The sequence below is a fragment of the Bacillus infantis genome (genome assembly GCF_050107595.1).
GTDB lineage: Bacteria > Bacillota > Bacilli > Bacillales > Cytobacillaceae > Bacillus_AB > Bacillus_AB infantis_C.
Genome location: NZ_JBNILH010000008.1, coordinates 1 through 57,671 on the forward strand (window position 1 = coordinate 1; position 57,671 = coordinate 57,671).

48 protein-coding genes, 16 tRNA genes, 2 rRNA genes and 1 riboswitch (1 of these 67 running past the window's edge) are annotated in these 57,671 nt (G+C 47.2%); of the genes, 50 read left to right on the top strand and 16 right to left on the bottom strand.

Annotated elements, in window-relative coordinates; translation table 11 throughout:
- From ACQCVH_RS16720 to ACQCVH_RS16845, 26 genes are all read left to right on the top strand, one after another.
- A 23S ribosomal RNA gene (locus ACQCVH_RS16720) occupies positions 1-83 on the top strand; the annotation flags it as partial.
- A gap of 118 nt (positions 84-201) precedes the next feature.
- Positions 202-318, top strand: a 5S ribosomal RNA gene (rrf, locus tag ACQCVH_RS16725).
- Positions 319-342: 24 nt separating this feature from the next.
- Positions 343-417, top strand: a tRNA-Asn gene (locus tag ACQCVH_RS16730).
- Between the two features lie 5 nt (positions 418-422).
- A tRNA-Ser gene (locus ACQCVH_RS16735) sits at positions 423-515 on the top strand.
- Positions 516-530: 15 nt separating this feature from the next.
- A tRNA-Glu gene (locus ACQCVH_RS16740) sits at positions 531-605 on the top strand.
- 4 nt (positions 606-609) lie between these two features.
- Positions 610-685, top strand: a tRNA-Val gene (locus ACQCVH_RS16745).
- Between the two features lie 17 nt (positions 686-702).
- A tRNA-Met gene (locus tag ACQCVH_RS16750) sits at positions 703-776 on the top strand.
- 3 nt (positions 777-779) lie between these two features.
- Positions 780-855: transfer RNA gene (locus ACQCVH_RS16755), tRNA-Asp, on the top strand.
- Positions 856-1,005: 150 nt separating this feature from the next.
- A tRNA-Phe gene (locus ACQCVH_RS16760) sits at positions 1,006-1,078 on the top strand.
- A 13-nt stretch (positions 1,079-1,091) separates the two neighbouring features.
- Positions 1,092-1,167, top strand: a tRNA-Thr gene (locus ACQCVH_RS16765).
- A gap of 9 nt (positions 1,168-1,176) precedes the next feature.
- Positions 1,177-1,261, top strand: a tRNA-Tyr gene (locus tag ACQCVH_RS16770).
- 6 nt (positions 1,262-1,267) lie between these two features.
- Positions 1,268-1,341 (top strand) — tRNA-Trp (locus tag ACQCVH_RS16775).
- An 11-nt stretch (positions 1,342-1,352) separates the two neighbouring features.
- Positions 1,353-1,428, top strand: a tRNA-His gene (locus ACQCVH_RS16780).
- Between the two features lie 41 nt (positions 1,429-1,469).
- Positions 1,470-1,544: transfer RNA gene (locus ACQCVH_RS16785), tRNA-Gln, on the top strand.
- 3 nt (positions 1,545-1,547) lie between these two features.
- A tRNA-Gly gene (locus ACQCVH_RS16790) sits at positions 1,548-1,622 on the top strand.
- An 8-nt stretch (positions 1,623-1,630) separates the two neighbouring features.
- A tRNA-Cys gene (locus tag ACQCVH_RS16795) sits at positions 1,631-1,704 on the top strand.
- 45 nt (positions 1,705-1,749) lie between these two features.
- Positions 1,750-1,831, top strand: a tRNA-Leu gene (locus tag ACQCVH_RS16800).
- Between the two features lie 73 nt (positions 1,832-1,904).
- Positions 1,905-1,978: transfer RNA gene (locus tag ACQCVH_RS16805), tRNA-Gly, on the top strand.
- A 255-nt stretch (positions 1,979-2,233) separates the two neighbouring features.
- On the top strand, positions 2,234-3,157 hold the full coding sequence (locus ACQCVH_RS16810) for a carbohydrate ABC transporter permease (RefSeq protein WP_426836963.1): 924 nt from the start codon (positions 2,234-2,236) through the stop codon (positions 3,155-3,157).
- Positions 3,157-3,984: a carbohydrate ABC transporter permease gene (locus ACQCVH_RS16815; protein WP_426836776.1), complete on the top strand. Its 828-nt coding sequence runs from the start codon at positions 3,157-3,159 to the stop codon at positions 3,982-3,984. Before ACQCVH_RS16810 ends, ACQCVH_RS16815 begins: the two co-directional genes overlap by 1 nt.
- A gap of 74 nt (positions 3,985-4,058) precedes the next feature.
- Positions 4,059-5,342, top strand: a complete 1,284-nt coding sequence (locus tag ACQCVH_RS16820; protein WP_426836777.1) for an ABC transporter substrate-binding protein — start codon at positions 4,059-4,061, stop codon at positions 5,340-5,342.
- A 138-nt stretch (positions 5,343-5,480) separates the two neighbouring features.
- On the top strand, positions 5,481-7,280 hold the full coding sequence (locus ACQCVH_RS16825) for a cache domain-containing sensor histidine kinase (RefSeq protein WP_426836778.1): 1,800 nt from the start codon (positions 5,481-5,483) through the stop codon (positions 7,278-7,280).
- The gene (locus ACQCVH_RS16830) at positions 7,258-8,013 is read left to right on the top strand and encodes a response regulator transcription factor (RefSeq protein ID WP_426836779.1); all 756 of its coding nucleotides are present in this window, start codon (positions 7,258-7,260) and stop codon (positions 8,011-8,013) included. The genes ACQCVH_RS16825 and ACQCVH_RS16830 overlap by 23 nt, the downstream gene beginning before the upstream one ends.
- An 11-nt stretch (positions 8,014-8,024) precedes the next feature.
- Positions 8,025-8,765 (top strand): ThuA domain-containing protein, encoded by a 741-nt coding sequence (locus ACQCVH_RS16835; protein WP_426836780.1) that lies wholly within the window; start codon positions 8,025-8,027, stop codon positions 8,763-8,765.
- Positions 8,762-9,790: a Gfo/Idh/MocA family protein gene (locus tag ACQCVH_RS16840; RefSeq protein WP_426836781.1), complete on the top strand. Its 1,029-nt coding sequence runs from the start codon at positions 8,762-8,764 to the stop codon at positions 9,788-9,790. Before ACQCVH_RS16835 ends, ACQCVH_RS16840 begins: the two co-directional genes overlap by 4 nt.
- A gap of 11 nt (positions 9,791-9,801) precedes the next feature.
- On the top strand, positions 9,802-10,842 hold the full coding sequence (locus ACQCVH_RS16845; protein ID WP_426836782.1) for a Gfo/Idh/MocA family protein: 1,041 nt from the start codon (positions 9,802-9,804) through the stop codon (positions 10,840-10,842).
- A gap of 60 nt (positions 10,843-10,902) precedes the next feature.
- On the opposite strand, the gene ACQCVH_RS16850 is transcribed toward ACQCVH_RS16845, so the two are convergent.
- A complete protein-coding gene (locus ACQCVH_RS16850) occupies positions 10,903-11,568 on the bottom strand; it encodes a B3/B4 domain-containing protein (RefSeq protein ID WP_426836783.1) in 666 nt (221 codons plus the stop codon).
- Positions 11,569-11,684: 116 nt separating this feature from the next.
- Between ACQCVH_RS16850 and queG the strand changes: the two genes are divergently transcribed.
- The 7 genes from queG to yhbH all read left to right on the top strand — a co-directional run bounded on the left by queG (position 11,685) and on the right by yhbH (position 20,366).
- Positions 11,685-12,815: a tRNA epoxyqueuosine(34) reductase QueG gene (gene queG / locus ACQCVH_RS16855; RefSeq protein ID WP_426836784.1), complete on the top strand. Its 1,131-nt coding sequence runs from the start codon at positions 11,685-11,687 to the stop codon at positions 12,813-12,815.
- 113 nt (positions 12,816-12,928) lie between these two features.
- On the top strand, positions 12,929-13,810 hold the full coding sequence (locus tag ACQCVH_RS16860; RefSeq protein WP_426836785.1) for an amidase domain-containing protein: 882 nt from the start codon (positions 12,929-12,931) through the stop codon (positions 13,808-13,810).
- A gap of 108 nt (positions 13,811-13,918) precedes the next feature.
- Positions 13,919-14,392, top strand: a complete 474-nt coding sequence (gene trmL / locus ACQCVH_RS16865) for a tRNA (uridine(34)/cytosine(34)/5-carboxymethylaminomethyluridine(34)-2'-O)-methyltransferase TrmL (RefSeq protein ID WP_426836786.1) — start codon at positions 13,919-13,921, stop codon at positions 14,390-14,392.
- Positions 14,393-14,527: 135 nt separating this feature from the next.
- Positions 14,528-15,277 (top strand): oxygen-insensitive NADPH nitroreductase, encoded by a 750-nt coding sequence (gene nfsA, locus ACQCVH_RS16870; RefSeq protein WP_426836787.1) that lies wholly within the window; start codon positions 14,528-14,530, stop codon positions 15,275-15,277.
- A 965-nt stretch (positions 15,278-16,242) separates the two neighbouring features.
- Complete coding sequence (locus tag ACQCVH_RS16875) at positions 16,243-18,138, top strand: PrkA family serine protein kinase (protein WP_224899393.1); 1,896 nt, start codon at positions 16,243-16,245, stop codon at positions 18,136-18,138.
- Between the two features lie 108 nt (positions 18,139-18,246).
- Positions 18,247-18,420, top strand: a complete 174-nt coding sequence (locus ACQCVH_RS16880) for a hypothetical protein (protein WP_426836788.1) — start codon at positions 18,247-18,249, stop codon at positions 18,418-18,420.
- Between the two features lie 776 nt (positions 18,421-19,196).
- Complete coding sequence (yhbH, locus tag ACQCVH_RS16885) at positions 19,197-20,366, top strand: sporulation protein YhbH (protein WP_426836789.1); 1,170 nt, start codon at positions 19,197-19,199, stop codon at positions 20,364-20,366.
- Positions 20,367-20,477: 111 nt separating this feature from the next.
- Here yhbH and ACQCVH_RS16890 read toward each other — a convergent pair whose 3' ends face one another.
- The 10 genes from ACQCVH_RS16890 to ACQCVH_RS16935 form a co-directional block, all read right to left on the bottom strand.
- Positions 20,478-20,615 (bottom strand): hypothetical protein, encoded by a 138-nt coding sequence (locus tag ACQCVH_RS16890; RefSeq protein ID WP_426836790.1) that lies wholly within the window; start codon positions 20,613-20,615, stop codon positions 20,478-20,480.
- 159 nt (positions 20,616-20,774) lie between these two features.
- On the bottom strand, positions 20,775-20,987 hold the full coding sequence (locus ACQCVH_RS16895; RefSeq protein WP_426836791.1) for a hypothetical protein: 213 nt from the start codon (positions 20,985-20,987) through the stop codon (positions 20,775-20,777).
- 79 nt (positions 20,988-21,066) lie between these two features.
- A riboswitch (cyclic di-GMP riboswitch) is annotated at positions 21,067-21,154 on the bottom strand.
- Positions 21,155-21,308: 154 nt separating this feature from the next.
- Positions 21,309-22,748 (bottom strand): TerD family protein, encoded by a 1,440-nt coding sequence (locus tag ACQCVH_RS16900; protein ID WP_426836792.1) that lies wholly within the window; start codon positions 22,746-22,748, stop codon positions 21,309-21,311.
- 223 nt (positions 22,749-22,971) lie between these two features.
- Positions 22,972-23,187 carry a hypothetical protein gene (locus tag ACQCVH_RS16905; protein ID WP_224899402.1) on the bottom strand — a complete coding sequence of 72 codons (216 nt, stop codon included), beginning with the start codon at positions 23,185-23,187 and terminating at the stop codon, positions 22,972-22,974.
- 639 nt (positions 23,188-23,826) lie between these two features.
- The gene (locus ACQCVH_RS16910; RefSeq protein WP_426836794.1) at positions 23,827-24,657 is read right to left on the bottom strand and encodes an aldo/keto reductase; all 831 of its coding nucleotides are present in this window, start codon (positions 24,655-24,657) and stop codon (positions 23,827-23,829) included.
- Positions 24,658-24,737: 80 nt separating this feature from the next.
- Positions 24,738-25,406, bottom strand: coding sequence for a P-II family nitrogen regulator (locus ACQCVH_RS16915; RefSeq protein WP_426836795.1), 669 nt, complete (start codon positions 25,404-25,406; stop codon positions 24,738-24,740).
- On the bottom strand, positions 25,407-26,132 hold the full coding sequence (locus ACQCVH_RS16920) for a DUF1538 domain-containing protein (RefSeq protein WP_426836796.1): 726 nt from the start codon (positions 26,130-26,132) through the stop codon (positions 25,407-25,409). It lies immediately after the preceding gene.
- Positions 26,129-26,821, bottom strand: coding sequence for a DUF1538 domain-containing protein (locus ACQCVH_RS16925; protein WP_426836797.1), 693 nt, complete (start codon positions 26,819-26,821; stop codon positions 26,129-26,131). Before ACQCVH_RS16925 ends, ACQCVH_RS16920 begins: the two co-directional genes overlap by 4 nt.
- A gap of 155 nt (positions 26,822-26,976) precedes the next feature.
- Positions 26,977-27,624 (bottom strand): spore coat protein, encoded by a 648-nt coding sequence (locus ACQCVH_RS16930; RefSeq protein WP_426836798.1) that lies wholly within the window; start codon positions 27,622-27,624, stop codon positions 26,977-26,979.
- Positions 27,625-27,755: 131 nt separating this feature from the next.
- Positions 27,756-28,361 (bottom strand): DNA-3-methyladenine glycosylase, encoded by a 606-nt coding sequence (locus tag ACQCVH_RS16935; RefSeq protein WP_426836799.1) that lies wholly within the window; start codon positions 28,359-28,361, stop codon positions 27,756-27,758.
- Between the two features lie 163 nt (positions 28,362-28,524).
- Between ACQCVH_RS16935 and proC the strand changes: the two genes are divergently transcribed.
- Both proC and ACQCVH_RS16945 read left to right on the top strand, forming a co-directional pair.
- The gene (gene proC, locus ACQCVH_RS16940) at positions 28,525-29,349 is read left to right on the top strand and encodes a pyrroline-5-carboxylate reductase (RefSeq protein ID WP_426836800.1); all 825 of its coding nucleotides are present in this window, start codon (positions 28,525-28,527) and stop codon (positions 29,347-29,349) included.
- The gene (locus ACQCVH_RS16945; RefSeq protein ID WP_426836801.1) at positions 29,346-29,483 is read left to right on the top strand and encodes a hypothetical protein; all 138 of its coding nucleotides are present in this window, start codon (positions 29,346-29,348) and stop codon (positions 29,481-29,483) included. The genes proC and ACQCVH_RS16945 overlap by 4 nt, the downstream gene beginning before the upstream one ends.
- A gap of 381 nt (positions 29,484-29,864) precedes the next feature.
- On the opposite strand, the gene ACQCVH_RS16950 is transcribed toward ACQCVH_RS16945, so the two are convergent.
- Positions 29,865-31,127: an ATP-binding protein gene (locus ACQCVH_RS16950; RefSeq protein ID WP_426836802.1), complete on the bottom strand. Its 1,263-nt coding sequence runs from the start codon at positions 31,125-31,127 to the stop codon at positions 29,865-29,867.
- Positions 31,128-31,580: 453 nt separating this feature from the next.
- On the opposite strand from ACQCVH_RS16950, the gene ACQCVH_RS16955 reads away from it, so the two are divergent.
- From ACQCVH_RS16955 to ACQCVH_RS16990, 8 genes are all read left to right on the top strand, one after another.
- Positions 31,581-33,200 carry a diguanylate cyclase gene (locus ACQCVH_RS16955; RefSeq protein WP_426836803.1) on the top strand — a complete coding sequence of 540 codons (1,620 nt, stop codon included), beginning with the start codon at positions 31,581-31,583 and terminating at the stop codon, positions 33,198-33,200.
- Positions 33,200-34,246: a HEAT repeat domain-containing protein gene (locus ACQCVH_RS16960; protein WP_426836804.1), complete on the top strand. Its 1,047-nt coding sequence runs from the start codon at positions 33,200-33,202 to the stop codon at positions 34,244-34,246. Before ACQCVH_RS16955 ends, ACQCVH_RS16960 begins: the two co-directional genes overlap by 1 nt.
- A complete protein-coding gene (locus ACQCVH_RS16965; RefSeq protein ID WP_426836805.1) occupies positions 34,246-35,658 on the top strand; it encodes a glycosyltransferase family 2 protein in 1,413 nt (470 codons plus the stop codon). Before ACQCVH_RS16960 ends, ACQCVH_RS16965 begins: the two co-directional genes overlap by 1 nt.
- Complete coding sequence (locus ACQCVH_RS16970; protein WP_426836806.1) at positions 35,655-38,909, top strand: hypothetical protein; 3,255 nt, start codon at positions 35,655-35,657, stop codon at positions 38,907-38,909. Before ACQCVH_RS16965 ends, ACQCVH_RS16970 begins: the two co-directional genes overlap by 4 nt.
- Positions 38,906-39,277, top strand: coding sequence for a response regulator transcription factor (locus ACQCVH_RS16975; protein ID WP_009795029.1), 372 nt, complete (start codon positions 38,906-38,908; stop codon positions 39,275-39,277). Before ACQCVH_RS16970 ends, ACQCVH_RS16975 begins: the two co-directional genes overlap by 4 nt.
- Complete coding sequence (locus tag ACQCVH_RS16980) at positions 39,264-42,131, top strand: ATP-binding protein (protein WP_426836807.1); 2,868 nt, start codon at positions 39,264-39,266, stop codon at positions 42,129-42,131. Before ACQCVH_RS16975 ends, ACQCVH_RS16980 begins: the two co-directional genes overlap by 14 nt.
- Before the next feature lie 261 nt (positions 42,132-42,392).
- Positions 42,393-43,781, top strand: a complete 1,389-nt coding sequence (locus tag ACQCVH_RS16985; RefSeq protein ID WP_426836808.1) for an L-cystine transporter — start codon at positions 42,393-42,395, stop codon at positions 43,779-43,781.
- 111 nt (positions 43,782-43,892) lie between these two features.
- On the top strand, positions 43,893-44,633 hold the full coding sequence (locus ACQCVH_RS16990) for a class I SAM-dependent methyltransferase (RefSeq protein ID WP_426836964.1): 741 nt from the start codon (positions 43,893-43,895) through the stop codon (positions 44,631-44,633).
- Between the two features lie 29 nt (positions 44,634-44,662).
- Here the strand turns inward: ACQCVH_RS16990 and ACQCVH_RS16995 are convergent, their stop codons facing one another.
- Positions 44,663-45,244, bottom strand: coding sequence for a YitT family protein (locus ACQCVH_RS16995; protein ID WP_426836809.1), 582 nt, complete (start codon positions 45,242-45,244; stop codon positions 44,663-44,665).
- Positions 45,245-45,589: 345 nt separating this feature from the next.
- Between ACQCVH_RS16995 and ACQCVH_RS17000 the strand changes: the two genes are divergently transcribed.
- Positions 45,590-46,345: a SurA N-terminal domain-containing protein gene (locus ACQCVH_RS17000; protein ID WP_009795034.1), complete on the top strand. Its 756-nt coding sequence runs from the start codon at positions 45,590-45,592 to the stop codon at positions 46,343-46,345.
- Positions 46,346-46,673: 328 nt separating this feature from the next.
- Here ACQCVH_RS17000 and ACQCVH_RS17005 read toward each other — a convergent pair whose 3' ends face one another.
- A complete protein-coding gene (locus ACQCVH_RS17005) occupies positions 46,674-47,975 on the bottom strand; it encodes an NCS2 family permease (protein ID WP_426836810.1) in 1,302 nt (433 codons plus the stop codon).
- A gap of 237 nt (positions 47,976-48,212) precedes the next feature.
- Between ACQCVH_RS17005 and ACQCVH_RS17010 the strand changes: the two genes are divergently transcribed.
- Complete coding sequence (locus tag ACQCVH_RS17010) at positions 48,213-49,856, top strand: M20/M25/M40 family metallo-hydrolase (RefSeq protein WP_426836812.1); 1,644 nt, start codon at positions 48,213-48,215, stop codon at positions 49,854-49,856.
- 30 nt (positions 49,857-49,886) lie between these two features.
- Here the strand turns inward: ACQCVH_RS17010 and ACQCVH_RS17015 are convergent, their stop codons facing one another.
- Entirely contained in the window at positions 49,887-51,767 is a 1,881-nt protein-coding gene (locus ACQCVH_RS17015; RefSeq protein ID WP_426836813.1) for a beta/alpha barrel domain-containing protein, read from the bottom strand.
- 505 nt (positions 51,768-52,272) lie between these two features.
- On the opposite strand from ACQCVH_RS17015, the gene ACQCVH_RS17020 reads away from it, so the two are divergent.
- From ACQCVH_RS17020 to gnd, 3 genes are all read left to right on the top strand, one after another.
- On the top strand, positions 52,273-53,244 hold the full coding sequence (locus ACQCVH_RS17020; RefSeq protein WP_426836814.1) for a LacI family DNA-binding transcriptional regulator: 972 nt from the start codon (positions 52,273-52,275) through the stop codon (positions 53,242-53,244).
- Positions 53,245-53,259: 15 nt separating this feature from the next.
- The gene (locus ACQCVH_RS17025) at positions 53,260-53,826 is read left to right on the top strand and encodes a nucleotidyltransferase family protein (RefSeq protein WP_426836815.1); all 567 of its coding nucleotides are present in this window, start codon (positions 53,260-53,262) and stop codon (positions 53,824-53,826) included.
- 90 nt (positions 53,827-53,916) lie between these two features.
- Positions 53,917-54,873 carry a phosphogluconate dehydrogenase (NAD(+)-dependent, decarboxylating) gene (gene gnd / locus ACQCVH_RS17030; protein ID WP_426836965.1) on the top strand — a complete coding sequence of 319 codons (957 nt, stop codon included), beginning with the start codon at positions 53,917-53,919 and terminating at the stop codon, positions 54,871-54,873.
- 161 nt (positions 54,874-55,034) lie between these two features.
- Here the strand turns inward: gnd and ACQCVH_RS17035 are convergent, their stop codons facing one another.
- Complete coding sequence (locus tag ACQCVH_RS17035) at positions 55,035-55,883, bottom strand: MurR/RpiR family transcriptional regulator (protein WP_426836816.1); 849 nt, start codon at positions 55,881-55,883, stop codon at positions 55,035-55,037.
- A gap of 213 nt (positions 55,884-56,096) precedes the next feature.
- On the opposite strand from ACQCVH_RS17035, the gene ACQCVH_RS17040 reads away from it, so the two are divergent.
- The gene (locus tag ACQCVH_RS17040; protein WP_426836817.1) at positions 56,097-57,440 is read left to right on the top strand and encodes a GntP family permease; all 1,344 of its coding nucleotides are present in this window, start codon (positions 56,097-56,099) and stop codon (positions 57,438-57,440) included.
- A 149-nt stretch (positions 57,441-57,589) separates the two neighbouring features.
- Positions 57,590-57,671, top strand: partial view of a gluconokinase gene (gntK, locus tag ACQCVH_RS17045; RefSeq protein ID WP_426836818.1) — the beginning only. It continues 1,463 nt past the right edge of the window; only the first 82 of its 1,545 coding nucleotides appear in the window; its start codon is at positions 57,590-57,592; its stop codon lies off the right edge, out of view.

Below are 57,671 nucleotides of genomic sequence, written 5' to 3' on the forward strand. Positions count from 1 at the left end.
AGATGATCAGGTTGATAGGTCTGAGGTGGAAGCGTGGTGACACGTGGAGCTGACAGATACTAATAGATCGAGGACTTAACCACATTTGATTGCTTTGTAATTCTTCTTCTGCATTATCTAGTTTTGAAGGAATAAAATTTTAAAATTCCTCTTGCAAAATAATAAAAAGACGGTATAATAATACTTGTCTTGAAAAAATAGTCTGGTGGCGATAGCGAGAAGGTCACACCCGTTCCCATACCGAACACGGAAGTTAAGCTTCTCAGCGCCGATGGTAGTTGGAGGTTCTCCTCCTGTGAGAGTAGGACGCTGCCGGGCGAAAGTATCCTAATATACTATCATTCCGCAGTAGCTCAGTGGTAGAGCATTCGGCTGTTAACCGAACGGTCGTAGGTTCGAATCCTACCTGCGGAGCCAATTATGGAGAGCTGTCCGAGTGGCCGAAGGAGCACGATTGGAAATCGTGTAGGCGGTTTATAGCTGTCTCAAGGGTTCAAATCCCTTGCTCTCCGCCATTTAAATTATAATATGGCCCCTTGGTCAAGCGGTTAAGACACCGCCCTTTCACGGCGGTAACACGGGTTCGAATCCCGTAGGGGTCACCATTTCGGAGGATTAGCTCAGCTGGGAGAGCATCTGCCTTACAAGCAGAGGGTCGGCGGTTCGATCCCGTCATCCTCCACCATTATAACTTTTTATTGTCGCGGGGTGGAGCAGTCCGGTAGCTCGTCGGGCTCATAACCCGAAGGTCGCAGGTTCAAATCCTGCCCCCGCAATCTGGTCCCGTGGTGTAGCGGTTAACATGCCTGCCTGTCACGCAGGAGATCGCGGGTTCGATTCCCGTCGGGACCGCCATTTTAGTTTTAGTTAGGCTCAGTAGCTCAGCCGGTAGAGCAGATTGCTACCTTCATTGAACAGCTTCTGCGGCAATCTGTGAGGAAGTTCGTAAGAACTGACGAACAAAGGACTTGAAACATACAAGGTTTAGGATGTAAATTTTATTATGGCTCAGTAGCTCAGTCGGTAGAGCAAAGGACTGAAAATCCTTGTGTCGGCGGTTCGATTCCGTCCTGAGCCATCATTGTTTGTAAGCCGGTTTAGCTCAATTGGTAGAGCAACTGACTTGTAATCAGTAGGTTGGGGGTTCAAGTCCTCTAGCCGGCACCACCTTAACGTGGAGGGGTAGCGAAGTGGCTAAACGCGGCGGACTGTAAATCCGCTCCCTCAGGGTTCGGCGGTTCGAATCCGTCCCCCTCCACCATTATACAGGGGTATAGTTTAAAGGTAGAACAGAGGTCTCCAAAACCTCCAGTGTGGGTTCGATTCCTACTACCCCTGCCAATTTTATTATGGCGATTGTGGCGAAGTGGTTAACGCATCGGATTGTGGTTCCGACATTCGTGGGTTCGATTCCCATCAGTCGCCCCATTTTTTAATCACAATATTGCATTTCATGCATATAATATTATTGGGCTATAGCCAAGCGGTAAGGCAACGGACTTTGACTCCGTCATGCGTTGGTTCGAATCCAGCTAGCCCAGCCATTTGCGGAAGTAGTTCAGTGGTAGAACATCACCTTGCCAAGGTGGGGGTCGCGGGTTCGAATCCCGTCTTCCGCTCCAAACGTTCTGGCGGCATAGCCAAGAGGTAAGGCAGAGGTCTGCAAAACCTTTATCACCGGTTCGATTCCGGTTGCCGCCTCCATTCCTAATCAAAGAGATGGAGAATGAACGCTTAATTAAATGATATGCCGGTGTGGCGGAATTGGCAGACGCGCACGACTCAAAATCGTGTTCCTTCTGGAGTGCCGGTTCGACCCCGGCCACCGGTATCATTTTCTTTTCCTACAGGGTCTCCTGTTTTTATTTTTGTAAAGTCATCGACAAATTTCAACAATTTTCGATGCGGGTGTAGTTTAATGGTAAAACCTCAGCCTTCCAAGCTGATGTCGTGGGTTCGATTCCCATCACCCGCTCCATACATAATTTCATCAACGCAGTGTTTCGTTTCCAGAAAACGAAGCATTGCGTTTTTTCTTTGTCTTGATCCTGATTAACGTACTCCCGATACAGCCCGGTAAATTGGCAGCCCAATCCTCTCCCTCTATAAAGAAGTCAAAATTTTTCCCCTCTTTTGGTCAATTGTGTTGCCCCTTTTTATTTGATAGCCTCCTATAATAAAAGAAAGCGATTACAAAAGGGCGGTGAGATTAAAATTGGATGCAAAAACAGAGTTGGCCTCAATAAAGGGCGAAGCTGCAAGAAATACAGCAAGCAAACGTAAAGCACGTCTGAGAAGCATATTGATATATGCGGCTTTTACCGGTCCGGCCATCATATTTTTTTTCCTTATACAGGTGATTCCGTTCCTAATGGGATTATATTATTCTTTTACCTCTTGGAATGGTGTAAGCTCAGCTGTCGAATGGGTCGGGCTGCAAAACTATATTAAAATTTTCAAGGATGATCCAAATTTTTTCCAATCTTTCGTGTTTACAACCAAGTTCATGCTAGCCTCAGTGGTCATCAGCAATTTAATTGGCTTTGGACTTGCCCTGCTTCTTAACGCGGCATTGAAGACCCGGAATATTCTCAGAACAGTCTTCTTCATACCAAATGTAATTGGCGGCCTGCTGCTTGGATTCATCTGGCAGTTCATCTTTGTCAAAGCCTTTGCTTCCATCGGAAATATGACTGGCCTGGCGTTATTCAAGCTTGCCTGGCTGGGAGATGAGACTACAGCTTTTTGGGGGATTGTCATTGTATTTGCATGGCAGGTAAGCGGCTATATGATGGTGATTTATATCGCAGCCCTGCAGGGAGTGGATCATTCCCTTCTTGAGGCAGCAAGGATTGACGGAGCCTCAAACTGGACACTTCTTACCCGCATTATCATGCCGCTCATCATTCCGGCATTCACTATTTGTTTCTTTCTGACCATATCAATGGCCTTTAAGATATTTGATTTGAATCTTTCTCTTACAAATGGGGGTCCGTTCAATTCAACACAGTCTGTAGCCATCAATATTTATCAGGAGGCTTTCCAAAATAACCGCTATGGTCTCGGGACGGCCAAATCGATTCTTTTCTTCCTGATTGTCGCCGTTTTTACAACGGTTCAGGTAGTTATGACGAAAAGGAAGGAGGTTGAAGCCTGATGAATCGCAAGTATACCGGAAGGACATTTCTGCTGGAGATAATCGGCATTATACTTGGAGTGATTTTTCTGATCCCTTTCTATTTTGTGGCGGTTAATTCCGTCAAGAGCTTTGCTGAAATCTTATTGGATGCAGCTGCTTTTCCAAAGGAAGTGTTGTTTGCAAACTATTCGAAGGTCTGGGAAATCATTAATTTTCCGAGGGCATTCTGGAATTCACTGATCATCACTGTACTAAGCAATATTGGGCTTGTGGTCATCAGTTCAATGGCTGCCTGGAAAATGGTGAGGACTCCCGGGCGCTTCAGCAGGGTCTTGTTCATCCTGTTTGTCTCTGCAATGGTCATTCCCTTTCAGACGGTGATGATCCCGCTGATGAAGCTCGGAGGCGCACTGAATATTACAAACAGCATACCCGGGCTGATCATGATGTATTTTGGGTTTGGCGTTCCGCTTTCCCTGTTCCTGTACCATGGATTTGTCAAAACTGTTCCAAGGGAGATAGAAGAATCGGCACTGATTGATGGCTGCAGCCAGTTCGGCGTTTTTTGGAGGATTGTTTTCCCGCTTTTAAAGCCGATTACTGTTACGGTTGTCATCCTTAATACCTTATGGATCTGGAATGATTTCCTGCTTCCTCTCCTGGTGCTGCAGGATGCTGAGCTGAGGACAATCCCGCTCGCCACCAGTTCCTTCTTTGCCCAATATACAAAGCAGTGGGATATGGGCCTGGCAGCGCTTGTGCTTGGTATAACACCGGTCATTATTTTCTTCCTGTTCCTGCAGAAGCATATTATTAAAGGCATAGCATCAGGCTCCATCAAATAGATATCAAATTTTCGCGGTTGCAAGCATGTGCCGCAAAAATGATATATAAATAGAATTTAAGGAGGTCAATGACAATGAAACGCTTATTGCTTATTTGCCTGTCCATGCTATTCACGTTCGGGATCATGGCGGGCTGTTCGTCAGAAAGCACTTCTGGAACTGATGATAAAGAGGGGACAAAGGATTCCGGGGAAGAAACTGTTACTCTTAATCTGTTCCAGTTTAAAGTTGAAATTGCCGACCAGCTTCAGGAAATGATTAAGGAATTTGAAGCCGAGCATCCAAACATTAAAGTGAAGCTTGAAACTGTTGGCGGCGGTGCCGACTACGGTGCTGCGCTGAAAGCGAAATTTGCTTCTGGCGAGCAGCCTGATATTTTCAACAATGGCGGCTTTAAAGAACTGGAGCTTTGGAAGGAGCATCTGGCCGACCTGTCCGGTGAGCCATGGGTTGAGCATCTTCTCCCGATCGGCAAAGTGCCGATGACAGACACTGACGGAAAGCTTTACGGCATGCCGGTCAACCTTGAAGGATACGGATTTGTCTATAATAAAGACTTGTTTGAGAAAGCGGGCATTACAGAGCCTCCTGCCAATATTTCAGAGCTCAAGGATGCCGCAAAGAAACTGAAGGACAGCGGCATTACGCCTTTCTCAGCCGGATATGGGGAATGGTGGGTCATCGGGCAGCATTTGCTGAATATTCCTTTTGCCCAGCAGGAAGATCCTATTGCCTTTATTGAAGGCCTTTATGATGGGAAAGAGAAATTCACGGATAATGAGCAATTCGAGCAGTTTAAAGAAGTGCTTGATACAGAAATCAATTTTGGAAATGACAATCCATTGACCACTGACTATAACACGCAGGTCACCCAATTTGCAGCAGGCCAGACTGCCATGCTGCAGCAGGGGAACTGGACTGAAAATATGATCTATGAGGTTAATCCTGATATGAATATGGGCTTCCTGCCGATTCCGATTTCAGACGATGAAACTGCAGACCGGCTTCCTGTCGGTGTACCGAATAACTGGGTTCTGAATAAGAATTCCGAGCACCTGGACGAAGCAAAATTGTTCCTGGAATGGATGGTATCTTCTGATACAGGAAAACGCTATTTAACTGAGGAATTTGCTTTCATCCCTGCTTTTGACAATATTGAGGCATCAGGTCTTGGCGATCTCGGCCAGTCAATCCTTGAGTACTCCAAAGAAGAGAAAACTATTCCTTGGACATGGTTCAGATGGCCTGATGGAGCGAACAAGGAATTCGCGGCTGCCATCCAGGAATATGCTGCAGGTAAAATTGATTATGATACTCTGCTCGAGAGGTTCCAGAAAACCTGGGATAACTTAAAGTAAAAGCAGGGATTCCCTGCCAGGATAAAAAGCATGTCTGCAACAGGGCATGCTTTTTATTTTCCACAAATGAAAAAATCTTCAGCATGTCTTACCCAGTCCCATATATACTTACATTATCAGAGCCTGGGGGGACTATTTATGATTAAGAACAGTATCCGCAATAAACTGATCGTCCTGCTGCTGCTGATCACAATCATTCCTTTCGGCACATCGATTATCATTACCTACTTCCATACGAAGGAGTTTTTGAAAAATCAGGCTGTAGAGGAAAACAGCAAGCTTCTCTATCAGGGCAAAATCAACCTGGAGAGCTATATGAATGAGCTGAATGGATTGACATTGTCTCTGTACAATAATCCCGGCTTCTTAAATTTCCTGAGATCTTCTAAAGATGAGGACAATTACTTAACGATCGGCATCATGAAAAATGTGGTCCAGACCATACTATATGCCGGGGATACCATTAACAGGGTTCAGATAGCTTTTGCAGATGAAGACAGGGTCATATCCGCCTCGAGGAGATCTACAGTTGTCTTCCTGAAAGGAAGGAGCGCCAAAAGCGCCGAGGCCTTCAATAGAGCAAGGGACAGCTCCTCACATATGTATATTGAACCGCTGATGGAACAGACGAATTCCCGAAATATCATGGCAGTGCATCGTGCGTTTACAAATATCCCATCAGACAATGTGCTGGCTTATATCACTCTTGAAATCGCTCCGGATGAGATCGTGGATCTAAGCAGGAATCTTTATACTTTGGGAAGCGAGGAATTTTATATCGTATCTCCGGATGGCCGGCTCATTTATAGCTCAGATGAGGATGCTGCAAGCAGGCAGGTGCACGAAAAATGGGTGGATGCCATTTTGAATTCAGGAAATAAGGCGGGGACGCTTGAATGGAAGAAAGATGATTTCAGCGGCATGATGATTTATGAGCAGATGGAAGAAAGTGCGGGCGGCTGGTTCCTTGTGAAGCGGGTCCCGGATTCAACTTTATATGAAAGCGCTTTTAGCGTGGCGAAAATCAATATCCTTTTTGGCATCATCGGTCTCACGCTGGTCATCCTGGCCACCTTATTCGTTTCTTTTAGGATCACCTCGCCGATCCGGGTGCTGCTGAGAAGCATCAGCCAGGTAGAGCGGGGAGATATGAATGTGGAATATGATTCATTCGGGAAGGATGAAATCGGCATTCTGGGAATGAGGTTCAATGAGATGATTGAAAAAATCAACCATCTCATCAACAGGGAATATAAGCTGGAGATTGAGAATAAAACAAATCAGCTGAAGGTGCTCCAGTCGCAGATCAACCCGCATTTCCTTTATAATGCCCTCCAGTCGATCGGAACGGTTGCCCTGAAGAACAAAGTCCCGCAGATCTATACCCTGATCACGCATCTTTCAAAAATCATGAGGTACGGAATGGACATGGAGGAGGACAGGGTGCCGCTGATAAAAGAAATTAATTATACAAAGGCTTTCCTACTTCTGCAGAAAGAGAGGTTCGGCGGGAAGTTTATCTACAAAATAGATGCAGGGGAAGAGGTCTCATCCGTCAAAGTTCCTAAGATGCTGCTGCAGCCGGTGATTGAGAATTATTTTAAGCACGGATTTACTCCAGGTGAAGGGACAGGCGAGCTGAATATCGAATGTTATAAAGACAGCGGGTTTCTTTGCATAGATATTAGTGATAATGGCGGCGGCGCGGATGATGGCAGGCTGAGGGACATATGGCGCCGTATTAAAGGCGGGCCGCTGGAGGCCAGAGGGGAAAGCACGAGCATCGGGCTCAGGAATGTGTATGGGCGGCTGATGCTTTATTACGGAGAAGAAGCTATCCTGCAGCTTGGAAATCATGGGGGCAAAGGCTTTATCGTTTCCATGAAGCTTCCGCTGCACCCAGGGGGCGAAGAGGATGAAGGCAATCATCATCGATGATGAAAAGCATGTCAGGGAAGGGCTTCTGATGCTTGCAGAATGGGAAAAGCATGGAATCAGCTCCATCTTTGAGGCAGAGGACGGGGAAGAGGCTATCAGGCTGATCGGCGAAGTGCAGCCTGATATTATTTTTACCGATATGAATATGCCCAAGTGCGACGGCATCAGCCTTCTCAAATGGATCCATGGTTCTAAATGCCGGGGAAAGACGATTGTTGTCAGCGGATACGATGACTATGAATATATGAGAAACGCCATCTATTATAAAAGTTTTGATTATATTTTGAAGCCTATTGATCCGGAATTGCTGAATGAAACGCTTGGCAGGGCAGTCAATGACCTTGCTGCTTCGAGCATGGCATGGGGTGGATTAAGAGAGCAGAAAGAAACGAAAGCTCCCCAGAAAGAGAATAGCATTAAACAGATTGAAGAGTTTCTGGTCCGGAATTATCATCTTGATATCACACTCCAGGATATCGCGGACCGTTTCTATTTGAGCAGAGAGTATATATCCAGGAGATTCAAGCAGGACTTTCAGGCAACGATTACAGATTATTTGACCAATATCCGGATGGAAAAGGCGAAAGAGCTGCTTGGGAGCCCTTCTTTGAAAATTTACGAAATTGCCTATCAGGTTGGGTATCAGAATGAAAAGTATTTCAGCAAGGTTTTTAAAAAGCTGACCGGCTATACACCGAATGAATATCGGAATCTGCCGCCGGGCAGCAGCTAGGAGGAAGAAAAATGGCAAAAGTGACGGTATGGAATGAGAATCAGCATGAACAGAAAAACGCGGAAGTGAGGGCCGTATATCCGGATGGAATCCATGGAGCGATCGCCTCCTTCCTGGAAGGGGAATCGTTTGAGGTAAGGACAGCAACGCTCGATGAGCCGGAATGCGGATTGACCCGGGAGGTTCTGAGAGATACAGATGTACTGATCTGGTGGGGGCATATCGCCCATGATGCGGTCCCGGATGAAATTGTTGACAGGGTGAAACAGCGGGTGCTGGACGGCATGGGGCTGATCGTTCTTCATTCAGGCCACTTTTCAAAAATCTTCAAAGCATTAATGGGAACTTCCTGTGATCTGAAATGGCGGGAAGCTGACGAAAAGGAAAGGATCTGGATCGTGGATCCGAGCCATCCGATTGCTGAAGGACTGGGGGAGTATATCGAATTGGAGCAGGAGGAAATGTACGGAGAGCATTTCGATATCCCGGCGCCGGACCAGCTCGTGATGGTCAGCTGGTTCGAGGGAGGAGAAGTGTTCCGGAGCGGCTGCACCTATCAGCGCGGGAAAGGAAAAGTATTTTATTTCCGGCCTGGGCATGAAACCTATCCTACTTATTACCATCAAGATGTCCAAAGGGTCATTATCAACGCAGTCAGGTGGGCAAAGGGATCGCAGCAGCCTGAAGTGAAATATGGAAATGCACAGCCCTTGGAGCAGATAAAAGGGAAGAATGGGGAGGCGCAGGGATGAAAAAGATCAAGGTTGGGGTCATCGGGTGCGGCAGCATTGCCAAGCACAGGCATCTGCCGGAATACCACCTGAACGGCAGGGCTGAAATCATGGCTGTCTGTGATATTGTGGAAGAAAGGGCGATGGATATGGCTGCCCTGTATCATGCTGAAGCATATACAAGCTATGAGGATCTGCTGGAAAATCCGGAAATAGATGCAGTGAGCGTGTGCACACCGAATTATTTGCATGCACCCATCTCCATTGCCGCACTGAAGGCCGGGAAGCATGTTCTTTGTGAAAAGCCGATGGCTGTGTCTGTGGAGGAAGCAGAGAGCATGATAGAAGCGGCAGGGAAATATGGGAAAAAGCTGATGATCGGCCATAATCAGCGGTTTGTTCCTTCCCATCAGAAAGCCCGTGCGTTCATAGCCAGCGGGGAAGCCGGTAAGATATACAGCTTCAGGACGGCTTTTGGCCATGGCGGACCGGAAGGATGGAGTGCGGATGGAAAGGACAGCTGGTTTTTCCGGAAAAGCGAGGCCTTTATCGGGGCAATGGGAGATCTCGGGGTACATAAAACCGACCTGATCCGCTATTTGCTTGGAGAGGAGATCACACAGGCCGGCGCTTTTGTGGAAGCAAGCTCCAAGGAAAACAGCGATGTGGATGATACGGCCGTCTGCATTTTAAAAACGGAAAGCGGTGTGATCGGAACCCTGGCAGCAAGCTGGTCCTACGTATCAAAAGAAGATAATTCAACTATCATCTATGCTGAGAATGCCATACTCAGGCTTGAGGATGACCCAGTCAACTCCCTCGTCATCCAATACAGGAACGGAGAAACCCTGAAATATGAGCTTGGCGGCATCCAGACGAATGAAGAAGGAAAGCAGACGCAGTCCCATGTTATCAGTACATTCATCGACAGTATTGCGGAAGACAAGGAGCCTCCTGTGAGCGGGGAAGAAGGACTGAGATCCTTAAGGGTTGTCCTTGCTGCGCTGGAGTCGGGCCAGTCCGGGAAAATAGTGAAAATTTCTTAGGGGGGGATTGTATGGAAAAGCTGCGTGTTGGAATTATCGGGGCAGGCGGGATTGCGCAGAGCCGCCATATCCCCGCACTGCTGACATTATCAGAGCTGGCCTCTGTTGAAGCGATCTGTGATATTCATGAAGAGACTGCCAAACTCACAGCAGAAAAATTCGGCGTGCCGCACGCCTTTGGGGAGTATCAGGATATGCTGGAAATGGTGGATGCTGTAGTGATTTGCACGCCGAACCGATATCATGCCGAAATCTCTGTGGCAGCATTGAAAGCCGGAAAGCATGTTCTCTGTGAAAAGCCAATGGCGATGACTGCCGAAGAATGCGAAGAAATGATTAAGGCCTCTAAGGAATCAGGCAAACAGCTGGCGATTGCCTATCATTATCGGTTTATGAAAGAAGCAAGAGCTGCTAAAAAGGTCATAGAGGAAAACGAAATCGGCCAGCCGATCGTTGCCCGGGCAAAGGCACTGAGGAGAAGGAAGGTTCCGGGCTGGGGCGTTTTTACCAATAAAGAGCTGCAGGGAGGAGGCGCCATGATTGACTATGGCTGCCATTTCCTTGATCTTGCATTATGGCTGCTCGGCAGCCCGGACCCTGTTGAGGTAACGGGAACAGCCTACAATCATCTCAGCAGGATGGAAAACCAGGTGAACCTTTGGGGAGATTATGATTATAAAACCATCGAAGTTGAGGACCATGTGACAGCCTATATCCGCTTTGGAAATGGCGCCTCCCTCCTGTTCGAGACCTCCTGGATGGCCAATATCAAAAATGATGAAGAAAGCCTTGGCATTTCCGGGCTCACCGGAGGAATTGATGTTTTTCCATTCCAGCTGAACCAGCTGAAGAATGGGATGCTTCTGAATAGTGAGGCAGAGTGGCTGCCCGGGGAGGAGGATCCCGGCATACCGCAGGCAAGGAATTTTCTCAATAGCTGTCTGGGAAAAGAAGAGCTGATTGTTAAGCCGGAAGAGGCCCTCCAGGTTTCAAGGATCATTGATGCTATTTATAAGAGCAGTGAGTCAGGCAAAAGCATTGTCCTGGAGTAATGGGGGGAAGCAAAGCCCACAGCAAAAACGCAGATGCATAACAATGCCTCTGCGTTTTTCTTATTCAACGATATGGAATTTTCCTTCCCCGCCATGAACCTGCAAAAACATCCCCATAAGGGATTCCGCTAATCTGGCACAGTTGTCTTTATCAAGAGACGGTCTGAAATAGATGACCTGCACTGCATCAGTTGTTTCCTTTGTAACAGGGGCACGATTGGAGTCGACAAACGGACTGCCGAATGGACCGTTCTTGTCTTCAGTGATTATCAGGTTTTCAAGTGAATTCGGCCTGCCGTTCAAGCCCGTATACTCTTCTTCTCCATGTCCCAGCCGAAAACGGATCGGCCCTTCCAAATGGCTTTTATCATAGATGCCGATTGGAGACTGATATTCAAGTGAGAAAAAATTATTCAGATCTGCAGCACTGTTCACAGTGGAAAGGTAATTCTGCTTCTTGATCCTCCGGAATAGGGCCTCAGCTGAATGGCGGTATCGATTCGGATCTTTTCCCGCCTGCTTGAACACCTGCCTCCATTCCTTGATTCCATCGAATTCTGTCACATTCTTGTTCTCGAGCTCAAAGAAAATCGATTCCTGGAACAGCTGCAGCCGCCCTTTCAGCATTTGCGGGGAATCTCCTACCACAATGTTTTCATATTCAATGATGCCTGCCTTGAATCCGGGCACCTTATGCCTTAAATCAGGCGTTATGCTGATTTCCAAACCTTTCACCTCCAAAAATCCTTTAAAATAGTTTATCATAGAAAGGATGCGAATAAATATCTTGGCGATTTTGCCTTTTTATATACAAAACAAAAGGATGAAAGGAGCGGGAGGATATGAACTATTCAGAGTTTAAGCAGGATATCATCGATTACAGCAAAACGATCGGCATCGATAAGATCGGATTCGCCTCTGCCAGCACTTTCGGTGAGATGAAGGGCAGGCTCATCAGGCAGCAGGAGCTTAATTATCAATCAGGCTTTGAAGAGCCTGATATTGAAAAAAGAACTGATCCGGCCCTGTTGATGGATGAGCCGATGTCCATCATCTCCATTGCCCTTGCTTATCCTTCAAAGATGAAGACCCGTGTTGTCAGCAAAAGGGGCGAGCGGCGCGGGATTTTCTGCCGTGCCTCCTGGGGGACGGATTATCATACAGTACTGAGGGACCGCCTTGGCAAGCTTGAAGCGTATATCCGGGAAAGGCTGCCTGAAGCAAAGCTTAAATCAATGGTCGACACAGGAGAGCTCGTAGACCGGGCGGTTGCTGAAAGGGCCGGGATTGGCTGGAGCGGAAAGAACTGCTCCATTATCACGCCTGAGTTCGGCTCTTATGTGTATTTGGGCGAAATGATTACAAATCTTCCGCTCGAGCCGGATGAACCGATTGAAGACGGATGCGGTACCTGCAATCTGTGCGTCGATGTCTGCCCGACAGGCGCGCTTGTCGGCGGGGGCCAGCTGGATTCCAAGCGCTGCATAGCGTTCCTGACACAGACAAAAGGCTTTCTTGAGGAAGAATTCAGGGTAAAAATCGGCAACAGGCTTTATGGCTGTGACACATGCCAGACAGTCTGTCCGAAAAATAAGGGCAAGGATTTTCATTTTCATGAAGAAATGGAGCCGGATCCTGAGATTGCCAAACCGCTGTTAAAGCCGCTGCTTCATATGAGCAACAGGGAGTTTAAGGAGAAATTCGGCCATGTATCCGGTTCTTGGAGAGGCAAGAAGCCGATCCAGCGGAATGCCATTATCGTCCTTGCCCATTATAAGGACGAAACAGCTGTCGATGACCTGATCCTTGTAATGAAGTCAGACCCAAGGCCGGTTATCAGAGGGACAGCAGCCTGGGCACTCGGGAAGATCGGCGGGCTGGAGGCAAGAGGAGCTGTCGAGTCTGCCCTTGAAAAGGAGACAGACGAAGATGTGCGCAGGGAAATGGAAAACAGCTTATATAGGTTCAGTTAAAGAGAGGGGAGCCTCTCTTTTTTTATGGTCATTTATCAGATCCTTTAGAGGCCATTTTAAGAAATGAATCGGCATTTGCTTTCATATGAATGAATGATGGGAGGAATGCATATATGAAAAAACAGCTTCAGGAGCTGCTGGAGCAGAGGGTCCAGCAGTGTGTGTCCCATTCCCGGAATGACTTTCGCAAATGCCCGAAAATTGAAAGGAAAAAGGATATTCTCTCAAGAAGAGCCGGGGAAATTGTTAAAGCGAAAGCTTCAGGGAAGATTATTGAAAAAGCAGGACAGGACGCCGATGAGCTCAGCACAGTCCGTTATTATGTTCACTTTCAATATTTGATAAAAAATAAGGACGGGATGTATCTGGAGGAGGAAGTCGAGCAGCGTGAGGCTGAATTTTATAAAGGGGTGCTGGTCGGCGACGGCGAAATAAATCCATTCCTTCATATGGAAGAGCCGGCTGCGCTTCCGGCGGAGCCTGCCGATGATGGGGAAAGAGCGGGATTCAGATATGACCGACTGAAGGCTGTCCAGTATGCGGAAAGATGGTGGAATGACTATAATCCTGCCTACAAGAAGTTCGAGGTCGACTGTACGAATTATATTTCACAGTGCCTCCATGCGGGTGAAGCGCCTATGAGAGGCTACCCGAACCGTTCAAAGGGCTGGTGGATGAGGAGCGATAATTGGAGCTACAGCTGGACGGTCGCCAACTCGCTGCGCTGGTATCTGCCGGGCTCCCGGACAGGGCTGAAGGGAATGGAGGTTGGCAGTGCCGATCTTCTGCAGCTGGGCGATGTAATCTGCTATGATTTCCAGGGCGATGGCCGCTTTGACCATACGACGATCGTGACAGCCAAGCAGAGCGACGGGACACCGCTTGTCAACGCCCATACCTTCAACAGCCGGATGCGCAACTGGGCATATGAAGACTCAACCGCCTATACACCGAATATTAAATACAAGTTCATCAGCATTGATGATGAATCCTGACCTGGTTGTATGAGGGGTAAAGAGTGGTATAATAGCTGGTAGAGTTTTTTTTGAGTATTGGGGATAAAATACTCCGCAGATAAAGTTTCACTTGATGAGGTGATGGACGTGGCAATACATGTAGTACTATACCAGCCGGAAATCCCGGCCAATACGGGCAATATCGCCCGTACCTGTGCAGCAACAGATACAACCCTGCACCTGATCAGGCCCCTTGGATTTTCCACTGATGACAAAATGCTCAAACGGGCAGGCCTTGATTATTGGCAGCATGTAACTATTTTTTATTATGATTCATTGGATGAGTTTTATGAAAAAAATGCCGGCGGCGAATTCTTCTATTTAACCAAATTCGGGAAGAAGCCGTATACAAGCTTTGAATACAGCGACAAGGAAAAAGATTATTATTTCATTTTTGGCAAAGAAACGACAGGTCTTCCGGCAGAGGTCAAGGAAAATAACAAGGACCGCGCCCTCCGCATTCCGATGACCGGCAATGTTCGTTCTTTGAACCTGTCCAACACGGCTGCCATTCTTATCTATGAAGCATTGAGGCAGCAGGATTACCGGCATTTAACATAAAGGATCGAGGCCATGTCCAGGGGGATATGGCCTTCTTTTTTTGCAGCTTAAGATGGGAAGGCGCCGAGCTGTCTTTTATGATATTGTACCGGGATTAGGTTAAAATGAAGATATTCATTAGAGGAGGTACATACCATGAACAAAACGGTAGAAACCATACTGGCCCACCGGTCAATCAGAAAATTTGAGGAAAGGGAGCTTACGAGGGAACAGGTGGAAACGATTGTATCCTGTGCTCAGGCCGCTTCCAGCTCAAGCTTCATTCAGGCATACACCATCATCGGCATAACTGATCCAGAAAAGAAACAGAAGCTGTCTGAATTGGCGGGAAACCAGTCCTATGTAGCGCATAACGGGCACTTCTTCGTTTTCTGTGCGGACCTGAACCGCCATCATGTCCTTTCTGAAATGGAAGGGAAGGATCTAAGCGAGTCCCTTGAAAGCACGGAAAAATTCATGGTTGCGCTGATTGACGCTGCGCTTGCGGCCCAGAATGCAACAGTCGCCGCAGAGTCAATGGGCCTTGGCGTCTGCTATATCGGCGGCATCCGCAATCAGCTCGAGGAAGCTGCCAAGGTGCTGGGTACACCAGAAAGGGTCATCCCCCTCTTTGGCCTGAGCGTAGGATACCCAGCCCAGAATCCCGACAAAAAGCCAAGGCTTCCTTTAGAGCATGTCTATCACGAAAATGGCTACCAGCAGGATCATGAAAAGTATAAACAGCAGCTTGATGACTATAATCAAACGGTGTCAGCTTATTATGCCGAACGCACGCAAAACATGAGGAAAGACACCTGGACCGGCCAGATGGCAGCCATGCTCGAAAGGCCGGTGCGGATGTATATGAAGGATTTTGTGAATAAGAATAAACTGGATTTGAAGTGATTGGAGGCTTTCTTTGCTTAATGGGGCAGGGAGTGGCTGTAGGATTGGCTTATGGGATTCATGAGTGTTTCTGAAAAAGGGCAGTCATGTATTTGGGGAGCGTTCCGGGATACATGAGATGTGCCGGGAAAGGGCAGTCGTGGATGAAAAAGTTCCAATCGATGCATGACACAGCTCTGAAAAGGAAAGTCATGCATAGAAAGAGGCCCAATCGATGCATGACCCAGCATTAAAAAGGAAAGTCATGCATAGAAAGAGACCCAATCGATGCATGACCCAGTATTAAAAAGGAAAGTCATGCATAGAAAGAGGCCCAATCGATGCATGACACAGTATTAAAAAGACAAGTCATGCATAGAAAGAGGCCCAATCGATGCATGCCCCAGTGTTAAAAAGGCAAGTCAAGCATAGAAAGAGGCCCAATCGATGCATGACCCAGCACTAAAAAGGCAAGTCATGCATAGAAAGAGCCCTCATCAATGCATGACACACAACCAGAAAAGAAAAGCCTCGTCCAAATATGGCCGCACTCCATCAGGCACATCTAGTTCTGCTGACAATCAAAAAAAGGACCGGAATCCCAGATTCCGATCCTTTTTTGTATACCGTTCTTCTTACTTATTCATCCCTGGTTTGTCGTTATAGCCGGCAGTGAAGATGGCTGACAGGAACGCGATAGTTACGCCGATGATCAAAATCAAGCCCATGATGTTGGCCTCCTTTTTATGTAGGAATTCCCTTTTGCATACTATGTAATCTTATTATAGCCCAATTCCGTCATGGTGTGAATGAAAAACTGTGGATATTTTATGGAGAATCGCCGGAGGAATGCGGCAGGGCTGGCAGGTTCAGGCACCCTGAAGGCGAAGGGAATTCTGCTTTTCTTCCGGGTTATAGAATGTTTAATTGCCCAAGCGCATAGATTATATTAATCGTCTCTGATAATGCGACAGGGGGAGGTCCTTATGGATATTATAAAAAAAATCGAGATGTACAGACACGAAGAGGAAAAGCTTAAATGGGAAGGGACATTCAGGGAGTATTTAGACATTGTCAAAGAGAAGCCATGGGTAGCCCAGTCAGCACATTCCAGGGTATACAGTATGATCAAGGATGCCGGTGTCGAAGACGATAAAGGAAAAAAACGGTATAAATTTTTCAGCAACCAGCTGTTTGGTCTGGAGGAATCGCTCGAAAGGCTAGTGGAAGAGTATTTCCATCCTTCTGCAAAAAGGCTTGATGTCAGGAAAAGGATCCTGCTCCTCATGGGTCCTGTCAGCGGAGGGAAATCTACGCTCGTCACAATGCTTAAGCGGGGGCTTGAAGCGTATTCCCTTACCGATAAAGGTGCTGTATTTGCGATTAAAGGCTGTCCAATGCATGAAGACCCGCTCCACCTGATTCCGCATCATCTGCGGAAGGACTTCTTTGATGAGTATGGAATCAGGATTGAAGGAAATCTGTCCCCGCTGAATATGATGCGGCTTGAGCAGGAGTACGGGGGACGGATAGAAGATGTAGTGGTCGAAAGGATCTTTTTCTCAGAGGATAAACGGACCGGGATTGGAACATTCAGCCCATCTGATCCGAAATCCCAGGATATTGCCGATCTTACCGGCAGCATAGATTTCTCCACGATCGCCGAATACGGTTCAGAATCTGACCCGCGGGCCTACAGGTTTGACGGGGAGCTGAATAAGGCGAACAGGGGAATGATGGAGTTCCAGGAGATGCTGAAATGCGATGAAAAATTCCTATGGCATCTGCTCTCCCTCACACAGGAAGGCAATTTCAAGGCAGGGCGGTTTGCGCTGATTTCTGCAGATGAGCTGATTGTGGCGCATACGAATGAAACAGAGTACCGTTCCTTCATTTCCAATAAGAAAAATGAAGCACTTCATTCCCGGATCATTGTCATGCCTGTCCCTTATAACCTTAAGGTTACAGAAGAAGAAAAAATCTATGAAAAAATGATCAGTGAGAGCGATGTTTCAGATGTCCATATTGCACCGCACACGCTTAAGGTAGCAGCGATGTTTACTACCTTGACGAGGCTGAAGGAACCTAAAAAGGGTGATATTGACCTGGTGAAGAAAATGAGGCTCTATGACGGAGAAAGTGTGGAAGGCTACAACCGCGCAGACGTGGAGGAGCTTCAGAAGGAATATCCTGATGAAGGAATGAGCGGAATTGATCCGCGTTATGTCATCAACCGGATATCATCCACAATCATCCGGAAAGAGATTACCAGCATCAATGCGCTGGATGTTCTGAGATCCCTGAAAGAAGGTCTTGATCAGCATCCGTCGATCACCGCTGAGCTGAAAGAGCGCTATTTGAATTTCATATCACTTGCACGCAAGGAATATGATGATATTGCCAAGAAGGAAGTCCAGAAGGCATTTGTTTATTCATATGAAGAATCGGCGAAGACTCTTATGGACAATTATCTGGATAATGTAGAGGCTTATTGCAATAAGGCGAAGCTCCGCGACCCTCTGACAGGTGAGGAAATCAATCCGGATGAAAAGCTGATGAGGTCGATCGAAGAGCAGATCGGTATTTCGGAAAATGCGAAAAAGGCATTCAGGGAAGAAATCCTTATCCGCATCTCTGCCTATGCCAGGAAAGGCAAGCGCTTTGACTACAATTCGCATGACCGTCTCCGCGAAGCGATTCAGAAGAAGCTGTTTGCAGACCTGAAGGATGTTGTGAAGATTACAACATCTTCAAAGACTCCTGATGAGCAGCAGCTGAAGAAGGTAAATGAAGTAGTAGCAAGACTCATTGATGAACACGGCTATAATTCTACCTCTGCGAATGAACTGCTGCGGTATGTGGGAAGTTTGCTGAACAGATAAATGTAAAAGGCTGGCAGGGTTTGCCGGCCTTTTTGGCTGTTTTCTTCCGGGAAAGAGTTAGTTTCAATTCGGGCGGCCAGGGGAAAAGGAAGTATAGAGGTGATTAAGATGAAGAAAAAGGAACTGGACAAGGACTTTATGCCAAGAAACAGCTCCATGGCCGAAAATGTAGAAGAGATGCATAATCTGGGAAAGCAGATGGAGCATCTCAGGACTGGGGAAGAGCTTGAAGAGGACGGAAAGCAGCCTGACCCTATCCAGTATAAAGATAACGAAAAGTGACTCCTGCGCTGAAGCTGCAGGAGTTTTTTTATGGGATAAGAAGGTATACTTTTTAACTTTGATTACTGTCTAACAGCTGCGCCTTCCCCCTGGAGGTCACAAGCCAATCCTCCGAAAAATAAAGATCGCCTTTCCGGGAGGACCGTCTTAAGCCCCCGGGAAGATGGACATGCAGCCGCTGCCACAGGACGTGATGTTCTTAGACTGCGTTCCTTTAGGGTTACCAAGGCGCTGGCGCTATGGGCAGTCTCCCCTGGGTTCTATTTGGCCCAAAGACGAAATAGATATAGCAATAAACAGCCATAAGTCAGGGGAGAGGAAAGGATGAGAAAATGGAGGGCTGCTATTTTAATAGCGATTATGCTGTTTGTGCTGCAGGATGGACATGCTTCTGCCGCATAAAGAAATGAATATATATACGGCCGGCGTGAATGATTCTGCCTTGAATTTGAAGCAGAAACCTTCGTTTGTGCCGGGTCCCATATATGCGCCGCAAATCATAGAAGGCCTGTACTCACACGTCTATGAATGCCTTGCTTATAACGATAATGCCCACTTTTATAATGAATTTTTGGAAAGATGACAGGCTATAAAAAAGGCTTGTCCAACAGTATAGGCATCTGTCTTATTGTCAAAATTATTTGTAAATTATTTTGATATCTCGCATAGTATAGAGTAATTAATATTTCACGTTTCTTTTGACACTCGGGATATTGTATGTTGTTTAAGGAAAATGTGTGCAAAAATTCAAAGATTTTTTTCAAGGAGGGGTTATAATGACCGACATCAACAACCGCCAGTTTGTGATTTCCGAAGAAGATTGGTCCCTCCATCGCAAAGGCCACGATGATCAGCAGCGCCACCAGGAAAAGGTACAGGATGCGATTCGGAACAATCTCCCAGATCTGATAACAGAAGAAAGCATCATTATGTCCAATGGCCGTGAAGTCGTGAAAATTCCGATTCGCTCTCTTGACGAATATAAAATTCGTTATAACTATGATAAAAACAAACATGTAGGCCAGGGAGACGGAGACAGCCAGGTAGGCGATGTGGTCGCCAGAGACGGCTCCAGCGGCCAGAAAGGCCCAGGGAAAGGCCAGGGTGCAGGCGACCAGCCGGGGGAAGATTATTTCGAAGCTGAAGTGTCCATGATGGAGCTTGAGGAAGCATTGTTCAAGCAGCTGGAGCTGCCGAACCTGAAAAGGAAGGAACAGGAAGAGCATCTGGTTGAAAACATTGAATTCAATGATATCCGAAAAACAGGATTAATGGGCAATATTGACAAAAAACGCACAATGATGACCGCATTTAAACGAAATGCGATGACAGGGAAGCCGGCCTTCTATCCGATCTATCAGGAGGATCTGAAGTTCAAGACATGGAATGAAATTGTAAAGCCTGACTCTAAGGCAGTAGTGCTCGCAATGATGGATACGAGCGGATCAATGGGATTATGGGAGAAATATATGGCGCGGAGCTTTTTCTTTTGGATGACCCGGTTTTTGCGGACAAAGTATGAAACGGTGGAAATAGAGTTCATTGCCCACCATACAGAAGCGAAGGTCGTATCAGAGGAAGATTTCTTTTCGAAAGGGGAAAGCGGGGGAACCATTTGCTCATCAGCCTACCGCAAAGCTATGGAGCTGATCAATGAAAAATACAACCCAAGAAGATTCAATATCTATCCTTTCCATTTTTCCGATGGTGATAACCTTACCTCTGACAATGCCCGCTGCGTGAAGCTTGTTGAAGAGCTGATTGCGGTATCGAGCATGTTCGGGTACGGTGAAGTCAATCAGTACAACCGCCACTCGACCCTCATGTCCGCTTATAAGAATATTAAAAATGAGCACTTCAGATATTATATCCTCAAGCAAAAAGCAGATGTTTTCCATGCGATGAAGAGCTTCTTCCAAAACGAAGAAAATAAAATCTATGCATAAACAAACCGGCGGGCGGAGTGCCTGCCGGTTTTCTTGTCCAGACGCACAAAAAAGCCGTTTAATGAAAAGCGGCTTTCGTTGGCTTCCTGTTTTTGGCATGAAGGTGTTCTTTTATTTCTCCAGCGGGATTGCGATAATTTTCCCGCCGATCTGTACGTGGACTGTGTCATTGAATACAGCTTTCACAATCCCTTTTAAGGAGATCGATGAATTTAATGCCAATTTGGATTTTGCTGAATTTTCCGCCATGAAGATTCCCCTTTGCTTTGTATTTGAAGGAATGCTGCCTAATTATAGTAAATGAGTTAGTTACTTTCTTTTTGCCACTTTTTTGGAATCCCTAAACCTGATTTGGCGCATTATGCAGGAAATAATGATGGGTATGGGAGTAAAAGAAAAAGCAGCTGCTCATGTATAGCAGACTGCTTTTTCTTCCTTCAGCACGGAGCTTTTGCAGACAGGGCAATCGATATCATTGCTCTGCTTAAATTGGATTTTTTTGAAATCTTTTTTGATGAATGTGGTAAAGCCTTTGTACTTAAAGCCGCATTCACAAAAATTGGAATCTTTGACAAGATGCCTCTGATTGGTTTCTTTACATAAAAACGTCGGGTAAAACATAATTCTCCCTCTCTTTTAGAAATGGATTAGGCAAATTAGAAAGGGTATATGATTTATAAAAGTTTACAAGAATAGTATTCTTTACGGCCCGGCTGCCATGACAAAAAAATTGTTTTAGGCCCGTGGCTTTGCGTCTTTTACTTTCGTAAAGTTTGCCCTTAGTAAGATTAGCACTAAATCAGGCAAAAGATAAATAGTTTGTTTATTTTTTATATTCTGACTTCTATTAGCGGTTGTTCCTGCCAGCAGAAAGCGAAGGGGAGTTCCTTTGTAAAATACCGAGAAAAATGCAGCCTGACCGGTAAGATCAGGCTGCTGTCATTAAGATAAGAATTCTGCAGGGTTGAGTCCGAGCTCACGGCAGATATCACTGACTGCCTGCTGCTCATTCGGATCAAAATGTCCGTCTGCAAAGCCGATCGCAATGCAATAGCGGGCCACTAGCCTGGCGATTTCCGGTTTCGTCCGTATCCTGCCAAGCGCTCTGAATGCCTCTGCCCTGCCGATTGAAGGATCGCGTTCAATCTTCTGGACGTACAGGTTAAACTGCTGAATGACTTTTTGCGTATCAAATACCCGAAGCTCATCGCTCTGATTGACGAATTCAAGCATTTTCTGGCGTTCTGCCGGATCCAGCCTTCCATCAGCCATAGCTACAAGTGCACATGCTGCTACGACTGCTTCAAGGACGTCTTGGCTCTTGAATCGGTTAAAGAGTTCCTGGGCTTTTCTTTTTTGCTGATTGGCCCATTCTGCGTAATCGGTCTGGGATGGAGACCAGGCATTGCCGCAGCTGTTGCAGGTAAATTTCAGCTGTTTTTTTCCAATGAAGCCGCCCAATAATCCGACAGGCCCGAGGATCAGGCCGCCAATTGCCGCTTTGCCGAGGCCGAAGCCCTTTTCGCCGGTGCGTACATTAGTGGAACGGCAGCGAGGGCAGGCAATTTCTTCTCCCCCATATGCCTGTGAGGAAGAATAGGAAGGCTGCCCGTAGGAAGGAGCCGGATACGAAGCTTGCGGCTGTGCCTGCTGATAGCTTCCTGAGCTATAGGTCTGCTGGGAGCTGCCTGTATTATAGCCCTGCTGGTAATTTTGCCCTGCAGGTGCCTGCTGTGAATAGCTCTGCTGGTAAGTCTGTGTTTGCCCGAAAGGCTGATTGCCATGTGAAGGCTGGGGAGCCGGTTCATTATCCACCGTCACGCCGAAGTTGCGGCAGAGAGCAGCCAGGCCGCCCTGAAAGCCGCTGGCGATGGCATTAAATTTCCATTCGCCATTATGCCTGTACAGCTCTGCTGCGACGATGGCCGTTTCAACGGTAAAATCCCTGCCAAGGTTAAAACGGATAAGCTCTTCATTATTTTGTTCATTGAAAATCCGTACATAAGCATTTTCAATATGGCCGAAGTTCTGCTGTTTTGCCTGAGCGTCGTGGATGGTAATCGTAAAGGCAATCCGGTGGATCGAGTCCGGCACCCTCCGCAGGTCAATCCTGATTTGTTCATCATCCTGATTCCCCGCACCTGTGCGGTTATCGCCGCTGTACAGGATAGAGCCGTTCCCGCCGTTAGGATTATTGTAAAATACAAAATCGAGGTCACTATGTACTTTTCCTGATGCGCCTAATAGGAAGGCAGATGCGTCCAGATCATAGTTGGATCCCTGCCGGCTGATATCCCAGCCTAATCCCACGACAACATTTTGAAGACCGGGGCGGTTCTTGGTCAGATCGACCTTCTGCCCTTTGCTGAGCGTCACTCCCATAATTTCACTCCTTCTTTTCCAGGACCGGCGTTAAGCCGTCACTTGATAGAATCATATATTCCCAATATAACACAGTTCTTAAAGCGGTTTACAGCTTTGGCTGTGCGGACAGCCCTCTTTTTATAATACGGGTCAAGGAAGAAAAAGTTTCAGGGGGAGGAGGCTCCTTCCATTAAAAAAGCAGCTTCCCTGATTGAGGGAGCTGCTTCATGATTTGGGCATATTATCTGTCGACATAAGCCGGGCCTGAATGGTCCTGGCGAGTATTGCCTTGGTCAGAATTTAAAAAAGGAAGCTTTGATTTGATTTTGCTGATATTGTCTTCACCGACTGTAGACTTCACTTTGTTCATAACCTTATCCCGAGATTCCTTGTTCCTGAACACATACGCAAGTGCACCCAGTGCCACTACCCCAGTCAGGGAATTTCTTTTGCTCATGGATTTAGTCCTCCTTAGGTTTGATATTATTCAATTCCCTTTGCAGGGGGAGATAAACAGTTATATTTTGCTAACTGGGTGAGCAGGGAGGGGGAATGCTAGTATGGGGGCTGCTGATTTGCGTTCCAGGCACTTCGCTTTTCGCGGGGCGACGCTGAGCCTCCTCACGCTTAAGCGCTGCGGGGTCTCAGCTCTGCCGCTATTTCCCGCAGGATTTTGAATTCGCTTCTCAGACCTAATATCGCACGAAGAAAATGCGCATGCATTTTATGAGGAGTCTGCGTTCCTTGCACTCCAATCAACAGGGCTCTCGTAAAATTTTAGGCAAATTTCTCTTTAGGAAAACCGGGAGTTTCTTTGAAAAAATTTTGGTTGTTAAAGAGGGGGCTGTTGATTTCCGTTCCAGGCACTTCGCTTTCCGCGGGGCGGAGTTGAGCCTCCTCGGAGCAAGCTCCTGTGGGGTCTCAACTCTTCCGCTATCTCCCGCAGGAGTCTACGTGCCTTGCACTCCAATCAACAGGGTTTTTAAAATTAGTTGGGCATTTTTGCAGCACCAATTATGAGGCTGCTGATTCTGTAGGCTGGTAAAATAAAAAAGGGATACAGAATGAACCCATTCCATACCCCTTTTGCATATTATTAGAAATTAAAGTTATCAGGATCGGCACCGACGCGTTCGTTTTTGTTGAGGGCATCGATTTTTTCCATGTCTTCTGAGGAAAGCTCGAAGTCAAAGATATCTGCATTTTCAATGATGCGGTGTTCTTTGACTGATTTCGGGATGGTGACGACCTCATTTTGCAGGTCCCAGCGCAGAATGATCTGGGCAGGGGACTTTTTGTGCTTTTCGGCAATCTCTGTAATAACAGGCTCATCGAGGAGCTGTCCCTGCTTAAGAGGAGACCAGGCTTCAAGCTGAATCCCTTTTTGTTTGCAGAATTCGCGGAGTTCAAGCTGGGCCAGGTGCGGGTGGTATTCAACCTGGTTGACCATCGGTACGATTTCCGCTGTTTCAAGCAGATCTTCCAGATGGTGGACATGGAAGTTGCTGACACCGATCGCACGGACTCTTCCATCTTTATAGAGCTTTTCAAGGGCTCTCCAAGTATCTTTATACTTGCCTTTGACAGGCCAGTGGATCAGGTACAGATCGACATAGTCCAAGCCAAGCTTTGAAAGGCTTTCGTCGAATGCTGCCAGTGTAGAATCATAGCCCTGCTCAGAGTTCCAGACCTTTGTCGTGATGAATAGCTTTTCGCGGGGGACGCCTGATTCTTTGATGGCCTGTCCCACACCGTCTTCATTGCCGTAGATGGCTGCTGTGTCAATGCTCTTGTAGCCGTTCTTGATGGCTGCTTTGACTGAATCGATTACTTCAGTTCCTTCCTGGACCTTGAAAACGCCAAGTCCGAACCAGGGCATTTCCACTCCATTATGCAGCTTTGTTGTGTCCTGCAAGCTTTTTGGCATATTGTTACCTCCCAGAAATGTAATTTCCTCTTTATTTTCTCACAAATGTGGATATTTACTATATTGATATGCTCAGAAATTTAATGATTGATGCCTGCCACCTGATCAACATCCAGGATAAAGGAAATCCCATTGCCAGGTACATTCAGCTCGACAGCATCACAGATTGCCTGGAATACTTCCTGTGTCCGGCCGCTGTGGATGATGGTCAGCACAATCTCTTTTTCAGGCTCAATCAGCATATTGAATAAAGTGGCTTTTTCATTGATGCCAATTCCTCTGCCGGAAATGATGGTTGCCCCGTCAGCACCGGCATCTTTTGAGGCTTTTACAATTTTTTCGGCTTCCGAGCTTTTCACGATGGTCACAATCAAGTCGTATTCTTTATCGGCTGGCTTCATATTGGCCGCTCCTTCCTCTGCTTCTGCATTAGCGGGGACTTCCGGGGACTGGACGCCGATGAATCCGCTAACATTGATAAGCAATCCAAGTCCTGTACCGGGCCTTTCAAAATGGAGATGGCTGCTGACGTCCGTAATGACGTCTTCAGCAGATTCTTCTTTGATAAGCATGAGGATGACTTCTTTCTCATGGTTGATCTCCAGTCCGAGAAATGAGGTTTTCTCGTTTTTTCCGATGCCCTTTGCATATACAGTTGCCGCCGCAGCAAGCCCGGATCCCCGGGCAAGCCGGACGGCCTTTTTTGCAGTGCCTTTTTTAACTATCGCGATGAAAAGCTTATAGATCATTTAAGAAGCACCTTCCTTCCTCTTGAACAGGAGGCCAAGGATCAGGACAGCCAGGATCGGTATGAGGGCCACCAGGGCGATCAGGCCGAAGCCATCTGTCAGGGGATCCCGCCCCTCAGTTACTGCGGCAGCGCCCACGGCCATTGAGAGGATAAAAGTAACGGTCATCGGCCCTGTTGCGACACCGCCTGAATCGAAGGCGATGCTTACAAAGCTGCTGTTGGAAAAATAAATCAGGATCAGCACGAGGGCATATCCCGGGGCAAGATAGTACCAGAGAGAGAAGCCATGATGGATTCGGAGCATGGCAAGGGCAATGGACAGACCGACACCCGCCGATAGGGTGATGAGCATGATTTTTTCTGAGATGTAGCCGGATGTTACTTTTTCAACTTGTTTGTTTAATATTTTTACGGCTGGTTCTGCCAATGTAGTGACAAATCCGAGTACAAATCCGATTGGAATGATGATCCATGAGTATGGAAGATTGCCCAGCTTCTTTCCCATTTCCTCCCCGATGGGCATAAAGCCGAGATGGACTCCGTGAAGGAAGAATGCCAGTCCGGCAAAAGCAGACAGAAAACCTGCAAGAATCTGGATGACCTTCTGTTTCTTTAATTTCAGGAAAAACACCTGAAATATGATGAAGCAAAGAAGGAGGGGAGCAAGGGCCAAAGCAACCTCTGTCAGGGTGCCGCCAAAACCATGAAATAGCTTGTCCATCATTTAAAGATCCCTCCCAGCAGCAAAACGGCCAGAATCGGCCCGATTGAAGCAAGGCCGACAAGGCCAAATGAATCGCCAGAGGTTTGTTTGTTCCGGAAAACCTGGGCCACACCTACTCCGAGTGCCAAAATGAAAGGAACGGCGAGCGGCCCTGTCGTTACGCCTCCCGCATCAAATGAAATCGGTACAAATGACGATGGGGAGAAGAAGCTGACAATAAAGACGATGGCATAGCCGGCAATCAAAATGGCGGTGACAGGAATTTTGTAAATGGTCCTGATCATGGCAAGGCCGACAAAAAGACCGACTCCAGCAGCCACGGATAATATGAGGGAAATGGACGATATCTTCCCTCCGGATACCTGGTCAACCTGTGTGGACAGTACTCTGACGTCTGGCTCGGCCAGTGTGACGGCAATTCCAAGGATGAAGCCTGTGAGGATGATGACCCACGCTTTATTTGACTTTGGAAGAATTTTGCCAATCATTTCACCTATAGGAAGGAGGCCGATATTGACGCCGATGAGGAAGAACATCAGTCCCAGGATGACAAAGAAAAGGCCAAAGAGGAATGGAAGAAAGTCCTTGAAGGGCAATTGGATCAGGACAAGCTGCAGAAGGATGACTGCAGCAGAGACGGGAAGGATGGCAAGCAATGTTTCTTTGATGGATTCTTTAATTTCTTTCACACGGAGCGCCGCCTTTTACAATTTTTTGTGTTTTAATTTCTGCTTTTTTACCCAGTTTTTTAAATTTAGTAACAGCCTGCTTCAAAAAAACATTTTCCAATTAATTGAAGGGAGGAAAAAGAAATGCAGGCACCCCATTGGGGCGCCTGCGGCAGTTATTGAAGGGTATTAATATTGGGCTGGTTCATCATCTGCTGTCCGCCTGCCTGGGTATAGCTTCCAAGCAGCTGTTCTGTATCCTGCGGCGCCAGCTGGGGAACCTGGTAATAATGCTTCTGGTTCTGATAAAGGAACAGCTCGTAAGCCATTTCTGCATAATTTGGAACACTATCAGCAAGCACACGCCTTACGACTGGGTTTGTGCACTCCAACGCAGCCATTGACAGCTGGGAGGCTGCACCCTTCATTAAAGCAAGCAGGTATCCTGAATAGCATTGGTCGCCAATCTCGGAAGCTGACTGCTTTGGAGCAGCAGGCTGTGATGGCTGGAGACCGTAGATGACGTCATGCGTTTCGCCCATCATATAGGTTGTAGTCGGGACAGCCGGCTTTTGGCCGGTGGTGAAGCAGTCAACCATGGTGTTGTATTGGGTGATCATGAACTGCCTCTGGCGGTTTGCGATTTCCTTAAGCTGCGGATCCTGGATTTGGCCGCTGAACATAAGGTATTGATCGATTGCCGCTACAGTGCTGGAAAGGACCTCTTTCATATCCAGCATCTCGTGTCCGCCATGATTCATATGTGCCGGGATTTGTTCGTTTGTGTTCATTCCTGACTGTCCTTGCTGGTTAAACTGCTGCATCTGACTACCCCCAATTTGTAATTTTTCCCTTCATGAAGGGCTGTGATGGTGAAGACCATACATAACTATTGTGGTTATCCTGGAGGGCAATCATGCGGGGCAGATGCAGTTAAAAGAGGAATAAACATCCATCATGAGGATTCTATCTGATGGCGGGAAACATATGGGCTGCCTTTTACCCAGAAGCGCCAAGGATAGTCCTTTGCTTCGCCGGAATTATCAATTCCAATCCTTTTTCCTTTAGCTATCTCAGCAGGGGTATAGCCTTCAGCAAGAATGAGGGGAGGCTCGGAAAAGAGGCGTCCATAATCCTCCATAGTGACGCCAAGGGCTTTCGTAAGCTTCCCGGGCCCGTTGGTCAGATTCTTCAGATTATCCATCTTTCTCCGCTCTTTCATCAGGGAAATTCCTTCAGCAGGTTCAATGGCCCTGATGAGAACAGCCTCCGGTTTGTCCTTTTCAGCACTGACGACATTTAACAGGCAGTGGGTGTGCATAAGGTATGTGTAGGCGAGTCCCGGGCCGGCGTACATGACTTCAGTCCGCTTGGTCCGGCGGTTATTATAGCTGTGTGCAGCCTTGTCTTCGGGGCCTTTATAGGCTTCTGTTTCTACAATATATCCAGCGGCTGTACCTTCAGGTGTTTCCTTTATCAATAGACAGCCAAGAAGAGCCTGGGCAAGTTCAATGGTCGGCTGTGTGTAAAATTCGGCCGGCAGTGGTGTCCTATCCATCATGATTCAACGCTCCTTCAGTTAATGCTGGAGAAAGAATTTGCCGCACAGTTAAGCGCGGAGCATTCCCATTTTACCCTCTAACACCCTGATATAACCGGAAGTTGGAATTGAAGCAGGCAAGGAAGTATAATATAGGGAGCAAATTATGTAGGGAAGTGGAAAAGTGAATAAGAAGATTGGTTTTATAGGGTGCGGAAAAATGGCCCAGGCAATCATCGGGGGAATGCTGAGATCAGGGATTGCCCGGCCGGATGATATAGTGGCAAGTGCGAGGACGGAGAATACTCTTGCTTATGTTAAAAATACATATGATATTGAAGTGACCCTTGATAATAAGAGAGCAGCTGAACAGGCTGATTTTTTATTTCTGGCAGTAAAGCCTGATGTTCATGAGGAAGTGATTGAGGAAATCAGCGGGAGTGTTTCTGAAGATGCTATCATCATTACAATAGCAGCAGGAATCAGCCTTGCCTTTCTTGAGTCAGCTTTCGGCAGAGAAATAAAAGCAATTCGTTCTATGCCCAATACCCCATCGCTTGCCGGGGAGGGGATGAGCGCCCTGGCTGCCAGCAGGCAGGTGACTGAAAGTGAACGGAGGAAAGCTGCTGAACTTTTTGAAAGCTTCGGGAAAGCGGAGTTTATTGAAGAAAAGCTGATGGACAGCATCCCTGCCATCAGCGGCTCTTCGCCTGCTTATGTGTATATGTTCATTGAAGCCCTTGCTGACGGCGGCGTCCTTCAGGGACTCCCGAGGGAAACATCGTACCGGCTGGCAGCCCAGGCGGTGCTTGGTGCAGCCAAGATGGTGCTTGAGACAGGTAAGCATCCGGGAGAATTGAAAGATCAAGTGTGCACACCAGGGGGAGCCACCATTGAAGCAGTAGCTGAGCTGGAAAAACGCGGATTCAGGTCGGCGGTCATTTCGGCCATGCAGAGCTGCACCGGCAAATCAAAACAGCTGGCAAAAAGCCAGGCGGAACAGTCATGAATATCAGGACAGAGCAGGAAGCTGATTATAGCAGAGCAGAACATATCCACAGGCTTGCCTTTAGCCGTGAAAATGAAGCAGCCCTTGTCAGAACCATCCGAACCTCGAGGGAGTATATTCTGAATTATTGCTAATAGCGGAAGATGGAGAAGATATCGTGGGCTATATCATATTCAGCAAGGCAGTGATTGATACAGGGAAAGGGGAAGTGCCTGCCCTGGCGCTTGCCCCGGTTGCTGTTATCCCCCAGCGCAAAATGAAGGGATAGGATCCCTTCTTATAAAGAAGGTTTGAAACAGGCGGAATTTCAAGGCTATGCCCACGCCGTTATATTGGGGCATCCCGATTATTATCCGAGGTTTGGGTTCCGGCCTTCTTCAGTTTTTTGGGTTTTTTCACCTTTTCCCGTAGCGGAAGAGGTATTTATGCTTATGGAATTTAAGGAATGCTCCTTAGCTGGAATCAGCGGGACGGTAAAGTACCCGCCATCATTTGATCATGTGTAAGAACAGCTGTTAATCAGGACATTTTTCAGCAGGAAGCAGGATGGTAAAGGAGGTGCCTTTATTCAGCATGCTTTCTGCTTTTATTTTTCCGCCCATTCCCTCAATGATCCGAAAGACCACCATCATTCCAAGCCCCGTTCCTTTCCCTTCTTTTGTTGAAAAATACGGTTCCCCCAGCCTGCTGAGCTGCCCGGAGGTCATCCCCTTGCCTGTATCAGATATCAGGAGCTCCGCTTTGTCGTCCTGCAGCTTTGCCGATATAGAGAGGACTCCTCCGCCAGGCATTGCTTCAATGGCATTTTTGAACAGGTTTAGCAGGCATTGCTGAACCTTTGCATCTTCTCCTTTTATATATAATTCTTCCTCTGTATCGCAATAGATCTCCACAGAATGAGCATTCCCGTAAGGTGTGATCAATTCAACTGCTTTTCTGATTTCCCCTTCTAATGAAAAACATGAATTTGCTTCACAGTGCGGCTTGGCAAATGTAAGATAATCACTGATGATCACTTCCGCCCTGTTCAGCTCTTCGAGGGCTGTGTCTAAATAATAGGAACGCTTTCCTCCGCCTGGTTCTTCTTCTTTTAATAACTGGAGAAATCCTTTTGTTACGGTCAGGGGATTTCTTACTTCATGGCTGATGCTGGCAGCCAGGTGGGAAACGACCTCCATTTTTTCAGTCTTCATTACCGCCCTGTTCAGCTGCTGGTTCTGTACGATCAGCTCGATGGTGTAGGCTGCCAAAAATGCCCCGACCGTCTGAGTGACCGTATAGATAACAACGAATTCCAGGCATTCCTCCAGGCCTGCTCTAAATAGCAAGAGCAGGAAAGCAGCGATAGATAAGAGAAAAGACAGGACTGAAACGGTAAGCAGCCTTCCCCGTGTGTCCATGGCAATGAAGGAAGGGTGAAGCTTATATACAATAAAGGCGGCAATCAGCCCGGTGAAAATATTATAGGCAGCTCCGATCCCTCCGAGGGGAATGCGGATAAAGATGACAAAAATGAGCAGGGCGAGGGTGACCCTGGGACCTCCGTATAGTCCCCCCAGCAAGAATGGGATCCACCGCAGATCAAAAATGAAGCTGCTGTTCATTTTGACTGAACTGACCAGGCACAGGGAAGCAGTAATGATGCTGATGCCGGCAATAATATATTCGCGGTGGCGCAGAAAAAGCGATTGAAGGCGGCTGGCAAAAAGGAGCTGGAAAGAAAGCATGACGATAAGTATGATCAGCAGGTTGAACAGCAGGTCTTTAATATGCTCCATTGCTTCGCCCTCCATCTTTTTAGTTATATATTCCTAATTTTACAAATACCTGTCCAAACCGACAATATCATCTTGTTGACAAAAAACCGCTTTTAGTGACAGATTCAGACAGAGGGAATAATGGTAATAATCTACCATCTTTTCAGGGCGGCATATTGACATCTGCATCTTGTTTGATTTTTCGGTATACTCAAAGCAAATGACTAAAATATATATTGACTTCATATGACAGGAATCATATATTTTAATTGGCTTGCTATTCTGTGTTTCGACAGAAAATGCAAGGAGGTATTTTAAGAATATAGAACACTGTGATCAGCGGTTGTTATCTGGGTACTATAAACCGCTTTGAGAAAGTAGTGCAGCCGGCCAATTTATCAATGAAGGCTGGTTTTTATTTTGGCCGGGGCCTCTGCTTCCTGGCTGATGCTTGGGATGAAAGAGGTGCTTATAATGAAGCTTGATAAATATAAAACTTTATTGTTTCAAAAGATTAAGAATCAAATGACTCTGTGGTTTGAACAGGAAGCGGAAACTCCTGTGAGTAACGAGGATGTCTACCGGTTCCTTCACTCCATCAAAGGGACAGCAGGAACCCTGCAGCTCGTCGGACTCCATCAGGTGGCAGGCAAACTGATGGATCAGGTGGAAAAGAGCAGTGAAAAAATATGGGAGAACCGGGAACTGCGTGACTTTTTATATGAACTGATGGGCCTGAGCTATGAGTATGAACATTTCCAAAGGGAAGAGGAGAAACAAAGTCTTCCAAGGGATGAAAATATGCCATTGATCCAGGTGATTGATGATGACGTCTCCATGCTGATCCTCCTTAAAGATGCACTGGAAAGCAAGGGCTGGATGGTGATGGCCAATACCGAGCCTGAAAAAGCTGTCGACCAATTCTTTGATATGAATCCCGACTGCCTCATCATTGATGTTAATCTTCCTGGCAAAAGCGGTTTCCATGTGCTTGAGGACATCCAGAAGCATTCGAATAAAAAGTTTATTCCAAAGCTGATGATCAGCATAATGAATGACAGAGAAACAAGGATCAAGGCTTACAGGCTGGGGGCAGATGATTTTATTTCCAAACCCATTGACCTGGAGGAATTCCTTATAAGGATAGAGCGGCACTTGGAGAGGAAGCAGATATTTGACCAGTCTGTCCTTATTGATGAACTGACGCAGGTATACAACCGCAGGTTCCTGAAGGATTCTCTTAAACGGTATTTGAAGGAGCTTGAACGGAACAATCAGTATTTTTCTATCGCCGTCCTTGACCTGGACCATTTCAAGCAAGTGAATGATAAGTACGGCCATCCGGCAGGAGACCGTATCCTGTCGGAGTTTGCCCAGTATCTGAAGGATCATGTCAGGATAGGCGATATTGTGTTCCGGTATGGAGGGGAAGAGTTCATCCTGCTGCTTCCCCGCACAAATGACCGTGACAGCAAGGAGGTCGTCTTAAGGCTTCTTTCCGGCTTCTCAAGCCGAACCTTCATAGAAGGCGGGGAGGAATTGAAAATGACCTTCTCGGCCGGTGTATATATGGTCCATGATCCTTCTGCTACTGTGGCAGAAGCAATCAAGACGGCCGACCAGGCTCTATATGAAGCAAAACGGAACGGCCGGGCCAGGGTGGAAAGTGCAAATAAATTGATCGGCGGCCATACAAGGAAGGTTCTGAATGTATCTGTCATTGATGATGATGCAATCATCAGGACCATGCTGATGAAAATCCTGCAATCCATGGAATTCGAGCATACCAGCCTGGATATCCAGGTATATGAGGATGGACAGAAGTTCCTTCAATCCGGCCGTATGGAGCAGAAAGGGGAGCACTTCCTTATTTTGGACGGAATCATGCCTGTTATGGACGGAACTGAAGTTCTCCAGAAGGTAAAGGAAAACCGGAATGCTAGCCGGGTCCATGTTTTAATGCTGACAGGCAGAAAAACGGAATACGATATTGCCAGGGCACTGAAGCTGGGGGCAGATGATTATGTGACAAAGCCGTTCAGCATCACTGAGCTGCAGGCAAGAATCCAGCGCCTGATCCAGAGGATGTCGTAATGAGACTCGATCAGGAACTGTTTTTTCTCGCTGCAGCGGCCCTTTCTATTACAGGAATATTGACAGTCATACTGGTGTATCTCGTGATTAGAAAAGGATTCGAAATATCAGCAAGGCGGAAGGTTGAAGATTGGAAGCAAAAGCTGAACCTTCCGCTGTTTTCTTTTTTATATGAAGGGAAGCAGCTGGAGGAAGATGCCCTGGCCGACCGGGCAAGCCTGCTGGCTGCTGAGGAGCTCCTTGGTCATTATGCGGATATCCTTGAAGGGGAGCAGGAAAGGAGAAATCTTTCCTTGTTTGCAGAGTCCTATCTCAGCGGCCATTATGCCAAAGGACTTCAAAGCCGAAGATGGAGTACACGGATAAATTCGCTTTATCATATAGAGGATTTCCATTTGAAAAGTCTGGAGGGGGAAGTTCTTCGGATTGCCGAAAGCGGGAAAAGCACATCCTCCGAAAAGGTTCAGGCCTTCAAAATCCTGGCTGATTTCCAGAGTGAGAAGCTGTCCGTGCTGCTGGAGTCCCACAGCTTGCCGTTCTCTGAATTCGATCTCAGGAATATTTTAATGCGGCTCGATGGCAAAATTTTTGACCGGTTTGTTGAAAGCTTCAGAACTTCTCCTGAAAGGCTGCAGCTTGCTGTATTGGATGTGATTGCTGTCAACAAGCAGCTTGGTTATCTTCATTTTGTGGAAGAGGTATTCATGTCGGAGGCGGGAGAAATGAGGCTCCGGGCATTGAAGGCATTGGCTTCAATAGGATATACAGAGAATATAGCCCCTTATGCGGAACTTGCTGAATCTTCCAGCTGGCAGGAGCGGATGCTTGCCGCCAAGCTTTTCGGCAGCATTAAAGACGAAGGGCTGCTCCCAAGACTGGCAGACATGCTGCATGATCCCTCCTGGTATGTAAGATCACAGGCGGGCCAGTCTATTTTGGCTTTCTCAAAGGGGAAAGAGGTATTGCAGAAAGTGATTGATGATTCGCATGATCCTTATGCCAGGGATATGGCCTGGGAATGGATGCAAAAAGGGGAGCTGCGCTGATGCTGGCAGAATTATGGGGAAATGCAGCTTTGTTTTTTGGCTGGTTCATTGCTGTTTATATGGTGATTGTCATCGTTTTTTACACAGTTGTTCTTGTTATTTCGATGGTTCAGCTGCGCAGGGAATACCGTCTTAAGCGGGACCGGATCTATGAGGAATATATGAGTGAGATTTATACAAAGCCCGTTTCCATCATAGTCCCTGCCTATAATGAAGAAGCAGGGATCATCCAGAGTGTCAGATCACTTCTGAGCATCACCTATCCTGAATACGAAATCCTCGTTGTGAATGACGGATCCAAGGACGGGACGCTGGAGAAAATGATCGGCCACTATGAAATGAAGAAAATAGACAAGGCTGTCAGAAGGCAGGTTGAAACGAAGGAAATAAAAGGGATTTATCAGTCGCGCCTGCTGCCTAACCTATATATGATCGATAAGGAGAATGGAGGAAAAGCCGATGCGCTCAACGCCGGCTTGAATATCTCCCATTATCCTTATATCTGTTCCCTGGACGGGGATTCTGTCCTGGAGCATGATGCGTTCCTTAAGGTGATGAAGCCGATCATTGATTCGAATGAAGAGGTGATTGCATCCGGAGGAAGCATCAGGATTGCGAATGGCTGTGAAATCAAGGATGGAAACCTGCTGAAGGTAGGGCTTGCCAGGGAACCGCTCGTCATCATGCAGATCATTGAATACCTGCGGGCTTTTCTGATGGGCCGCATCGGGCTGAGCCGTCATAATCTGCTGCTGATCATTTCGGGTGCATTTGGCGTTTTTTCAAAACGTTGGGTGCTGGAGGCAGGCGGGTACAGAACCGATACTGTCGGCGAGGATATGGAGCTTGTGGTCAGGATGCACCGGCTTATTAAAGAAAAAGGGCTGAAGAAGCGGATCGTCTATGTCCCCGACCCGGTCTGCTGGACGGAAGTGCCGGAAAGCGCGACTTTCCTGAGGAAGCAGAGGGGCAGGTGGCACAGGGGGCTGTTCGAAAGTTTGTGGACTCACCGGAAGCTGACCTTTAATCCGAAATATGGGGCAATCGGGTTCATCTCCTTCCCGTATTTCTGGGTTGTCGAATTTTTCGGGCCGATTGTCGAGCTGCTTGGCTATGCCTATGTGGTGCTGTCACTGTTCCTTGGGGGGATTTATCTGGAGTTTGCCATTCTGATCTTCCTGCTTTCCTGCCTCTACGGTTCTATTTTTTCAATGGCAGCGGTTTTGCTTGAAGAATGGAGCCTGCGCAAGTATCCGAAGGTGTCTGATTTGCTGAAGCTGTTCTTCTACTCTCTGACAGAAACCTTATGGTATCGCCCTCTAACAGTATTTTGGAGGTGCGAGGGCATCTGGAAGCTGATCAGGGGAGATAAGAGCTGGGGAGAAATGAAACGAAAAGGTGTGTCTGAATGAAAAAAATGTTTACGAAATCACAGGCTGCCGTATTCGGTGTGGTCGTCGGCATTCTTTTGCTCCTGACAAGTCCTTTCTGGCTGTGGCAGCTCGCACCGGACAAGACGCTAGAGGCATTGATCATTGATAAAACCGTGCCTGATGAAACTTACCGGGAGCATAAAGGCCTTGTCTGGATTCTGAACAATGGCAAATGGCAGAGAAGAAATGGCGAACCATATGAAGTGAAGAGCGACTACAGCGGGTTTAAGCCGTTTGGGGAAGATGAATATAAGGTAAAGCCACTCCCGCAAAATCTGGAAAAATATGATCTCTTTTATCTTGCTGACCAATATGGTGTTTACGAAGAGGAGTTTTTCGGCAGCAACAGTCTTGGCGAAAGATCGGACAGCATCTATGGAGGACTTCAGTCTGAAGAGGCTGACAGGCTCCGGGAGGCCCTTATAAATTCAGAAGGGAAGACACTTATAGCTGAATTCAATACCTTTGCCGATCCGACCGATGATGATGCCCGTGAGAAAATCACTGCGCTTTTAAATATCAGCTGGAGCGGCTGGATAGGCAGATATTTTCCTGACTTATCATCTAATGAAGTCCCTGTCTGGGTAAAGGAACAGGAAAAAAGCTGGGATTATGAAGGCCCTGGCCTTGTACTGGTCAACAAAGACAATCATATTGTTGTATTCGGCGAAGAGGACCTCGAGGGAGAAGGCGCACTTTTCAGCTACACGGATGCAGGGGAAAAGGAGCTGGATGTAAAAGGGGAGTCCCGCTATTCATACTGGTTTGATATCGTTGAAGCCAATGATCAGGAGGAAGTACTGGCAACCTATCAGCTTCCCCTTAAAAAGGGAGCAGAAAAAGAACTGGAGGGATACGGGATCCCATCCGTCATCCCGGCTGTCATCCAGCATGTGAATGCAAAATATTCTTCCTATTATTTTGCAGGGGACTTTGCGGATGAAGCGGAGGTTCCCGGTATTTATCAGACAAAGGGTCTCGATGTCTGGAAAGGGAATTTCAGCTCACGGGATTCTTTCTATTGGAATACGTATGTCCCGTTGATGAAAACAATTCTGGAAAGAGGCACCGGCCTGCATCATGAGCAGGAAAAGCCGGAAATTGCCGAGCAGAACGGGATCATAACGAACAGCAGGACCGGAAGCGAGTATATTCAAGTCCGTAAAGACGGCAAGTGGGAAGATCTCCTGGTCAAAGGCGTTAACATGGGCATAGCGAAGCCTGGCTCATTTCCAGGGGAAACAGCGATTACAAAAGACGAATATCTTCGCTGGTTCAAGGCAATAGGTGCCATGAATAGCAATGCCGTCCGTGTATATACCCTCCATCCGCCAGGTTTCTATGAAGCTTTTTACGAATATAATCAAACTGCTGAACACCCGCTGTATTTATTCCATGGAGCGTGGGTGAACGAAGAGAATCTTGTCAGTGAACAAAATGCCTATAGCAGACTTGTAACAGATAATTTTAAAACTGAATTGAAGCATATGGTGGATATTGTCCACGGAAACGCAAGCCTGCCGGAACGGCCGGGCCATGCTTCAGGGGAATATAAGTATGATATATCGGAGTATGTGCTGGGATTCATGATCGGGATCGAGTGGGATCCTGAAGCAGTCTTACAGACAAATGCAGGCAATGAAGGGAAGGGCTCTTTTTCCGGGAAATATTTTCAGACTGAAAATGCCTCCCCGTTCGAAGGCTGGATCGCCCGGATGATGGATTATACGGCAGAGTACGAATCAAGGCAATATGGATGGCAGCATACAATGAGCTTTACGAACTGGGTGACCACTGATCTCCTGGACCATCCGGCCGAGCCTTCGGAGGATGAAGATAAAGCGGTCGTGGATCCGAACCATATCCTGCCTGCAGATGGCTTTAAAGCCGGGATGTTTGCATCCTACCATATTTACCCTTACTATCCTGATTTCCTGAACTATGAAAAGGAGTATGTGAATTATATAGATTCACATGGCGAAAAAAATAACTATGCCGGATATCTGAATGATTTGAAGAAGGTCCACTCTATGCCTGTCCTTGTGGCTGAGTTCGGCGTTCCTGCCTCAAGGGGAATGACCCATGAAAATGTAGACGGGATGGATCAGGGACATCATTCTGAAGAAGAGCAGGGTAAGATAAACAAACGCCTTTTCGAATCGATTATGGATGAAGGCTATGCCGGCGGCCTGGTGTTTACATGGCAGGATGAGTGGTTCAAGCGGACATGGAATACGATGGATTATGACAATCCGGACAGGCGGCCGTTCTGGTCCAATATGCAGACGAACGAGCAGCACTTTGGGCTGCTGGCGTTTGAGCCCGGCAAATATGAAGCTGGCATCTATCCGGATGGTCTGACAGGCGATTGGGATAAGCTTGGTGCAGAGCCCCTCTTTAAAAGCAGCCAAAAAGAAGATGCAATCAAGGCTTTATATGCGGCATCCAATGAAGAATATCTTTACCTCCGCCTTGACTACAGCAGGCCGCTGGACTGGGGAAGGGACAGCACGCATCTGCTGCTTGATACTATCAAGGATCAGGGGCAGAGCACTGTCCCGCTTGGAAACGAAGCTGAAGCTGCTGCCGATTTCGGGGTCGATTATTCTATTAATCTTTCAGGGGAAGATACATCGAATATGATGGTAGACAGCTATTATGACACTTTCTATTATCAGTACGGAGAGCTGCTGAATATGCTCCCGGAAAGACCATATGCAGCTCAAAAGGATAATGGGATTTTCCATCCGATCAGATTGGCTTTGAATAAAGAACTGACGATTCCATCTACCGGAAAAACCCTTCCGTTTTCTTCTTATGAAACAGGGAAACTTATGTTCGGCAATGCCAATCCGGAAAGTGAAGATTTCAACTCCCTGACCGATATAAGTATAAGTGATGACAGGAAAACGCTGGAGCTGAGGATTCCGTGGCTGCTCCTGAATGTAAAGGATCCAAGCAGCCGGGAAATACAGGGAGACCTTTGGCAATCCGGCCTATCCGGAAGCAGCATCATCGAGTCTATCACAATAGGTGCAGCCGTCACAGAAAATGGAAAATTGGCAGGCACCGCTCCGGCAATGACTGATGGAGTAATAAAGGAAGAAGATTCTTTCAAATATTCCTGGAAAAGCTGGGAGGAGCCGCAATACCATGAAAGGCTAAAGCAGTCCTACTGGATCATGAAAGATGCATTCAGTAAAGCAGCTGCTGGAGGAGGAGCGAAATGAACAGAATTTTACTGGCAGAAGATGAAGATATACTGAGAATGCTGATTGTGGATACGCTGGAAGACGGCGATTTCGAAGTGGATGAGGCAGCAGATGGACAGGAGGCGCTGGATTTATTTCAGTCAGGAGATTACAGCCTCCTGATCATTGATTATATGATGCCTGTATACACGGGGCTTGAGGTCATCGAAAAGATAAGGGCCAATAGTGAAAAAAATCATGTCAAGATTCTCATGCTGTCAGCAAAAAGCCAGCAGTTTGAGCAGGACAGGGTGCTGGAAGCAGGGGCCGATTATTTTATGGCCAAGCCGTTCAGCCCGCTTGAGCTCCTTGAAAAGGTAGAGGAAATACTGAATGAAAATCAATGATTATTTTAAAAAGAGTCTGTCAAGGCAGTTTGCCGGATTAATGGGTGTCTTTATTCTCTTTTTCATTGCCGGCACGATTGTGCTCGTTATCCTGCAGCAGAACCTCAGCGATTCTTATAATGAAAAGCGGGCCGAACTTGTACAGAAGGAAGGGCTGGTCCAGGAAATTGACAGCACCTTCAACCGTGTATTCTTCGACGTAAGAGGCTACTTGGCGTTTGACAACGATGATATGAGGATCAGCGCGCAGTCCAAACAGCCGGAGCTGAGGAAGATGGGCAAGCAGCTTGATGAGCTTGCTGTCTCCCTGGATGATAAGGCATATGCTAGGGAAGTAAGAGAGTTCATAGACTACTATTTTATTGAAAAGCTTCCCATAATTGTAAACTATTTTGAGGCTGGAAGAATAGAAGAAGTCAAGAAAGTGGCAAGCACAGGAGCGACTGCGAGGGTGAACTCCTTCCAGGATGATTCTCGGAACTACCTTAATGGTATAAACGACCAGCTTAATGAAGAAGCAGCAGGCCTGATGAAACAGCAATCGTATATCCAGTTGGGCTTTGTTTTATTCAGCTTTGTCATCCTTGTCCTTTTGGCCCGGATCACCAGGGTAATGTTCCGAAGAGTCGGGCAGCCGCTTGCTGACTTTGCAGCTGCTGCTAATGAGATTGCGGCGGGACGCGAAGCAGAGATAACCGTCGAATCGAGCCGGGAAGATGAACTCGGTGCATTATCGGTCGCTTTCCAGAAGATGGTCTGGAGTGTGCAGGACAAAGAACAAGACCTTACAGCCCAGAATGAAGAGCTGCTGGCACAACAGGATGAGCTTCAGGCCCAGCAGAGTGAGCTTGAGGAGATGCTTGAGACCCTGCGGGAGAACGAGTTGAAGCTGAAGCGGAGAAACGATCTGACTAACGGAATCTCCAGCTCCCTGGATCTGCAGAGTATTCTTGACAGCATTGTGGTTAATATGTGCGGGGTCATCAGTGCGGACCGCGGGATGATCGGGCTCCTGAACACTCAGGCAGCTGCTGCATACGGCATTTCTGCCGCCGGGGTGGAGCAGTATATGAAGCATATCGAAAACGGGCTTCATGAAAGGCTGATTCAAACTAAGAAATCCTTTGCTGTAAAGCGGGAGCTGCTGGCAGAAGAAAAGGGCTATCATGAAGCAGTTGCATACAGCTATGACTTATATCTCCCTGTCATTTCCTCAAAGGATGAGGTTATGGCAGTGATGCTGTTCAGCCGCTTCGGATCTCCTTTTTCGGAAAAACAGATGGACGAATATGAAGCATTATCCAGACAGGTTGGAATCAGCCTGGATAACATCAGCTTATATAATCAATCGGAAGAAGAGAGGAAGCAGAACAGAGATATTCTGAATACTGTCCAGGAGGGTATCCAGATGGTGAGTGATTCCGGATCCATCCTGCAGGCGAACCGCCAGCTGGAAGAGATGTTTGCCTGCCCGGGTGCTGCGGGAAGACTCGAAAATCTCCCTTGGGAAATCTGGTCGGCAGAAATGGCAGATAAGGTCGAGCAGCCGGATGAATTTTTGACTTTCCTTCAAAATGCGGTTCATAGTGACAGCTGTGAGATGGAGAGCATTATCTATAAGATGAAGCAAACGGGGCAGGTCATCAAGATGTACTGTGAAGGCCTCGGGCAGGATAATGAAAGGATCGGCACTGTGCTGGTTCATCGCGATATAACAAAAGAATTTGAAGTCGACCAAATGAAATCCGAGTTTGTGAGCACGGTCAGCCATGAGCTGCGCACACCGCTCGCGAGCATCCTCGGCTTCACCGAACTGATGCTGAACAGGGAGCTGAAACCGGATAAGCAGAAAAAGTATTTGACGACAATCTACAATGAAGCCAGGAGGCTGACTGCACTCATCAATGATTTCCTTGATGTCCAGCGGATGGAAGCCGGAAAACAGACATATGAGAAGAAGTATCTCAGACTCCTGCCGATCATTGAGCAGGTTATAGAAAAACAGCAGATCAATACAGATGTCCACAAGTTAAAAATTGATGACCGATCTGCAGGAAATGATGTTATCTTGGGCGATAAGAGCAAGGTTGAGCAGGTATTCACCAATCTGATATCCAATGCTGTCAAATATTCTCCAGGCGGTGGAGATATTATCATCAGGCTTTATCAGGAAGATAAGTCTGTTGTGGCAGAAGTGGAAGATGAGGGGCTCGGTATACCGGAGGATGCGCTAGATAAACTGTTCACCAAATTCTACCGTGTGGATAATTCCGACAGGAGAAGGATTGGCGGAACAGGGCTCGGGCTTTCGATTGTCCAGGAAATCATAAAGGCGCACAGCGGCAGCATTTCAGTGACATCTACCTATGGAAAGGGCAGCAAATTCACGCTCTCATTTCCTCTCATTGAAACGGTAGAGCCTAGAACAGCACCGGTGCCAAAAACATCTGCAGAAGGCTACCGCGTTATGGTAGTGGAAGATGACCAAAGCCTGGCAGAGCTGATCATCCAGGAGCTGTCTGATAGCGGGTTCCAGGTGGTTCATTATAAAAAGGGACAGGAAGCTTTGGATTTCCTTGCCCGCCATACACCTGATGCAATCGTGCTTGATATCATGCTGGAGGAAGAACAGGTGGATGGCTGGAGGGTCATGGAGCAGATGAAGGAAAATGACAGGCTTAAGAACATACCCATCATTGTTTCCACGGCTCTTGATGAAAAAGAAAAAGGCTTCTCGCTTGGCGCGATTGATTATTTGGTCAAGCCTTACAAGCCGAGCCAGCTGTCCAGGGCAATCATGCAGACTCTCCTGAAAATCGGCAAGGTTGGGCAGATACTCATTCCTGAAAAATAAGAACAGACAAAAAAGCACCCCCGCTGCAGGATCTGCCTGAGGGTGCTTTTTTATTGTCCCAGCCTCATTAATTTATAGAAGTCCTCTTAGATAGATGCAATCTTAACCAAGCTGCAGTGCGCATATATTTGCTCAAAAGCTCATATATAAGAAGTGCTTTAAAAAATATTGAAAGAAAGGAGGATATCCCAACAATCCCGATTTGACAGATGGGAATAGATGAAATAAAGTGTGTTTATAGAAAATATTAGGAGGGATAGCATGTCTGCGGTATATATTATAGTGAATATTGCCATTATGCTTTTATTGTTTTATGGGCTGTATGTGATGCAGAAAAAACATATATCGTTCTCCAAGCGTGTATTCACTGCACTTGGAGCAGGGATTGTATTCGGTTTTGCCCTGCAGTTCATTTACGGATCCGGTTCGGAAGTAATAGCCGAGTCGGCTGACTGGTTCAATCTAGCCGGGGGAGGGTATGTCAGATTTCTGCAAATGATTGTCATGCCGCTCGTTTTTATTTCGATCCTGGCTGCTTTTACGAAGCTGAAGCTGACCAATAATATTGGAAAAATCAGCACGCTGATCCTTGGTATCCTGGTTGGGACCACGGCGATTGCAGCTGCTGTCGGCATCACTGCCGCCCTTGGCTTTGATCTTGAGGCAGTCCAGATTACACAGGGAGAAGCGGAATCTGCAAGAGCTGAACAGCTTGAGCAGCGGTACGGGGAAATCCAGGACCGCACTTTCCCGCAGCAGATACTTGATCTTCTGCCTGCCAATCCATTTCTGGATTTCACAGGTGCGCGGCCTACATCCACCATATCTGTTGTCATCTTTGCCGCCTTCCTGGGGATTGCCTATCTTGGCGTAAAACGTAAAACACCTGAGCATGCGGAGCTTTTTGCGAGAATAGTAGACTCTTTTTACAGCATTATCATGAGGGTCGTTACATTGATTCTCCGCCTTACGCCATACGGAGTTCTGGCCATCATGGCAAAAACCGCGGCCACCAGCGATCTTGATGCCATCCTGAATCTTGGGAAATTTGTCGTTGCTTCCTATGCAGCGCTCATCGTCATGTTCCTGATTCACCTGCTGCTGCTGATATTGGCAGGCCTGAATCCTGTCACTTATATGAAAAAAGCCTTCCCGGTCCTGGCCTTTGCCTTCACATCCAGGACGAGTGCAGGTGCACTGCCGCTGAATATTAAAACACAGCGGTCACTCGGGGTATCTGAGGGGATTGCTAACTTCTCAGGTTCATTCGGCCTTACTATCGGCCAAAACGGGTGTGCCGGGATCTATCCGGCGATGCTGGCAGTCATGATTGCACCTACAGTAGGAATCGATCCGCTTTCACCGTCATTCCTGCTGTCTGTAATCGCCATCGTCGCTATCAGTTCTTTTGGTGTGGCAGGTGTAGGCGGCGGCGCTACCTTTGCAGCACTGCTTGTCCTTTCAGCACTCAATCTGCCGGTAGGGCTTGCCGGCCTGCTCATCTCCATTGAGCCTCTCATTGATATGGGGCGCACAGCGGTCAATGTTTCCGGAGCTATGACATCGGGCATTCTCACAAGCCGTGTGACCGGGGATATTGATACTGCTGCTTATAATGATGCCACTAATAAAATTGAAGCAGAAGCTTAATTGGAAAGGCCGGGGGACTCCCTCGGCTTTTTCTGTATAAAAACGAAATGAGTGGCAGAAGAACGCATGCCCCATTACAATTAAGGAAAAAAAAGGAGTTCGGACGTGAAAATGGATAACTTTGAAGAATATGAAGATCCTGTTTTATATGATATTGAGAACAGCTGGACAGGGGAGCTGCATCTGCTGCTGGAGCTTTTGGAAGGTAAAAGGGGGCCGGTCATCGACCTGGCATGCGGGACAGGGAGGCTCGCTATCCCGCTGGCTGAAAAGGGTTTTGAAGTGACAGGCGTCGATATACATAAAGGCATGCTCGGCAGGGCGGCTGAAAAAGCGAAAGGGCTTCCCATCAAATGGATCTGCGGGGATGTAAGATCGGTGGATCTGGATTTGAAGTCTGGGCTAGTTTACATGTCCGGCAATTCCTTTCAGCATTTTTTGACCAATCAAGACCAGAACAGACTGCTGGAAGCCGTTGTAAACCATCTGGACAAAAGCGGGCTGTTTATCTTCGATACCCGTTTTCCTTCTGCAGAAGAATTGCTTCAGCCTGAAGGAGAGGAATATTGGAAAACCATTACTGGAAAAAGCGGGGAGCAAATAAAGGTTTCTACGATAAGCAAATACGACAAGTTAACACAGATCCAGCATTACCAGACAATCCGAAGGAGCGATCTGGGAGAGACAGTAAAGAATATTTTTCTGAGATATACATATCCGCAGGAAATGGAACGTCTGCTTGAAAGCTGCCGCCTGGAGATAGTCCAGGTCTATGGAGGCTGGGACAAAAGGGCGCTGACTGCCCGGTCTGAATCCTTGGTCTATGTATGCAAACTGGCTGGAGGAGCCTGATACAGGCTCCTTCAGCTAGTTTGCCGGGGCTATGCCCCTGCTGCTGAATGCCGGCCCTGATTCATCATGATCGTCAGGATTGCCACACTGATGATGGTCAGGAACGAATAGAAAAAATGCGTCCATCCGACTGCTTTGATTCCTGATGAAATAATCAGCGCATCCATCATAAAGATGATCAGACCCACATTGACAGAAAATGCTTTTGAGAGAAGCTGTGCAAGCAGATCAGAGCCGCATGTGCTTGTGTCATACCGGAGCATGAGTCCGATTCCGCAGCCGACCAGTATTCCTCCAATAACAGCGCTTGGCAGTATTCCCAGCGGCATGGTTCCTTTGATAGGTTCAAAGAGGTCAATAAAAATAGAGGAAGCCGGCAGACCGGACAAACTGTAAAAGAAATACTTGCGGTGATAAAACCAGGCCGCTGTATAAACAGGGATGCTGAGGCATACCAAAGACAGGCCCGGGGGGAAATCATAATAATAGTGCAGAATCAGGCCAAGCCCGATAAAACCGCCATCCAGCAGATGATGAGGAATGATGAAGCCATTGATGCCAATCCCCATTAGAAAGCTTCCCATTATGATAGCAGTCATTTTATGTACCATCTCTCACATCACCTTATCTTGTCCTGTCCTATAAAGAAAAGTATGTGCGAATTGTACATTTAGAACGTCTGCCTTAAGGGTTATAATTTGAAAGCTGAGACTGGAAGGCTTCTGTTCAGTCCTGCTCCTGCAGCTGCTGACAAGGCAGTAATTTTCAGTAGAAGAGGGAGGAAAATAACAGGAAGATACAGCCGGTACTCCTATATTTGTCGGGCGCTGCTGCCCATGTTCCAAAAGTTGGTAATGGGTGATTGGTATCTTTTCGCGAAAATATCAGCTATAATGCCCACTATATAAGAAAATTATAGAAATAGCCCTTATCAGGAGGGCGAAAGGGGACGGATCATGAAGAAGATTAAATGGACGATGCTGGCAGTCTTGACCGCTGCCGTTTTAACTGCTTGCGGCGGGAACGAGGACAATGCTCAATCAGAAGATAAAAATGCAAGCAAGCAGGAGGAAAAGAGCCAGGAGGCCAGCATGAAGGAAATGCAGGAAAAACTGGACAAGCAAAAAGTCGATGAAAAAGAAACCGTTGCTGTTGTCAATGATGATAAAATTCTGGGCAAGGATTTTAACGGTATGCTCCAGAATGCTCAAATGAGCTACCAGATGAGCGGACAGGATCCAACTACCAAGGAAGCCTCAGAACAAATTAAGCAGCAGACAATAGACAGCCTGGTCGGACAAAGCTTAATCATGCAGGAAGCCGCTGAAAAAGGCTACAAGGCCTCAGAAGAAGAGGTGCAGGGCCAGCTGGATGAAATAAAGAAACAATACGAAGGCGATGACAAGAAATTTGCCGCTGCCCTAAAGGATGCGGGATTGACTGAAGAAGAGCTGAAGGGGCAAATCAGCGATTCTATCGTATCAAATAAGTATATCGATAAAGAAATTAAAGCAGATGCCGCTACAGAAGAAGAAGTAAAAGCATATTATGATCAAGTGAAGGCATCAACACCTGAAGGGCAATCAGTTCCGGAATACGAAGAAATAAAAACAAAAATCCAGGAACAGCTTAACGACCAAAAGAAACAGGAAGTACTGGTCAAACAGGTTGAAGATCTGAAAAAGGATGCCAAGGTTGAAGTACTGATATAAAAGAAAGAGCAGCTGCATATGCAGCTGCTCTTTTTGTTTGTTATTTTCTTTAAACAGGGCAAGCGCCCTCTGCATTTCGATTGTCCAGCTCCAAAGCCTAGCCCCTCGAGTCATAAGCCACGCCAGAATTAAAGGCAAAGAACGCCTTTTATTCTGGCGCGTCTTATGCTTGTCGGGGCTGAGCAAGGCTTTTCCGCATTTCAATTTGTCCAGCTGCGGCTCCTAGGTGCTCGAGTCATAAGCCAAGCAGGCCAGAAGGTTAAAGAACAACCTTCCGTCCTGCTCGTCTTATGCTTGTCGCACCTAAACAGTCGCCTCCGCATTTCTATTAATGCGGCAAAAACGCCAGCTGATAAAAGAACAATACGGCAAAAAGGTAAACAAGCGGATGAACGTCGCGCCATTTTCCTTTAACGATCTTCATCAGCGGGTAGGAGATGAAGCCAAGAGCGATGCCTGTTGCGATGCTTGATGTCAGCGGCATGCTAAGGATGATCAGGAATGCAGGGAATGCTTCGTCAAGCTCGTTCCATTTAATATGCGAAATGCTCCCCATCATCAGGCTGCCGACAATGATCAGTGCTGGTGCAGTGATAGCCGAAAGTCCGGATACCGCGCTTACGAGCGGGCCGAAAAAGGCTGCAAGGATAAACAGACCTGCTACGGTCAGGGAGGTCAGCCCGGTCCGGCCGCCTGCGGCTACTCCTGAAGAAGATTCGATATATGCTGAGGTAGGGCTTGTCCCGAACATCGCACCGATTGTGGTAGCGATGCTGTCAGAAAGAAGCGCCTCCCTGGCCCGGGGCATAGTATTGCCTTTCATGAGCCCGGCCTGCTGGGCCACGCCGATCATTGTTCCTGTTGTGTCAAAAATCGTAACAAGCAGGAAAGAGAAGACGACTGCATACAGACTGTGCTGGAAAACCTCAGCAAATGCTGACAGCGGGTTGGCAATGATCAGGCCATCAGGAAGTGAAGGCAGTGAAACAAATCCTTGCTCAAAGCTGAGCTGGCCGGTGAAAAAGGCAATGAGTCCGGTGGCGATCATTCCAAAAAACATTGCGCCGTTAACATTCAATACCATAAGGACAAGTGTGACGGCCAGGCCGATAAGCGCTAGCACGGCAGATGGCTGATGAAGGTCTCCAAGTGCAACCAGATTGGTCGGATGGCTCGTAATGATGCCTGTCAGGCGCAGGCCGATGAAGGCAATGAACAGGCCGATCCCGGCCGTGATGCCATGCTTCAGGTTTTCAGGAATTGCTTCAATCAGCTTCTTGCGGAAAGGTGTCAATGACAGGATGATAAAGATAATCCCGGCAACGAAAACGGCTGCAAAAGCCGTCATATAATCAATATTTCCATGAGTGCCCACAACTGAATAGGCGAAATACGCATTCAAGCCCATTCCAGGAGCAATGGCTATCGGGTAATTGGCAAACAGGGCCATCCACAATGTCCCGGCAACAGCAGCTATGATGGTCGCTGTGAATACTTGCTCAAAAGGGACGCCGGCATCTGAAAGGATGACAGGATTGACGACTACAATATACACCATCGTCAAAAATGTTGTGATGCCTGCTAAAACCTCTGTTTTTACATTGGTTTGATAATCTTTAAGTTTAAACATAAAAAACCTCCGGAAATACGAACATTTAAAAAGCACAAAATATATATTATTCGTTTTTATGATGAAATTCAAGTGCTAATCATTATTATTCTGTAAAAAGCCTGAATGCATTCGGTTTCACAAAAAACTTCGGCTGAAAGCTGTGCCGGAAAAAATTTTAAATAATATGAAAATGGGTTGATTATTGCATCCTGCAGACTTTACACTTATTTCAATTACTGAATGGGGGAATTTTGCATGTATGCAGAATTGCAGGGACTGACGGTCTTTGAACAGGCGGAAAAGCTGACAGCAGAGCTGATCAGGCGGGAAAGCTATACCAATACTGACGGCGAAAGAAAGAAGGCGGAGTATATAAAGGGGATCATCAGCACTTTTCCGTATTTTAAAGCCCGCCCGGATTTTTGCTGGGAGCAGGAGATTGAAGGGGACCCCTTTTCCAGGAAAAATGTATTTGCCTTTATTAAAGGAAAGGGGAAGCAGACCATTCTTTATCATGCCCATTTTGATACGGTAGGTATTGAAGACTATGGCACATTGAAGCCATTTGCCCATGATCCGGAAGGGCTGCAGGCTTTCTTTGCGCAATATGAGGCTGATGGGGAGCTTTGGAATGATGCGAGATCTGGTGATTGGCTTTTTGGCCGCGGAGCGCTTGATATGCAAAGCGGGATTGCTGTCCACCTGGCAAATCTCCTTTATTTTTCAGAGCATCCCGGCGAGCTTGACGGAAACCTGCTTGTCCTTTTCAATGCGGATGAAGAAGGCCAGCACACCGGCATTCGGGCTGCATTAGAGGAATTGCTCCGGCTAAAAGCAGAGCATGGGATTCAGTATCGGGCCAGCATCAATAATGACTTCATTTCCCCTTTGTTCGACGGGGACACGAGAAAATACATCTATGCAGGAACTGCCGGCAAGCTGCTGCCGTGTTTTTACATTGCAGGCAGGGAAGCGCATGCAGGCGAAAGCCTTGCGGGACTTGATCCGACGATTGTAGCATCAGAGCTCAATCTAAGGATCAGCCAAAATTTCAATCTTGTGGAAAAAGTGGAAGATGAATTGATTCTGCCGCCGAGCTGCTTATATATGAAAGATGACAAAAAAAGCTATGATGTCCAGACAGCCGTAAGCTGCAAGCTGTATTTCAATTATTTTATCTATAATAAATCGCCTGTTGAGCTAATGAAGGAATTGAAGATGATTGCAATGGAAGCATGCGCAGAGGCAGAGAGGAGGCTGTCGGAAAGCTATGAGCTTTACCGGCGCACCAATAGCCTGCCAGGGGGCGGCCTTGACTGGGGAATGGAGGTCATCACCTTTTCGGAGATGATTCATTATCTTGATGGACTTGGACTCGATCCTGTGAAAGCTGTCAGGGACAGCATCAAAGAAGCGGAAGAGTATGAAACTGATGAGCGGATGCTGGCATTCGCAGCTGTCGAGGCACTTCACCGGCTTGATCCCGAGAAAAAGCCGAGAACCATCCTGTTCTTTGCACCTCCATTCCTTCCTGCCAATCACATTAAGGGAGGAAGCATCTTGAGCTGCCTTGAAGAAGTGCTGAAAGAAGAAGCGGCGCTGACGGGTGAGGAATTTAAGCTGAGAAAGTATTTCCCGTACCTGTCCGATGCCAGCTTTCTGTCATACAGCGGGACAGATAATGAAATTGGCTTGCTAAAAAAGAATTTCCCGGCGATGGACGAGCTTTTTCCTGTCCCGCTAAAGGAAATGAAAACATTGGATATTCCTTCCCTTAATATCGGAGTCTATGGGAAGGGCGGACATAAATGGACAGAAAGGGTCTACAAGCCATATACCTTTGGAATTCTTCCGGACCTGATCAGAAAGCTGACTGTCAGGCTGCTTCAAAACAGCTGATCATAAGTCTCGTTTTTTTAAAAGGCTGCCTCAGTCAGCAGCCTGATCCAAGAAAAATCTGCGTGTGAGCACAAGCCCTGCTATATAAAGCCCAAAAGCAAAATAGGCAGGGGAAAGATGATAAAGGGTGGTATAGCCGATATAAAAATGGGTGAGAATACCTGCCGCAAAGGCAGGAATCCCGCCGATGAGGAGCATCCTCCACACCCACTTCTCACCTTGCCGGAAGCCCCATAAGGCGGTCATCAGCACCAGCAGGCCAACACTGAACAAAGCACTGCCAAAGCCGGCCCGGTCATGGGCGATCAGCGGGATGAGCCTTTCATTGAAATTGTTCATCTGTTCAGGGGTCATGCAGATATAGCCGATATCCGTCTGGACAAAAACACCGGTTGCACCAATGGCTGAAATGGAAATCCCGCCAATGACAAAAGAAAAGCCAAGAATGACAAAACACAGCTGCCCCCAGAGGCTTTTCCGCCAGGCGGCTGTGTTTTTTCTATTGATGGAATAAGGGCTTTGACTGGCTCCCTTCGAGTTCCGGAGCCCCAATATAAAGATCGGAAGCAGAATGAGCCAAAAAAGTCCGTGAAGCCAATCGAAATAGCCATACCCGATAAACAGCAGGATTCCGAGGAAACCAGTCACCGCGCCTGTATTGATGGCCTTCCGTGCCCAATGGAGCCCTTGCCTGGCACCATGGCGGGCAAGCTCCATATAGAGAATCCCGCCCGAAATCATGGTTCCAGCGAGTGTCATCCGGTCGTGCAGCATAAATTTAATGATCAGCGGGTTCATCAGCATAAGGTCTTCCCGGCTGAGGCCAAGGAAATGTTCATCATATGGAAGAATGACTGATGTCATGCTGAAAAAAAGGGCGATCAGCCCGCCGATCAGGATGAAAAGGCCAAACAGCCAATACAGCCCCCAGCCTTCAAATTCTGCCCTTTCTGCATCGGCCCCGTGGTCTGCGGCCGCTTCATTGATTCTCTTCGGAAGCCCGGGCCCTGAGGAAACATATCCCCCCGACAGCATAATCAAGTCTGCACCTGCTGTAAATAATGAGATGGCATCCTCAGGCTCAAGGACTCCCCCGGAAACAATTGCGGGAAAGCCCGCCGGGTATGCTTCCTTTATAGCCGATAAACATTCCTTGAAGGCTTCTGGAGCGCTTAAGGGAAACGTCTGCCGGCCTCCTGAAAAAGAAGCCTCTTCATCCAATACAATCCCCTGAATCAGCCCTTCCTCTGCCAAAGCGGCAATCAGGCTCTGCTGCTTCCGGAAGGCAGTGGGGGAAGTGCCCAGGAGGACAGGTTTGCCTTTAAGAACACCGGCAATCTTTCTGTAGTATTCCTGCTTAAACCTGGATCCATCTTCAATAATCACAGCTGAAGCATATGGACTAAGGTATGCAGCCAGCTCTGTGATTTCCGCTGCTTCCAAATTCCCGCAGGCGGCATATGAATCTATTCTGATAAACAGGGGCAGATGGGAAGCCTGCAATTTTTCAAGCTTGGCGATCGTCCTATCCACTCCGATTGACTCCAGCGGGACAGGGTAGGAAACCGATCCATCTTGATGCTTGAAAGCGGTCCCGTTCGAAAGCTTCACTTCCATAGAAACAGGGCCGACCTCCAGGAATCCAAAGCCGAGTCTTGAAAAAGCCTTAGTGCCAGAGAGAAGGGGATCGATTTTCCCGCTTAACCCGACAGGCGACTGCAAGCGGGATCCTAGGAATGTCTTGTGGAGAGCTGCAGCCGGGGACATATGGCCAAGAAATTCAATGATGTGTCTGCCGCCGGGAATCGATGCTATTCTGTTCATCCCTTTATGGATAAATTCCCGGCCCGCTCCCCCCGGCAGCCTTCCCAGAATCGGTTTGAATATTGGATGATACGACCAGTCAGGCATCACCAGCACCTCCCCTGATTATTTTCTAACCCTAGTGTACTGGAAAACTGCCAATCTAACCATAAGGCGTTCAGGAGGAAGCTGGCATTTTTTTCTGAAAAGCTAAATGAAATATTTTCTAATTCTTTTACATTGGTGATACACTTTTATACGAAACTTTTCATATTGAATTTGAAAAAACAAAGACCGGCTGGAAAATTTCCTCTATGCCGGGAAGCTTTTAGTACCTGAACCGTCCCTTGCGGCCAGATCCTGCAGGGGATGGTTCATTTCTGTTATGCTGATTTTTTTCATACCTTGCTGCTGTCTTTTCTCAGGATTAAGCTATTGACAGCAGCGGACACTATTGCAGTGCATAGAAACAGCAGGCATAAAATCCCTTGCATTGGTATCCTCCTTCCTAAGTTTCTCAAACCCCTAAGAGGAGCATAAAGTATGAAATGCGTTCCAGGGCAAGTGAAAATCCCGCAGATGTTATAATGCTGTTAAGCAAGGAGGTCAGGGAATGGCGAATATCAGAGAAATTGCCAAACTGGCAAACGTGTCTGTTTCAACAGTTTCCAGGGTGCTGAATAAGCATCCTTATGTCGCAGAAGAAAAGCGGATGGCCGTCATGCAGGCCATTGAAAAGCTCGATTATATCCAGAATATCAATGCAGTCCATTTGTCAAAAGGGAAGACAAAGGCGGTAGGGGTTATGCTGCCATATGTGAATCACCCTTATTTTTCTTCCATCCTGGAAGGAATCGGAGAGGAAGCTTTGAAGCATGATTACGGGCTTCATCTTTTTCAGACTGCCTATGAGCCAGATAAAGAGATAGAGGCACTGGCGAAAGTGAAAATGAGGATGGTTGATGGGATGATCATCCTTTCCCGGAAAAGCAGCTGGAGCAAAATGGAGGAGTACTGCCTGAGTATGCCTGCAGTTATTTGTGAAAAGCTGGACCATCCTTCTGTCAGTGCTGTCTATATCGACCATTATAAAGCGTTTCGCCAGGGGCTCGATCATCTGCTGTCTAAAGGATACAGAAGAATCGGCTATTGCATTGCCAGGAGGACCGGCACGAACAGCCGGCTCCGTTATCAGGCATTTGCTGAAGGACTGGCAGAGCAGGATATTGCCGTTACCGAGGATTGGATTTTTGACAGATGCCTTGGCATTGAGGACGGCGAAAGGGTGGCCAGGCAGCTTTTTGGGATGACAGAGCCACCGGATGCGCTGCTTGTCAGCAGCGATCAAGTGGCAGCAGGCATCGTTGCCGAATGGAGCAAGCTGGGGCTCAGCCTACCAGGGGACCTGGCTGTCTTAAGCTTTGATAATCATCCGATTTCCAGGGCATTGCAGATCACAACGATGGATCTGCCTGTATATGAAATGGGCAAAACGGCTTTCAGGCTGTTTCTTGAAAGGCTTTCAAGCGGACAGGTAAAACAGATGGAGGCAGAAGCAGCCCTGATTGAAAGGAAAACCGTTTGAAGGGGAGTGAATCTCTTGGAATTGAACAGTGAAGAAGATATAGTAAAGGCCATTGAGGAGGACCGCTGGATGATGGACATCCTGAAAGCGGCTGAAGATGCCGGGCTGCCGGACTGGTGGATTTGTGCCGGGTTTGTCCGCTCTAAGATATGGGATGTTTTGCATGAAATCCGGGAGAGGACGCCTCTCCCGGATATTGATGTCATATTTTTCGATCAAGAAGATACTGGTGAAGATGCTGAAAAGGAGGCTGAACAGCTGTTGGGGAGGCTGCTCCCAGGTGTTCCATGGTCCGTGAAAAATCAGGCAAGGATGGCTGTCCGGAACGGGATGCCTCCTTACGCTTCTTCTCTTGATGCCGTTTCCAAATTTCCTGAGACAGCAACCGCGCTTGCTGTTACCCTGGATCAGGGGAAGCTTAAATTAGGTGCTCCCTGGGGAGTGGAAGATGCCGTCAGCGGAGTGGTTAGGCCGACCAGTTATTTTCTGGAGCGGGAAGAGAGAAGGGAAATATACCGCCAGAGGATAAAAAAGAAAAAATGGCATCTCAGCTGGAACGGGCTGTGCATCCAGCAGATTTGAAAAGGCCTTAAAATAAATCCAGCAGAAATAGGGCATGAATAAGGTAATTGGGCAGAGGTTGTAGTGATTGATTTTTGGAGATAAAATGTTATAGTTGAAAAGGATTTTAATCAAAGGCGTATGCTGTACATAGGAGGAAGAAACGTGAAGTTAGGTATAATCGGACTGGGCAAAATGGGATATAATCTCGCCCTTAATATGAAAGACAAAGGCCATGAAGTGGTGGCTAATGATGTAAATACAGAAGCAATGGAAAAAATCTCGGCAGAGGGGATTGCGACGGCAGCTTCGATTCAAGAGCTGGCAGAGAAGCTTCCTTCTCCAAAGGTTATCTGGATGATGGTGCCTGCCGGCGACATCACAGAAAAGGTTCTGAGCAGTGCAGCAGCTGTGCTGACAGAAGGAGACATCATCATTGACGGCGGAAATTCCAACTACAAGGAAACTTTGCGCCGCGGGGATGAGCTTGCAGAGAAGGGCATCCACTATATCGACTGCGGAACAAGCGGAGGCCAGGAAGGTGCACGCCATGGTGTCTGCACGATGATTGGCGGCGACAAAGAAGCTTTCAGCAAGGTTGAGCAGCTGTTTGCTGATATTTCTGTTCCAAACGGCTATCTTTACTCTGGAAAGCGCGGCAGCGGCCACTTCCTGAAAATGGTCCACAACGGCATTGAATACGGAATGATGCAGGCTTTTGCAGAAGGCTTTGAGATTCTTGAAAAAAGCAATTTCGACTATGATTACAAAGAAGTATCGCGTGTGTGGAATAATGGTTCTGTTATCCGTTCATGGCTGTCTGAGCTTTTGGAAAATGCGTTCAGCAAAGATCCTAAGCTTGAAGGCATCAGAGGTGTTATGAATTCTTCAGGCGAAGGCAAATGGACAGTTGAAGCCGCACTTGACTTCCAGGCGTCTGCACCGGTTATTGCGATGTCCCAGTTCATGCGCTACCGTTCGCTTGAGGACGATACTTTCCACGGCAAGGTAGTGGCAGCACTCAGGAATGAGTTTGGCGGCCATGCTGTCGTAAAAAGCGGCGAATAATAAAAAAGGATCCTGCCTAGGCAGGATCCCGAAGACTGCAGATAAATTCGATGAAAATTGAATGTCTGCAGTCTTTTTATTTTGCTGGGAATGATGTATTTTTTTTGCCGTTCAGAGTGCAACTGAAATCCGCAGGAATTAAGCGTTTTCACTATATTGTGTTAAATCCGTTTTGAAGAAATGGCATTTCTCATTTTCTGAAGAGCCTGCTTTCCTTCATCTTTGCGGGCGATCATGACGTTTACGTATAAGGCATCAATGATGCTCAGCTGGGCAATGCGGGACGACAGGGCCTCTGAGCGGTAGTCTGTTTCTTCTGAAACCGTGTAAAGGGCGATGTCGGCCTGCTGTGTCAGCGGTGTTTTGGCAAAGTTGGTGATGCTGATCGTCCTGGCGCCGTTTTCCTTGGCCACCTTCAGCACTCCGATCATATCCTTCGTTGCCCCTGAATGAGAAATGAACACGGCCGTATCTTTATCGGAAAGCTGGGAAGCTGACATGAGCTGCAAATGGGAATCACTGTTGGCATGAACGGTAAGTCCGGTCCGGATGAACTTGTGGTAGGCATCCTGCGCAATGATTCCTGAGCCCCCGCTTCCGAAAAACTCAACCTTTTCCGCCTGCAGGATTGCTTCCACAGCCATTTCAAAAGCTCCTCCTCTTATGAGCTTCAGGGTATCCTCCAATGTATTGATGTTTGAGCGGAACACTTTTTCCGAAACCGTAAGAATGTCATCCTCCTCCTGGATCGTCTCATGGATATCCTTTATCGGTGCGACAATTTCGGAGGCGAGAGCTATTTTCAGCGCCTGATAGCCTTTAAAGCCAATCCTTTTGCAGAAGCGGAAAACCGTTGAGTCTGCAATCCCTAAATCATCTGCCAGCTGATTGATGGAGCTGTGGACAATTTTTTCGGGGTTGTCCAAAATATAGTCAGCAATTCTTTTTTCTTTATCACTGAATTTGGAATAATGGGTTTTAATGCGGGCAAAGCAATAAAGAGTTTCCATTGATGCACTCCCTATCAAATTTTTCTATAGTACCATTATAAAAGAAAAAAAATTCTTTGAAAACGATTGCAATTAGAAAAATATTTTATATAATAAAATCATAAGTCGGAAGAAATTTTTTTCTTTTATTGATAGTTAAAGAAGAAAATTATTTCGTATTCTGTCAAATTAGTAGAAATAAAATGTAAGCGTTTAATAGGGGGAGGAACAAAAATGTCTGGTTCAATGCTTATTTTAGTAGCAATGGCGGGAATATTCCTGCTGCTGTTTCTTGTAATGAAAACCAAGCTCCATGCTTTCGTCGCATTGCTCCTGGTCAGCCTGCTTGTAGGTATTGCAGCAGGAATGCCGCTTGGAGGCGTCATCGAATCTGTCCAGAATGGCATGGGGGGAACCCTCGGGTTCGTGGCTGTCGTAGTCGGGCTCGGGGCTATGTTTGGCCGGATGCTTGAGGTTTCCGGCGGTGCTGAGCGCCTGGCGCAGACGATGATCAAGAAATTCGGCGAAGATAAAGCGCAGTGGGCCCTCGGCATCACGGGCTTTATCGTAGCCATACCAGTATTCTTCGATGTCGGCTTCATTATCCTTGTGCCGATTATCTACGGGCTTGCCAAGAAAACAGGTAAATCCCTTCTGTACTACGGGATACCGCTGCTGGCAGGATTGGCTGTCACACACAGCTTCATTCCGCCCACACCGGGGCCTATCGCGGTAGCTGACCTGATTGGCGCCGACCTGGGCTGGGTCATCCTGTTTGGTATTTTAGCAGGTATACCTTCCATGATCATCGCTGGTCCGCTGTTCGGTAAATTCATTGCCAAAAGGATTCATGTCACCATTCCGGAATATATGAATATTGAAGAAAAAGAATATGATAGAAAACTTCCAAGCTTTGGAATGATTGCAAGCATCATCTTCATCCCGCTCGTACTGATCTTAATCAATACAGTGTCCGGTGTTGTACTTGATGAAGGAAACGGCTTGCGTGCCGTATTCACATTCATGGGACATCCATTTGTTGCTCTGACACTGGCTACACTGCTGGCATTCTATTTTCTTGGCACAAAGCGCGGCTATTCCCGCCAGGAAGTGCAGGATATTGCGACAAAGTCTCTTGAGCCAGCCGGGATCATTATTCTTGTAACCGGTGCGGGCGGCGTTTTCAAACAGGTTCTGATTGATTCAGGCGTTGGACAGGTTCTCGGCGATATGATGGCTTCTTCATCACTGCCGCCAATCCTGCTCGCATTCCTGATTGCTACATTTGTGCGTGTGGCCCAGGGTTCGGCAACGGTAGCGATGGTAACAGCGGCAGGGCTTATTGCCCCGCTTATTGAAATCATGGGGCTTGAAGGGCCAGTCCTAGGATTGATTGTAATCTCTATAGCGGCGGGCGCCACCATTTTCTCGCATGTCAACGACTCAGGCTTCTGGCTTGTCAACCGCTACTTCGGCCTTGATGTAAAGGACACGCTGAAGTCCTGGACTGTCATGGAAAGCTTGATTGCCATTGTCGGATTCCTGGTAGTATTTATAATCGGATTCTTCATTTCTTAAACAGAGGCAGATAAATATAAAGGAAAAAGGGAGCGGCAGCGCTTCCTTCTTCTGTATTCCTGGACTGGAGGAGAGTCCATAACGGTGTATGTTATTTTTGATTCGTTGTAAACTTAAAAAGAGAGCTTTAAAAGATTGGAGAGGTTCAAATGACAGCTGAAAGATATATGCTAGGAGTGGACATAGGGACGACAAGCACAAAGTCTGTCCTTTTTAATAAAGAAGGCAAGG

Bases quoted from the DNA above. Each gene is read 5' to 3' on its own strand.
- ACQCVH_RS16815 (WP_426836776.1), top strand. From the start codon at position 3,157: ATGAATCGCAAGTATACCGGAAGGACATTTCTGCTGGAGATAATCGGC.
- ACQCVH_RS16820 (WP_426836777.1), top strand. From the start codon at position 4,059: ATGAAACGCTTATTGCTTATTTGCCTGTCCATGCTATTCACGTTCGGG.
- ACQCVH_RS16825 (WP_426836778.1), top strand. From the start codon at position 5,481: ATGATTAAGAACAGTATCCGCAATAAACTGATCGTCCTGCTGCTGCTG.
- ACQCVH_RS16830 (WP_426836779.1), top strand. From the start codon at position 7,258: ATGAAGGCAATCATCATCGATGATGAAAAGCATGTCAGGGAAGGGCTT.
- ACQCVH_RS16835 (WP_426836780.1), top strand. From the start codon at position 8,025: ATGGCAAAAGTGACGGTATGGAATGAGAATCAGCATGAACAGAAAAAC.
- ACQCVH_RS16840 (WP_426836781.1), top strand. From the start codon at position 8,762: ATGAAAAAGATCAAGGTTGGGGTCATCGGGTGCGGCAGCATTGCCAAG.
- ACQCVH_RS16845 (WP_426836782.1), top strand. From the start codon at position 9,802: ATGGAAAAGCTGCGTGTTGGAATTATCGGGGCAGGCGGGATTGCGCAG.
- queG (WP_426836784.1), top strand. From the start codon at position 11,685: ATGAACTATTCAGAGTTTAAGCAGGATATCATCGATTACAGCAAAACG.
- ACQCVH_RS16860 (WP_426836785.1), top strand. From the start codon at position 12,929: ATGAAAAAACAGCTTCAGGAGCTGCTGGAGCAGAGGGTCCAGCAGTGT.
- nfsA (WP_426836787.1), top strand. From the start codon at position 14,528: ATGAACAAAACGGTAGAAACCATACTGGCCCACCGGTCAATCAGAAAA.
- ACQCVH_RS16875 (WP_224899393.1), top strand. From the start codon at position 16,243: ATGGATATTATAAAAAAAATCGAGATGTACAGACACGAAGAGGAAAAG.
- ACQCVH_RS16880 (WP_426836788.1), top strand. From the start codon at position 18,247: ATGAAGAAAAAGGAACTGGACAAGGACTTTATGCCAAGAAACAGCTCC.
- yhbH (WP_426836789.1), top strand. From the start codon at position 19,197: ATGACCGACATCAACAACCGCCAGTTTGTGATTTCCGAAGAAGATTGG.
- ACQCVH_RS16890 (WP_426836790.1), bottom strand. From the start codon at position 20,615: ATGGCGGAAAATTCAGCAAAATCCAAATTGGCATTAAATTCATCGATC.
- ACQCVH_RS16895 (WP_426836791.1), bottom strand. From the start codon at position 20,987: ATGTTTTACCCGACGTTTTTATGTAAAGAAACCAATCAGAGGCATCTT.
- ACQCVH_RS16900 (WP_426836792.1), bottom strand. From the start codon at position 22,748: ATGGGAGTGACGCTCAGCAAAGGGCAGAAGGTCGATCTGACCAAGAAC.
- ACQCVH_RS16905 (WP_224899402.1), bottom strand. From the start codon at position 23,187: ATGAGCAAAAGAAATTCCCTGACTGGGGTAGTGGCACTGGGTGCACTT.
- ACQCVH_RS16910 (WP_426836794.1), bottom strand. From the start codon at position 24,657: ATGCCAAAAAGCTTGCAGGACACAACAAAGCTGCATAATGGAGTGGAA.
- ACQCVH_RS16915 (WP_426836795.1), bottom strand. From the start codon at position 25,406: ATGATCTATAAGCTTTTCATCGCGATAGTTAAAAAAGGCACTGCAAAA.
- ACQCVH_RS16920 (WP_426836796.1), bottom strand. From the start codon at position 26,132: ATGATGGACAAGCTATTTCATGGTTTTGGCGGCACCCTGACAGAGGTT.
- ACQCVH_RS16930 (WP_426836798.1), bottom strand. From the start codon at position 27,624: ATGCAGCAGTTTAACCAGCAAGGACAGTCAGGAATGAACACAAACGAA.
- ACQCVH_RS16935 (WP_426836799.1), bottom strand. From the start codon at position 28,361: ATGATGGATAGGACACCACTGCCGGCCGAATTTTACACACAGCCGACC.
- ACQCVH_RS16945 (WP_426836801.1), top strand. From the start codon at position 29,346: ATGAATATCAGGACAGAGCAGGAAGCTGATTATAGCAGAGCAGAACAT.
- ACQCVH_RS16950 (WP_426836802.1), bottom strand. From the start codon at position 31,127: ATGGAGCATATTAAAGACCTGCTGTTCAACCTGCTGATCATACTTATC.
- ACQCVH_RS16955 (WP_426836803.1), top strand. From the start codon at position 31,581: ATGAAGCTTGATAAATATAAAACTTTATTGTTTCAAAAGATTAAGAAT.
- ACQCVH_RS16960 (WP_426836804.1), top strand. From the start codon at position 33,200: ATGAGACTCGATCAGGAACTGTTTTTTCTCGCTGCAGCGGCCCTTTCT.
- ACQCVH_RS16965 (WP_426836805.1), top strand. From the start codon at position 34,246: ATGCTGGCAGAATTATGGGGAAATGCAGCTTTGTTTTTTGGCTGGTTC.
- ACQCVH_RS16970 (WP_426836806.1), top strand. From the start codon at position 35,655: ATGAAAAAAATGTTTACGAAATCACAGGCTGCCGTATTCGGTGTGGTC.
- ACQCVH_RS16975 (WP_009795029.1), top strand. From the start codon at position 38,906: ATGAACAGAATTTTACTGGCAGAAGATGAAGATATACTGAGAATGCTG.
- ACQCVH_RS16980 (WP_426836807.1), top strand. From the start codon at position 39,264: ATGAAAATCAATGATTATTTTAAAAAGAGTCTGTCAAGGCAGTTTGCC.
- ACQCVH_RS16985 (WP_426836808.1), top strand. From the start codon at position 42,393: ATGTCTGCGGTATATATTATAGTGAATATTGCCATTATGCTTTTATTG.
- ACQCVH_RS16990 (WP_426836964.1), top strand. From the start codon at position 43,893: ATGGATAACTTTGAAGAATATGAAGATCCTGTTTTATATGATATTGAG.
- ACQCVH_RS16995 (WP_426836809.1), bottom strand. From the start codon at position 45,244: ATGGTACATAAAATGACTGCTATCATAATGGGAAGCTTTCTAATGGGG.
- ACQCVH_RS17000 (WP_009795034.1), top strand. From the start codon at position 45,590: ATGAAGAAGATTAAATGGACGATGCTGGCAGTCTTGACCGCTGCCGTT.
- ACQCVH_RS17005 (WP_426836810.1), bottom strand. From the start codon at position 47,975: ATGTTTAAACTTAAAGATTATCAAACCAATGTAAAAACAGAGGTTTTA.
- ACQCVH_RS17010 (WP_426836812.1), top strand. From the start codon at position 48,213: ATGTATGCAGAATTGCAGGGACTGACGGTCTTTGAACAGGCGGAAAAG.
- ACQCVH_RS17015 (WP_426836813.1), bottom strand. From the start codon at position 51,767: ATGCCTGACTGGTCGTATCATCCAATATTCAAACCGATTCTGGGAAGG.
- ACQCVH_RS17020 (WP_426836814.1), top strand. From the start codon at position 52,273: ATGGCGAATATCAGAGAAATTGCCAAACTGGCAAACGTGTCTGTTTCA.
- ACQCVH_RS17035 (WP_426836816.1), bottom strand. From the start codon at position 55,883: ATGGAAACTCTTTATTGCTTTGCCCGCATTAAAACCCATTATTCCAAA.
- ACQCVH_RS17040 (WP_426836817.1), top strand. From the start codon at position 56,097: ATGTCTGGTTCAATGCTTATTTTAGTAGCAATGGCGGGAATATTCCTG.